This is a genomic window from Clostridium muellerianum (assembly GCF_012926525.1).
GTDB lineage: Bacteria > Bacillota > Clostridia > Clostridiales > Clostridiaceae > Clostridium_AM > Clostridium_AM muellerianum.
In genome coordinates, this window is sequence record NZ_JABBNI010000009.1 from 1 (window position 1) to 57,671 (window position 57,671).

Annotated in this window: 48 protein-coding genes and 1 other RNA gene (1 of these 49 running past the window's edge); 7 read left to right on the forward strand and 42 right to left on the reverse strand. The window is 30.8% G+C overall.

Going from position 1 to position 57,671, the window contains the following annotated elements; genetic code table 11:
* The 8 genes from HBE96_RS04220 to ssnA all read right to left on the reverse strand — a co-directional run.
* Nucleotides 1–345 (reverse strand): O-methyltransferase (locus tag HBE96_RS04220; RefSeq protein WP_206154828.1); only part of this gene is annotated, 345 nt, incomplete at its 3' end.
* A gap of 709 nt (nt 346–1,054) precedes the next feature.
* Nucleotides 1,055–1,501 (reverse strand): hypothetical protein, encoded by a 447-nt coding sequence (locus HBE96_RS04225; RefSeq protein ID WP_169296516.1) that lies wholly within the window; start codon nt 1,499–1,501, stop codon nt 1,055–1,057.
* Between the two features lie 470 nt (nt 1,502–1,971).
* Nucleotides 1,972–3,642, reverse strand: a complete 1,671-nt coding sequence (locus tag HBE96_RS04230; RefSeq protein ID WP_169296517.1) for a ribonuclease J — start codon at nt 3,640–3,642, stop codon at nt 1,972–1,974.
* Between the two features lie 801 nt (nt 3,643–4,443).
* On the reverse strand, nt 4,444–5,286 hold the full coding sequence (gene yqeB, locus HBE96_RS04235; protein WP_169296518.1) for a selenium-dependent molybdenum cofactor biosynthesis protein YqeB: 843 nt from the start codon (nt 5,284–5,286) through the stop codon (nt 4,444–4,446).
* A gap of 76 nt (nt 5,287–5,362) precedes the next feature.
* Entirely contained in the window at nt 5,363–6,691 is a 1,329-nt protein-coding gene (locus tag HBE96_RS04240; RefSeq protein ID WP_169296519.1) for a uracil-xanthine permease family protein, read from the reverse strand.
* Nucleotides 6,692–6,976: 285 nt separating this feature from the next.
* A complete protein-coding gene (locus HBE96_RS04245) occupies nt 6,977–8,149 on the reverse strand; it encodes a M20 family metallopeptidase (RefSeq protein WP_169296520.1) in 1,173 nt (390 codons plus the stop codon).
* A gap of 84 nt (nt 8,150–8,233) precedes the next feature.
* Complete coding sequence (gene ygfK, locus HBE96_RS04250) at nt 8,234–11,230, reverse strand: putative selenate reductase subunit YgfK (protein ID WP_169296521.1); 2,997 nt, start codon at nt 11,228–11,230, stop codon at nt 8,234–8,236.
* A gap of 16 nt (nt 11,231–11,246) precedes the next feature.
* Complete coding sequence (gene ssnA, locus HBE96_RS04255; RefSeq protein ID WP_169296522.1) at nt 11,247–12,581, reverse strand: putative aminohydrolase SsnA; 1,335 nt, start codon at nt 12,579–12,581, stop codon at nt 11,247–11,249.
* Nucleotides 12,582–13,141: 560 nt separating this feature from the next.
* On the opposite strand from ssnA, the gene dpaL reads away from it, so the two are divergent.
* The 4 genes from dpaL to arcC all read left to right on the forward strand — a co-directional run bounded on the left by dpaL (nt 13,142) and on the right by arcC (nt 18,000).
* Nucleotides 13,142–14,350 (forward strand): diaminopropionate ammonia-lyase, encoded by a 1,209-nt coding sequence (gene dpaL, locus HBE96_RS04260; protein ID WP_169296523.1) that lies wholly within the window; start codon nt 13,142–13,144, stop codon nt 14,348–14,350.
* 55 nt (nt 14,351–14,405) lie between these two features.
* The gene (locus HBE96_RS04265; protein ID WP_169296524.1) at nt 14,406–15,710 is read left to right on the forward strand and encodes a YgeY family selenium metabolism-linked hydrolase; all 1,305 of its coding nucleotides are present in this window, start codon (nt 14,406–14,408) and stop codon (nt 15,708–15,710) included.
* A 133-nt stretch (nt 15,711–15,843) separates the two neighbouring features.
* Nucleotides 15,844–17,040 (forward strand): knotted carbamoyltransferase YgeW, encoded by a 1,197-nt coding sequence (gene ygeW, locus HBE96_RS04270; RefSeq protein ID WP_169296525.1) that lies wholly within the window; start codon nt 15,844–15,846, stop codon nt 17,038–17,040.
* Nucleotides 17,041–17,061: 21 nt separating this feature from the next.
* Nucleotides 17,062–18,000, forward strand: coding sequence for a carbamate kinase (gene arcC / locus HBE96_RS04275; RefSeq protein ID WP_169296526.1), 939 nt, complete (start codon nt 17,062–17,064; stop codon nt 17,998–18,000).
* A gap of 239 nt (nt 18,001–18,239) precedes the next feature.
* Here arcC and HBE96_RS04280 read toward each other — a convergent pair whose 3' ends face one another.
* Both HBE96_RS04280 and hydA read right to left on the reverse strand, forming a co-directional pair.
* Nucleotides 18,240–18,872, reverse strand: coding sequence for a helix-turn-helix transcriptional regulator (locus HBE96_RS04280; RefSeq protein WP_169296527.1), 633 nt, complete (start codon nt 18,870–18,872; stop codon nt 18,240–18,242).
* Nucleotides 18,873–19,026: 154 nt separating this feature from the next.
* Nucleotides 19,027–20,409 carry a dihydropyrimidinase gene (hydA, locus tag HBE96_RS04285; RefSeq protein WP_169296528.1) on the reverse strand — a complete coding sequence of 461 codons (1,383 nt, stop codon included), beginning with the start codon at nt 20,407–20,409 and terminating at the stop codon, nt 19,027–19,029.
* Between the two features lie 427 nt (nt 20,410–20,836).
* On the opposite strand from hydA, the gene xdh reads away from it, so the two are divergent.
* Complete coding sequence (xdh, locus tag HBE96_RS04290; RefSeq protein WP_169296529.1) at nt 20,837–23,467, forward strand: selenium-dependent xanthine dehydrogenase; 2,631 nt, start codon at nt 20,837–20,839, stop codon at nt 23,465–23,467.
* Nucleotides 23,468–23,582: 115 nt separating this feature from the next.
* On the opposite strand, the gene HBE96_RS04295 is transcribed toward xdh, so the two are convergent.
* From HBE96_RS04295 to HBE96_RS04335, 9 genes are all read right to left on the reverse strand, one after another.
* Complete coding sequence (locus HBE96_RS04295; RefSeq protein WP_169296530.1) at nt 23,583–24,443, reverse strand: YitT family protein; 861 nt, start codon at nt 24,441–24,443, stop codon at nt 23,583–23,585.
* A 329-nt stretch (nt 24,444–24,772) separates the two neighbouring features.
* An RNA gene (gene rnpB, locus HBE96_RS04300) (RNase P RNA component class A) lies at nt 24,773–25,124 on the reverse strand.
* A gap of 215 nt (nt 25,125–25,339) precedes the next feature.
* Nucleotides 25,340–26,062 (reverse strand): zinc ribbon domain-containing protein, encoded by a 723-nt coding sequence (locus HBE96_RS04305; RefSeq protein ID WP_169296531.1) that lies wholly within the window; start codon nt 26,060–26,062, stop codon nt 25,340–25,342.
* A gap of 76 nt (nt 26,063–26,138) precedes the next feature.
* The gene (locus HBE96_RS04310; RefSeq protein WP_169296532.1) at nt 26,139–26,954 is read right to left on the reverse strand and encodes a Nif3-like dinuclear metal center hexameric protein; all 816 of its coding nucleotides are present in this window, start codon (nt 26,952–26,954) and stop codon (nt 26,139–26,141) included.
* The gene (locus tag HBE96_RS04315) at nt 26,945–27,634 is read right to left on the reverse strand and encodes a tRNA (adenine(22)-N(1))-methyltransferase (RefSeq protein ID WP_169296533.1); all 690 of its coding nucleotides are present in this window, start codon (nt 27,632–27,634) and stop codon (nt 26,945–26,947) included. The genes HBE96_RS04310 and HBE96_RS04315 overlap by 10 nt, the downstream gene beginning before the upstream one ends.
* Before the next feature lie 21 nt (nt 27,635–27,655).
* Nucleotides 27,656–28,543 carry a PH domain-containing protein gene (locus tag HBE96_RS04320; protein WP_169296534.1) on the reverse strand — a complete coding sequence of 296 codons (888 nt, stop codon included), beginning with the start codon at nt 28,541–28,543 and terminating at the stop codon, nt 27,656–27,658.
* A gap of 86 nt (nt 28,544–28,629) precedes the next feature.
* Nucleotides 28,630–29,694 carry an RNA polymerase sigma factor RpoD gene (gene rpoD / locus HBE96_RS04325; protein WP_169296535.1) on the reverse strand — a complete coding sequence of 355 codons (1,065 nt, stop codon included), beginning with the start codon at nt 29,692–29,694 and terminating at the stop codon, nt 28,630–28,632.
* Between the two features lie 23 nt (nt 29,695–29,717).
* The gene (dnaG, locus tag HBE96_RS04330; protein ID WP_169296536.1) at nt 29,718–31,481 is read right to left on the reverse strand and encodes a DNA primase; all 1,764 of its coding nucleotides are present in this window, start codon (nt 31,479–31,481) and stop codon (nt 29,718–29,720) included.
* A 315-nt stretch (nt 31,482–31,796) separates the two neighbouring features.
* Complete coding sequence (locus tag HBE96_RS04335) at nt 31,797–32,825, reverse strand: deoxyguanosinetriphosphate triphosphohydrolase (protein ID WP_169296537.1); 1,029 nt, start codon at nt 32,823–32,825, stop codon at nt 31,797–31,799.
* Between the two features lie 127 nt (nt 32,826–32,952).
* On the opposite strand from HBE96_RS04335, the gene HBE96_RS04340 reads away from it, so the two are divergent.
* Nucleotides 32,953–34,020 (forward strand): CotS family spore coat protein, encoded by a 1,068-nt coding sequence (locus HBE96_RS04340; RefSeq protein ID WP_169296538.1) that lies wholly within the window; start codon nt 32,953–32,955, stop codon nt 34,018–34,020.
* A 212-nt stretch (nt 34,021–34,232) separates the two neighbouring features.
* On the opposite strand, the gene HBE96_RS04345 is transcribed toward HBE96_RS04340, so the two are convergent.
* The 5 genes from HBE96_RS04345 to HBE96_RS04365 all read right to left on the reverse strand — a co-directional run bounded on the left by HBE96_RS04345 (nt 34,233) and on the right by HBE96_RS04365 (nt 38,163).
* Nucleotides 34,233–34,811, reverse strand: coding sequence for a hypothetical protein (locus tag HBE96_RS04345; protein WP_169296624.1), 579 nt, complete (start codon nt 34,809–34,811; stop codon nt 34,233–34,235).
* A gap of 193 nt (nt 34,812–35,004) precedes the next feature.
* Nucleotides 35,005–36,255, reverse strand: coding sequence for an SAM-dependent methyltransferase (locus tag HBE96_RS04350; RefSeq protein ID WP_169296539.1), 1,251 nt, complete (start codon nt 36,253–36,255; stop codon nt 35,005–35,007).
* 53 nt (nt 36,256–36,308) lie between these two features.
* Nucleotides 36,309–37,013, reverse strand: coding sequence for a FadR/GntR family transcriptional regulator (locus HBE96_RS04355; protein ID WP_169296540.1), 705 nt, complete (start codon nt 37,011–37,013; stop codon nt 36,309–36,311).
* A gap of 99 nt (nt 37,014–37,112) precedes the next feature.
* Nucleotides 37,113–37,817: an LrgB family protein gene (locus tag HBE96_RS04360; RefSeq protein WP_169296541.1), complete on the reverse strand. Its 705-nt coding sequence runs from the start codon at nt 37,815–37,817 to the stop codon at nt 37,113–37,115.
* Nucleotides 37,810–38,163 carry a CidA/LrgA family protein gene (locus tag HBE96_RS04365; RefSeq protein WP_169296542.1) on the reverse strand — a complete coding sequence of 118 codons (354 nt, stop codon included), beginning with the start codon at nt 38,161–38,163 and terminating at the stop codon, nt 37,810–37,812. Before HBE96_RS04365 ends, HBE96_RS04360 begins: the two co-directional genes overlap by 8 nt.
* A gap of 298 nt (nt 38,164–38,461) precedes the next feature.
* Here HBE96_RS04365 and HBE96_RS04370 point away from each other — a divergent pair, with 298 nt between their 5' ends.
* On the forward strand, nt 38,462–38,773 hold the full coding sequence (locus HBE96_RS04370) for a phage integrase N-terminal SAM-like domain-containing protein (RefSeq protein ID WP_169296543.1): 312 nt from the start codon (nt 38,462–38,464) through the stop codon (nt 38,771–38,773).
* Between the two features lie 162 nt (nt 38,774–38,935).
* Here HBE96_RS04370 and ppdK read toward each other — a convergent pair whose 3' ends face one another.
* From ppdK to dnaK, 18 genes are all read right to left on the reverse strand, one after another.
* Nucleotides 38,936–41,569 carry a pyruvate, phosphate dikinase gene (gene ppdK / locus HBE96_RS04375; RefSeq protein ID WP_169296544.1) on the reverse strand — a complete coding sequence of 878 codons (2,634 nt, stop codon included), beginning with the start codon at nt 41,567–41,569 and terminating at the stop codon, nt 38,936–38,938.
* A gap of 79 nt (nt 41,570–41,648) precedes the next feature.
* Complete coding sequence (gene ccpN, locus HBE96_RS04380; protein ID WP_169296545.1) at nt 41,649–42,290, reverse strand: transcriptional regulator CcpN; 642 nt, start codon at nt 42,288–42,290, stop codon at nt 41,649–41,651.
* 300 nt (nt 42,291–42,590) lie between these two features.
* Nucleotides 42,591–43,166 carry a DUF4342 domain-containing protein gene (locus tag HBE96_RS04385; protein WP_169296546.1) on the reverse strand — a complete coding sequence of 192 codons (576 nt, stop codon included), beginning with the start codon at nt 43,164–43,166 and terminating at the stop codon, nt 42,591–42,593.
* Between the two features lie 41 nt (nt 43,167–43,207).
* Nucleotides 43,208–43,999, reverse strand: a complete 792-nt coding sequence (gene recO, locus HBE96_RS04390) for a DNA repair protein RecO (protein WP_169296625.1) — start codon at nt 43,997–43,999, stop codon at nt 43,208–43,210.
* A 74-nt stretch (nt 44,000–44,073) separates the two neighbouring features.
* Entirely contained in the window at nt 44,074–44,955 is an 882-nt protein-coding gene (era, locus tag HBE96_RS04395) for a GTPase Era (protein WP_169296547.1), read from the reverse strand.
* A gap of 127 nt (nt 44,956–45,082) precedes the next feature.
* The gene (locus HBE96_RS04400; RefSeq protein WP_169296548.1) at nt 45,083–45,784 is read right to left on the reverse strand and encodes a diacylglycerol kinase; all 702 of its coding nucleotides are present in this window, start codon (nt 45,782–45,784) and stop codon (nt 45,083–45,085) included.
* Nucleotides 45,785–45,811: 27 nt separating this feature from the next.
* Complete coding sequence (gene ybeY, locus HBE96_RS04405; RefSeq protein ID WP_169296549.1) at nt 45,812–46,312, reverse strand: rRNA maturation RNase YbeY; 501 nt, start codon at nt 46,310–46,312, stop codon at nt 45,812–45,814.
* An 11-nt stretch (nt 46,313–46,323) separates the two neighbouring features.
* Nucleotides 46,324–48,399 (reverse strand): HD family phosphohydrolase, encoded by a 2,076-nt coding sequence (locus HBE96_RS04410; protein ID WP_169296550.1) that lies wholly within the window; start codon nt 48,397–48,399, stop codon nt 46,324–46,326.
* 163 nt (nt 48,400–48,562) lie between these two features.
* The gene (gene yqfD / locus HBE96_RS04415) at nt 48,563–49,705 is read right to left on the reverse strand and encodes a sporulation protein YqfD (protein ID WP_169296551.1); all 1,143 of its coding nucleotides are present in this window, start codon (nt 49,703–49,705) and stop codon (nt 48,563–48,565) included.
* Nucleotides 49,698–49,997: a sporulation protein YqfC gene (yqfC, locus tag HBE96_RS04420; protein ID WP_342590151.1), complete on the reverse strand. Its 300-nt coding sequence runs from the start codon at nt 49,995–49,997 to the stop codon at nt 49,698–49,700. Before yqfC ends, yqfD begins: the two co-directional genes overlap by 8 nt.
* 91 nt (nt 49,998–50,088) lie before the next feature.
* On the reverse strand, nt 50,089–50,535 hold the full coding sequence (locus HBE96_RS04425) for a GatB/YqeY domain-containing protein (protein WP_169296627.1): 447 nt from the start codon (nt 50,533–50,535) through the stop codon (nt 50,089–50,091).
* Between the two features lie 27 nt (nt 50,536–50,562).
* Complete coding sequence (gene rpsU, locus HBE96_RS04430; RefSeq protein ID WP_007061146.1) at nt 50,563–50,739, reverse strand: 30S ribosomal protein S21; 177 nt, start codon at nt 50,737–50,739, stop codon at nt 50,563–50,565.
* Nucleotides 50,740–50,866: 127 nt separating this feature from the next.
* Complete coding sequence (locus tag HBE96_RS04435) at nt 50,867–51,211, reverse strand: histidine triad nucleotide-binding protein (RefSeq protein WP_169296552.1); 345 nt, start codon at nt 51,209–51,211, stop codon at nt 50,867–50,869.
* Between the two features lie 329 nt (nt 51,212–51,540).
* On the reverse strand, nt 51,541–52,839 hold the full coding sequence (mtaB, locus tag HBE96_RS04440) for a tRNA (N(6)-L-threonylcarbamoyladenosine(37)-C(2))-methylthiotransferase MtaB (protein ID WP_169296553.1): 1,299 nt from the start codon (nt 52,837–52,839) through the stop codon (nt 51,541–51,543).
* An 89-nt stretch (nt 52,840–52,928) separates the two neighbouring features.
* Nucleotides 52,929–53,675 carry a 16S rRNA (uracil(1498)-N(3))-methyltransferase gene (locus tag HBE96_RS04445; RefSeq protein WP_169296554.1) on the reverse strand — a complete coding sequence of 249 codons (747 nt, stop codon included), beginning with the start codon at nt 53,673–53,675 and terminating at the stop codon, nt 52,929–52,931.
* 107 nt (nt 53,676–53,782) lie between these two features.
* Nucleotides 53,783–54,718 (reverse strand): 50S ribosomal protein L11 methyltransferase, encoded by a 936-nt coding sequence (gene prmA, locus HBE96_RS04450; RefSeq protein ID WP_169296555.1) that lies wholly within the window; start codon nt 54,716–54,718, stop codon nt 53,783–53,785.
* Between the two features lie 448 nt (nt 54,719–55,166).
* On the reverse strand, nt 55,167–56,309 hold the full coding sequence (dnaJ, locus tag HBE96_RS04455; protein WP_169296556.1) for a molecular chaperone DnaJ: 1,143 nt from the start codon (nt 56,307–56,309) through the stop codon (nt 55,167–55,169).
* A gap of 139 nt (nt 56,310–56,448) precedes the next feature.
* On the reverse strand, nt 56,449–57,671 hold the 3' portion of the coding sequence (gene dnaK / locus HBE96_RS04460; RefSeq protein ID WP_169296557.1) for a molecular chaperone DnaK. The gene runs 658 nt beyond the window's last position; the window shows 1,223 of its 1,881 coding nt (coding positions 659–1,881); the start codon falls outside the window, past its right edge; the stop codon is at nt 56,449–56,451.

Consider the following 57,671-nt stretch of genomic DNA (forward strand, 5'->3'; position numbering starts at 1 on the left):
ACTTGCATCTCCTAATATTAGCTCCACAACTTCAGACAACCCTGACAATTCAATATTTCTTTTTGTTATTTCATATAAATCTTTCCTATATTCAACTGATATGAGTCTTCCTCCAGTTTCCTTTAAATCTTGTGCTATCCATACTGTAGAATACCCAAGACATGTACCAAATTCCAATACTCTTTTCGCATTGTTTGACCTTATTAATAAACCTAAAAGTTTTCCAGCTTCAATCCCTACACATGGTTGGATACCACTCATTTCCTCATCTTGTTTCATAATTTCATTTATTTGTTTATTGTCAATAGTAATAAAACTTTCAATATACTCCGTTATTTTATTCATAAAACCACCTTATAATTAACATTTTTATTTAGTTCCAATAGCGCGCTATATTCAAACACTTTTTAAATATGTTTGATTTATTACAAACATAATAACATATTGTTTGAAGATATTCAATTGTTAAATTCAATTTTTTGTATTTAAATAACTTTTCATACTGAATGTTATAAATCTAAATGTAAGTCACTTTTACTCCTCAACACCGCATTATTTGATTTTCAAAGAACATTGTTCGTATCTTTATATCCAAAAGTTACGTCGTAAAATTTTCATTATTCGTCATAAATTTATTCAATACAACCTTTTCTAATTTGCACTATATCTTACTATCGTCCATTCGATTATAATTTTGAATAGCACTTATTATAACATAACTTACAAAATATAACATATGATATGTATTTGATTCCTATTTTTTAAATCTTTTAGAATCAAGAATTTATGTATTTTGAAATGAGATTTTATACTACTGAATTGAAATTAACTTTATTATATTAGAACCTCAGGCTGCGCCTTAGGTTATGATTAGAATAAATAACTTAAAATATATAGCTAAAAAATAATTATTACAAGAGCTACGCTATTAAGATAAATGGATAATAGTATATATGTAGACTGAAGTAAGAAGAAACGTTAAGCTGTATGAAGATTGATATATGCTGTGCAGGAACACTCACTTCATTAAGAAGTTCTAATTATAATTTAATTCCTATAACGAAATGATATTATTTCTTGAATCTTCAAGCATTTTATCAGCTATCTGTTCTGGTTCTCCATTAAGCATTACATAGTGTAAAATATCACTTAATGATAAACTTTTATGTAAAAGTTCAGTATAGTATTCAGCTTCTACATCTTCCCCATTTTCAAAATGACTTTTTATAATACCTATCATTTCCATAATTTCATTTTTACTTAAGTCAAGAATGCATGGAGGATTAGGAGTTAATGCTTGTTTTGAAATTATATCCAATGATGTCCACCCCCAATATTCAGCAAACTCAATTCCAGTGTACTTCTTGTCTGTAATAAGATTAAGTTCTAACAATTCATTATGATAATCCTCTGTACCATTTTCAGCAATAAAATCAATTAGCCTACTAACATATGCTATTTTACTTTCATCAATTTCAGGAAATTTCAATTCTTTTCTCATACATTCTTCCTCCACTAAATTACTATTTATAACACATTAAATGAGTATCCTTTGTATCGCAATTTATTATTATTGTTCATTCGATTATAATTTTGAAATTAAATTTATTATATTAGAACATCAGGCTCCACCTTAATTTTTAAAATTAAAATTATAAAATTATCAATATTACTGCATACAACTAAAGTTATTAGTTTGGATTTTAACTTTTATGTAGTGATATAGGGTAAGTGTTTCATCACATTAGCTAAATTGTTTCTTATTATTCTTAGCGAAAAGTTTGTGAAAGCCTTAGAACTTTAGTCTTGTTTGAGAGAACCGAGTTTGACAAAGTTCTTAGGCTTTCACAAATTTTGAGCTTTAGAATAATTAGAAACATTTAGCAGTGATGAAACACTTACCCTATATCATGAAGTAAAAGTTAAAATCCAAACTTCCACTATACTTTAAGTTGCGTCGCACTATGCTTATTATATTTCCATAATCACTGGCAAAATAATAGGTCTTCTTCTTGTTTTATTATATAAAAATCCTCCTAAGGAATATCTTATATTAGATTTTATTGTAAACCAGTCTTTAACTTTACTTTCCAAGCATTTATCTATCTCTACTTTTACTACTTCTCTTGCTGCACTTATTAAATCTCCAGATTCCTTCATATAAACAAATCCTCTTGTAATAATATCCGGTCCTGAAAGTATAGTAAATGATGCTTTATCTATTGTCACTACTACTGTTAATATACCATCCTGTGACAAATGTTTTCTATCTCTAAGTACTATATTTCCTACATCACCAATACCAAGCCCATCTATCATAACTCCCCCACAAGTAACTTTGGCTGCTTTTTTAGCACTATTTCTAGTTAATTCTAATACCTGACCCGTTTCTAAAACGAAAATGTTTTTAGAATCCATTCCTAGATCTTCCGCTAATAATGAATGTCTTCTAAGATGTCTATATTCCCCATGAACAGGCATAAAAAACTTGGGTTTAATCAAGGTATGCATCAATTTTAGCTCTTCCTGACAGGCATGACCTGAAACATGAACTTCTTCTAATGCATTATAAATTACTTCTGCTCCCTTCTTAAAAAGCTCATCTATAAGTTTAGATATAAGCTTTTCATTTCCAGGAATTGGTGAAGCAGAAATGATTATTAAATCACCTTTTGCAATGCTAATTTTTTTATGGTTTGAATATGCAATTCTTGAAAGTGCAGCCATTGGTTCTCCTTGGCTTCCTGTAGTTATAATAGTTACCTTATCAGAAGGATATTTATCAATATCATCCACACTTATAAGTTGATCTTTTGGTAACTCCATATAACCTAATTCCATAGCTATGGTAGATATTTTCTCCATACTTCTTCCACTAAATGCAACTTTTCTTCCATAAAACAAAGATGAATTAATAATCTGTTGAATTCTATTAATATTTGATGCGAAGGATGCAACAATTACCCTGCCCTTTGCATGACTAAAAATTTTTGTTAAATTTTCACCTATTACTCTCTCTGAGACTGTATAACCTGGACGTTCAACATTTGTACTGTCTGCCATTAATAATAGTACTCTTTGATTTCCTAGCTTTGCAAAGCGTTGAAGATTTATTACTTTTCCATCTATAGGAGTATAGTCTATTTTAAAATCTCCAGTATGAACTATAACCCCTTCTGGAGTACGTATAGCTAGTGCACAGGCATCTGAAATGCTGTGACAAGTCCTTATAAATTCTACTTTAAAACGTTCAGTTTTAACTTCTTCCCCTAATTTAACCTCATTAAGAGTACAGTTAGAAAGCATATTATGTTCTTCCAACTTACTTTTTACTAATCCTAAAGTCAATCTTGCGCCATAAACTGGTACATTTATTTCTTTCAACACATATGGTAGGGCACCTATATGATCTTCATGTCCATGAGTTAAGAAAAATCCTTTTACCTTTTCTTTATTATTTAACAAATATGTTATATCTGGTATAACCAAATCAACACCATACATTTCTGCATCTGGAAAAGCTAACCCACAGTCAATGACAATTATTTCATCATCATATTCTATAGCCGTTATGTTTTTTCCGATTTCCCCTAAACCTCCTAAAGGAATAACTCTTACTTTATTTTTATTTTTTACTGCCATGTAAATCTCCTATCTGGTAAAGAAGCTAACCCTATTTAAAGACTCTTTACCCTTAAATTTTTATTATAATTTGTAAAGTTTTTAACTTAAAACCCGATTAACAGTATCACTAAAATGAAAAACTTCTCTATAAACAATTTTCTCTATACAGTCCATTAATAATTATCAAAGTCCCCATCCCCTGACTTCTTAGTTTCATTTTTGCATAAACTAAAAACAAATATTCAATGTTGTAAAAGAGTAAAATTTAATTTAGTGTTACTATACCAATAATAAATTGCATTTTGTATTAATATATAACCTTATTTTTTCTTTAACAGTATTTACTACTATAATAAAATCGTCCTTAGTATATACTAACCACTTTCATTATAGAATAATGAAACCTCCTTTTTATTGTTTCCTGTATATGAAAAAACTTGAATAAATATAACTTTACTACTTTAATAATTGCAGAAATTTATATTCATTCAGCTTCTTTCATAATTATTAATTAGCCTTACATAAATTAATTACAACAAATAAAATAAAGATCTTCTTAGTAAGTATAATTATAACAAAAAATTATACTGAAAAACAATTCAAATCTAATATTCATGTATTCTTTAAGAAAAAATTATATATGTTTAATAAACCTAACTACACATAATAGAAGTAATGGCTGCTTTTTACACCAATTGCTGCTATTACTGTGTAGACAAATAATTAATATATGTAAAAAATGGTGGAAGAATTATTTCCCCCACCATCATATTAATAGTTATACTCCATTATTAGTTAAAATATAATTTAATTCAATATTTAAAAAATACATTGCTTCTTTCCTAAAGAAATGGAATTACTATTTCTTTTATTCATAAAGTAAAGTATACCTTCTAATACGCCTCCGCCAACAGCTCTTGCCTTATCAGACACACTAAAACAGTTATCAACATTAGCTCTAGGATCAACATCTGCCATTTTCATATTTTCAGAAACATAATATTTTTCTTGAATCATTCCCCTAACTACACCACTAATTTTTGCCTTTACTTCAACGTTATCTACTAAAGCAACTGTTTCACCGCTTTCAACAATAGATCCAATATCTTTAATTATTTTCACTTCTCCAACTTTAGGTGATTTTATTACCCTTTCAATACCATACCCACATATATTTCCCGGGATTCCTGTATCTACCTCAGCAGAACCATTCAAAATTACTCTTCCTAAATCGTGACCTCGTCTAGTTTCAACAACAGCATCTACATCTTCTCCTGCTATAAATCCTGGTCCAACTCCAATAACAACGTTGGCCATGTCAATGGTAGTTCCTAAATTCTTTTTTGCTAGTATAGCATCTACTAATATATATAGTTTATTATCCTTAAAACTATTGAGATTCTCATCTACAATAACAGGAATTACATTCTTCTTTATAACCATCAACGCTTCATTAATATTTTTAACTTTCCTGCCACAAATCCCTTCAACAAAAACTGCACCATCATAAACTGCCTGAGCAAATGATACTTTTCTTCTTATTACGGAAGGTTTACTTACTTCTAGAATCAATACTTTAAATCCAGCATTAAATAGTCTGCATGCAATTCCACTAGCTATATCCCCTCCGCCTCTTATTACTACTAAATCTTTATCTAACATATTATCGACCCTCTCTAATTAATTCCTGCAGAAGAACTATTGAAGCTGTTTTATTTTTCTAAATATCATTTTCAAGCTATGCAGCTTCTTCGTTAGCACTAATTTTTTTATCTCTAGGCAATATTATATTTAATAATATTGCAAGGGCAGCAGCAATTGCAACTCCTGAACCCTGGAAAAGCATTTTTATAAGTGGATTAAAATTCTTAACTGCACCTGGCACAAGAGCAAAACCTACACCTATTCCTAAAGCTACTGCAAGAATTGTAGCATTTCTACCCTGCAGTGGTACTTCAGTAACTTGATTAATTCCACTTACAACCATCATACTAAACATAACAACAGCTGCACCACCTAAAACACTTGATGGCATTACTGCAATAACAGCTCCTATTTTAGGAAACAAACCGCAGATTACAAGGAATATTGCTCCTGTAGCAACTGTAAATCTATTTACAATCTTTGTCATAGTTATTATTCCTACATTTTGTCCATAAGAAGTAGTTGGAAGTACATTAAAGAATGCTGCAAATATTGAACCTACACCATCTGCTATTACAGAACCTGAAATTTCTCTATCTGTAGCAGCTCTTCCAATACCACCAGCAGCTATACCACATACATTACCTACTGTTTCAACAGTAGAAACAATATAAATTACGCAAATTGACAATATAGCATCTAAATGGAACTCAAAACCAAATTTAAGTGGCATTGGGAATGAAAACCAACCTGCTGTTCCTACAGATGCAAAACTTATTTTACCCATCATTAGAGCAACTATATAACCTACAATAAGTCCTACAAGAATTGATGATTTACTTAAAATTCCCTTTGTAAAGTACTGCACTGCAACTATAGTTATCAATACTATAGTACCTAAAAGTAAATTCTGCATTGATCCAAAATCCTTTGCACCAGCACCGCCAGCAAAGTAATTCATTCCTGTTCCGATAAGTGATAACCCAATAGCTAACAAAACTATACCAGTAACAATTGGTGGAAAAAACTTTCTTATATGTTTAAGAAAAAATCCTAAAAATATTTGAAAAATACCTCCAACTAATGCAGCTCCAAGTACACCTGGAAGTCCATATTTTGAAGCTATAGAAAGACATACCGCAAGAAATCCAAAACTTGTACCCATAATAATTGGAAGTCTTGCACCAATTGGTCCTAAAGGGAAAGCTTGAATCAATGATACAATACCTGCAACAAACATAGCACATTGAATAAGAAACGCCTTCTGTTCTACTGGAAGCTTCAATGCGCCAGATATTATAATAACCGGAGTGACATTACCCACAAACATAGCAAGTACGTGCTGCAATCCTAATGGAATTGCTGTTTTAATAGGTGGTATTCCATCAAGCTGATAAATTACTGAATCCTTTTGTTTATTCATAATTATTCCTCCTTAGTATAAGTATGTAGTTTAATACTTTCAATAAGCATAATCCTGTAAATAGTTGTCTTTTAATAGATAATACATGTTTTTTGAAAACGTTTTATAATTATTTAAAAAATGAAGTGATGTAATTAATTGGAACTTTATCATCACTTTTACAAAAATCGTTTTCATACTTGTCAATACTTTAACAAACTCACTTCTTGAATACATTTTATCACGTTCAAAATACTAAATCAATATAATATCAAAAAAAATTTTTTAGTTCTAAATAAAATTTAGTTACCTTTTCAACATTATATTATAATATAATTTACAACCTTGAATTAATTTTTCAATGGATACACACTCGTTCTCTTTATGTGCAGCGCTTAATTCCCCTGGACCAACAATAATGCATTCTACTCCCTTTTTTCTAAAAATAGAGCCATCTGTAGTTCCAGCAAAAAAAGTTGTCTTAAAAGTAATATTAAGATCATCATAAATTTTCTTTATTTTAGAAAGAAATGATGATTCCATAGGAAGTTTCCATCCCTCTCTCTGATCAATAATATCAATAACTGCATCATATCCGGGATTTTGCTTCTTTAAAGAATCTATTATGTTTCTCATTTCCATCCATACATCTTCTGTTCTATGATCAGGTACTAATCTTGCATCTACTTTTAATACAAGCTCATCTGGAACAACACAGGGTTCTACGGCTGCATTTATACTTATAGGTTGCCAAAATGAACTCCCATAAGAAGTATTTTCATATTTTTGAAAACTAGTTTCCTGCATTTTATTCATAAGCTTTCTTGCGAATTCAATCGCATTAAATCCTTTTCCCTGAGAACCGTGTCCTGTTTTTCCTGTAATGCATATATTAGCATAGGTTCTCCCCTTACCTGCAGTACATATTTCAAGTCCTGTTGGCTCACAAACTACAAGCAATTCAATTGTACTAAGAAAATGTTCATTCAAAAGAGCTTTTGATCCCTTCATACTATCTTCTTCATCTACTGTTGCAATCAAATATATATCATTGGGAGGCATAACACCCTTTTTTACTATATTTGACATAGCAACCATAGCACTAGCTAAACCACCCTTCATATCTGATGAACCTCTTCCATAGATAAATCCATCTTTTACCTCACCAGAAAAAGGTAGTATATTCCAACGTCTATATTCTTTCTCACTAACAGGAACTACATCCATATGTCCTGTAAATGCTATAGAAGATTTACTATCTTTACCAGGAATTTTAGCCACAACATCAAATCTTCCTTTTTCTACAGGAAAGATTTTAGTTTCTATAGATGCTTCATTGAAAAAGTTCACCAAATATTTTCCAACTTCTTCTTCAAATCCTGGTGGATTAGTGCTCTCTAATTTTACAAGATCACTAGTAATATTTATCACACTTTCAAAATCAGAATCTGATAAATACCACATACTTTTTTCATTCATTTTTATTCCTTCTTTATGTAAGTTTTAAAAAGTACCTTGCAAACATATCTAACTTGCTGCAAGGTACCTTTAGCTCATTATGTTTTATTTCATTAACAGATAACTATAATTTTTACAAACAGACAACATTAAATCCTTTATTCCTTTAGGAACATCACATGAAGAATCTTTTAGACTCAATTCATATACTTTTCCTCCAAGACGTACTTTAACATTTAAAGCTGCCTCATCCATTAACACAAATCCTTGATTTTCACTGTTTTTAAAATCTGCTTCATTAGCAAATAAAGTAAACTTATCTTTGTATGGAGCACTGCCGTATGGACAGAAAACTAAGCAGTTACCACATTCATTACACATATAATCTACATGGACTATCTGTGGCATTTTACTTCCAGCTACCTTAACAGCTACATTGGCTCTGTTAGGACAGACATCAGTACATGACTCACAAATGTGATTACATTCAAGGCAACGATTAGCTTCACCTTTCACGTCTTTTGAGTGTACTAAGATACCTTTTTTATTAGCTGCATCATTTATGTCGCTTTCAACAGTAATTTCTGCTCTAGCATCTAATCCAAGAATTGAATTAACTGCCTTTGTAGCGTTGCTAATAGCTAAAACTACAGTTGCTGGTCCTTTTGCACCATCTCCTACAACATAAACATTTTCCATAGAAGTTTTCATAGTATCAAAATCTACTACAGGACATCCATTCTCTGTTACATTAAGTCCTAAAGCTTTATAATAATCACTATTTATTTTTTCACCAAGAGATGCTACTACTAAATCAACATCAAGTACAACTTCCTCTTCTGTTACTACAGGTTTCTGTCTACCTGAAGCATCTACTTCTCCAAGAATAACTTTATGACATGTAAGTTTTCCAGCCTTGTGAGCTGCAGGTGCCAATAATTCTTTGAACTCAACTCCGTCCTTTAACGCAAGCTCTAATTCTTCTTCGTCTGCTGGCATATTTTTAATATCACGACGATATACTATATAAACATTTTCTACTCCATGAAGTCTCTTAGCTGCTCTTGCTGCATCCATTGCTGTATTTCCTGCACCAATAATAGCAACATTTTTTCCTGCTTTTACTGTTTCAGGAGCTTTTCTACATGCTCCTAAGAATTCAATAGCATTTACTTCATTATCACACTGTATTCCAAGAGGTCTTCCATTATAAGCTCCTACAGCAAGAATAACATTGTCATAACCAGCTGATTTTAATTCTTCTAAACTTTCTACTTTATGATTTACCTCAAATTTTGCACCCATTTTAGCTGCTAATTCGATGTCTTTATCAATGGACTCTTTTGAAATACGGAAAGCTGGTATTACATTCTTTACAAGTCCACCAAGCTCTGCTTCCTTTTCAAATACAGTAACCTTTGCTCCTTCTCTTGCAAGAAGATAAGCACTTGCAATTCCTGCAGGGCCTCCACCAACGACTGCAACTTTCTTGTTTTTATATTTATCAGAAGACTTAACTTCTTTTATTAATTCATCAAAAGCTTTCTTTGCTGCTTCTAATTTAGCACTTCTAATATTTACAGATTCTTCATAGAAGTTACGAGTACATTTATTCATACAAGTATGATTACATATAGTACCTGTTATAAATGGAAGAGGATTCTTATCAGTTATAACCTGAAGTGCTTCTTTGTATTTTCCCTCTCCTACAAGCTTAATATATGCAGGAATGTCCTGGTTAATTGGACACTGCTCACTACATGGAGCTACAAAACAATCTAAAAGTGGAACCTGCTTCTTCATTTTTCTTGAAGGTAATGGTTTTATAGCTTTTAAATGATGCTTGTCTTGTTTAATCTCTTCTATTAATTTTGCAAGACCGTCAACACATACACCTTCAAATGGCTTGTATTCCATCTCTTCTAATTTATTTGCTATTTGATTTCCTCTCTGATATCCACCAGATTTTAGGAATGTAGTTGCCATAGTTATTGGCCATATGCCAACATTAAATATCTTATCTATATTAAAGTAATCTGCTCCTCCTGAATATGAAATACGAAGTTTTCCATTAAATGCTTTGCTCAATTTATACGCAACTGATAAAGAAAGCGCACATAAAGAACGTCCAGACATATACATTTCTTCACTTGGAAGCTCATTTCTAGTTACATCAACAGGGAATGTATTTGTGATTTTAACACCAAATTCAACTCCTAGTCCACCAGCTTTTTTCTGCAATCTTTCAATCATTGGTACAGCATCTTCAAACTGTAAATCATCTTTAAAATGGAAATCTCCAAATACTACATAGTTGTATCCCATTTCGTCCATAATAGATCTTGCTGCTTCATAACCTAATAATGTAGGATTACATTTTACATATGTGTTCAACTTCTTTTCTTCTAATAAGTAAGAAGCAATTCTTTCAATTTCCTGTGGAGGACATCCGTGTAATGTTGAAACTGTTACTGAATTACATACTGTAGAAGGTATGCTTTCAATAAATTTCTTGTCCACATTTTTGAACTTATCAACATTTGAAGTAAGATATTCCATACATTCTTTCCATACAGGAGTGTTCTTTGCATCTTTCATATTGTCAATGAAAGTATTAACTTTTTCAGATTTGATACCAGCTAAATCATAACCAACACTCATGTTGAATACAAATCCATCTGCAGCTCCTATACCAAATTCTTTAGCAATAACTTTTAATGCAAACCAAGCCTTTACATATTCATCAAAAGCTTCTGGAACTCTAAGTTCAGTAGACCATTCACAGTTATAGCACTCATCTTCAGCTAAAATACATGGTTTACTTACTGGTAAATCTTCTCCATCAAGAATTTGAACAGTTTTTAATTCAAAAAATCTACTTCCTGAATAATAAGCAGCAATAATATTTTGAGCTAGTTGTGTATGTGGACCTGCTGCTGGACCAAAAGGTGTTTCAATTTTCTCACCAAAAATATTTAAAACCTTGTCCTTTTCTTTAACAAACTTTCTACGAATACCAAAAGTGCTTCCTGAAACTTTATTTTCCTCAAAAATCCAATTCATTAAATTTCCAAAAGGAATTGGTGTCATTCTATCTCCCATTTTATAAAATCCTCCTTTATCTCTTGTTAATGCTTATTCTTAATAAATCTGCTTGTTGTCTACAATCGGCCATTGCTTTTGCTTCATCTACAAATAAAAGTTCCCTATCTTTCATTAATACTTTACCATTAATCATAGTTGTAACTATTTTTGAACCATTTAGTCCGAAAAGCATATGACTATTTATATTATCGGCAGTAAGTGGTGTAAGTGGATCATAGTCTGCTACAACTATATCTGCTGCTGCACCAGCTTTTAATACCCCAAGAGGTGTATCAAAATAACGATTAGCTATTTTAACATTACCTTCAAATAACATTGCAGGTACTTCTGTCCATGCAGCGCCTGCATCACATAATGAATGTTTATGTAAAACATTAGCTACTTTATAAGATTCAAACATATCATTAGTATATCCATCTGTACCTAATCCAGTTAAAATACCACGATTGAATATTTCCATAGTTGGAGGACATCCACATGCATTTCCCATATTTGATTCTGGATTATGCACTACCATTGTATCTGTTTCTTTTAATAAAGCCATTTCCTGAGGGTTAACATATATACAATGAGCTGTAATAGTCTTTGGTCCTAAAATTCCCTGATCCATTAAACGATTTACAATACGTTTGCCATGTTTCTTTAATGAATCATGTAAATCTTCAATTCCTTCTGCTACGTGTATATGATAACCAACATTATCAGGTGTATTTTCTCTAATTAATTCGAAAGATTTATCTGATATTGTAAAGCACGCATGAAGTCCCATCATAGCTTTTGTCATATCATCCTTAAGACCTGCTGTATATTTAATAAAGTCAGCATTCTCCTTAACAGAAGCTTTCATTTTATCCTCACCATCACGGTCAGATACTTCATAACAAAGACATGTACGTACGCCTAATTCCTTTGCAGCATCTGCAATTGTAAACAAACTTCCTTCTATACTTCCAAAACTTGCATGATGGTCAAATACAGTTGTTACACCATTCTTTATGCAATCAATGTAAGTTGCAATAGCACTTTGTTTTGTTTGTTCAAGTGTAAGATGTCTATCAATGTTCCACCATAATCCATCTAGAATTTCAAGAAAACCATTTGGATTATATCCATCTATAGCTAATCCTCTTGCCATAGCACTATAAATGTGATTATGTGTGTTGATAAGTCCAGGCATAATCACTCCGCCTTTAGCATCTATAAATTCAGCATCAGGATATTCTCCCTTTAACTGTTTGTAATCTCCAACCTTTACTATAGTATTTTCTTTTACTAAAACTGCTCCTTCTTCTATTAGTGGTTGATCATTGTCTCTTGTAATAACTTTTCCATTTCCAATTAGCTTCATATTCCTACTCCTTTTCATGTTTTATTTTTAATAATTATAGTACTAATCCATTGTCTTAATCTTAATTAAAGTAAAAATTCAAGAAATAATCCTATTTAAAAAATCAAACAGAAAGTATTTTATAGTACTAATTTTGTAAACGTTTTTGAATAATGTAAAAAAAAACAATTTGTAATTTAAATGTAGATTAAAATCTGTACACTAGTGTTTCAGTTTATCGAATTGATTATTTTTGAAATTTTGTTTACTATTCTTTAAGGTTAGTTTAGCATTATAAAAATAGTCAGTCAATACAAAATCAAAAATATTTTCTTTTTACCTAAAAAATTTTTATGAGCTTCTATATATTATACAATCCCTTATATATCATACCTTTAGAATCAATAATTTTTATTTTTATCTAAAAAATTTTCTTTTTACCTAAAAAATTTTTATATTTTCTCTTGATTTATAAAATTAATGTGTTATCATGAAATTAAGTCAAAACGATTACAAAACAAATTTAACAAAAATAAATTTAATAAAACATTTAGTTATACATAATTTCAAGGAGGTATCTTATGAATCAGGTAAAATGGGTAAAAAACACTATGCCACACACAGATGATAAACATTTAAAATTAATGGAGTTATCAGAGGTACAAACAGCAAGGAACTTTACTAAAACTATCCCTGGATATGAACCAACTCCTCTTGCAAATCTTAAAAATATGGCTAAACATTTAGGATTAAACAATGTATTTGTAAAAGATGAATCATATAGATTTGGTTTAAATGCATTTAAGGTTCTTGGCGGATCTTTTGCAATGACTCGTTATATTGCTTCAAAAACTGGAAGAAAAGTTTCCGAACTTGATTTTGAAACTCTTACATCTGATAAATTAAGAGAAGAATTTGGTCAAGCAACTTTCTATACTGCAACTGATGGAAATCACGGCAGAGGAGTTGCATGGGCAGCTAACAAATTAAAACAAAAAGCAGTTGTACTTATGCCAAAGGGTTCAACAGAAACTCGTTTCAATAATATAAAAGCATTAGGTGCAAAAGTAACAATAGAAGATGAAAATTATGATGAATGTGTACGTATGGCCGCAGCTTTAGCTGAAAAAACTCCAAATGGTGTAATTGTTCAAGATACTGCATGGGCTGGTTACGAAGAAATTCCATCATGGATTATGCAAGGTTATGGAACAATGGCTTCAGAAGCTGGAGAACAATTAGAAAGCGCAGGAGTTAAACGCCCTACACACATATTTGTACAAGCAGGTGTTGGATCTCTTGCAGGCGGCGTTGTAGGTTACTTTTCTAACAAATATGCAGACAATCCTCCAAAATTTGTAGTTGTAGAAGCTGATGTTGCAGCATGTCTATATAAAGGTGCCGTAGCAGGTACTGGAGAAGAAAAAATAGTAGATGGCGATATGCAAACAATTATGGCTGGCTTAGCTTGTGGAGAACCAAATACAATTTCTTGGGACATACTTAAAAATCACGTATCAGTTTTCGTTGCTGCTAGCGATCAAGTTACAGCAAATGGAATGAGAATGTTAAGTGCTCCATGTAAAGGAGATCCTCAAGTAGTATCTGGAGAATCCGGTGCAGTACCTTTCGGTGTTTTAGCTTCTATAATGACTAAACCTGAATTAGCTGACTTAAAAGCAGAATTAGATTTAAATGAAAATTCAAATGTACTTCTTTTCTCTACTGAAGGAGATACAGATCCAGAAAGATATAAAGAAATTGTTTGGGACGGCAAACAATACGATTAATTATAAAAAGAATTTATAAGAAGAAATTATAAATAAGAAAATGGAGGAATTAATTATGGATTATACTAAAATTAAAGAAAAAGCAGAGTCTTACAAACCAGCGATGACTAAATTTTTAAGGGACTTAGTAGCAATTCCAGGTGAAAGCTGCGGAGAAGAAGGCGTTATAAAAAGAATTGAAGCTGAAATGAAATCATTAGAATTTAACAAAGTTGAAATAGATCCTCAGGGAAACGTACTTGGATATATGGGTACAGGAAAAACTTTAGTTGGATATGATGCTCATATCGATACTGTTGGTATAGGCGAATTATCAAACTGGACTTTCGATCCTTATAAAGGATTTGAAACTGAAGAAGAAATCGGCGGAAGAGGTACATCAGATCAATTAGGAGGTATCGTATCTGCTGTATACGGTGCTAGAATAATGAAAGACCTTAACCTATTAAGTGACAAATATACTGTACTTGTAACAGGAACAGTACAAGAAGAAGACTGTGATGGAAACTGCTGGCTTTATATTATAAATAAAGATAAAGTAAAACCTGAATTTGTAGTAAGTACAGAACCAACTGATGGCGGTATCTACAGAGGTCAAAGAGGACGTATGGAAATCCGTGTTGATGTTAAAGGTGTTTCATGTCATGGTTCAGCTCCAGAAAGAGGAGATAACGCAATCTACAAAATGTGTGAAATATTAATGAACGTAAGAGACCTTAACGAAAATGATGCTGCTGATAACACAGAAATTAAAGGTCTAGTAAAAATGTTAGATAAAAAATTCAATCCAGAATACAAAGAAGCTCAATTCTTAGGACGTGGTACTGTAACTACATCTCAAATATTCTTTACTTCACCAAGCCGTTGTGCAGTAGCTGACTCTTGTTCAATTTCATTAGACCGTCGTATGACATCTGGTGAAACTTGGGAAAGCTGTTTAGATGAAATCCGTGCACTTCCAGCTGTTAAAAAATATAATGCAACAGTAAGTATGTATGAATATGATAGACCAAGCTGGACTGGAGTTTCTTATCCACAAGAATGCTACTTCCCTACATGGGTTATTCCAGAAGATCATGCTGTAACAAAAGCAATGGAAGAAGCATATACTAATCTTTATGAAAAAACAAGAAGCGGCTCTAAAGAAACAGATGCAATGAGAAAAGCTCGTCCACTTACTGATAAATGGACATTCTCAACAAACGGTGTTGCTATAATGGGTCGTCATGGAATACCTGTTATAGGATTCGGACCTGGTGCAGAAGCTCAAGCACATGCTCCAAACGAAAAAACATGGAAAGATGATTTAGTAAAATGTGCTGCTGTTTATGCTGCATTACCAAATTTATATTGTAAATAATGATTAATCTATATTAATTGTTCTTTTAAAAAATGTCCAACCTAAAACACTTATAAATAAATACTTTCCTTAGGTTGGATATTTTTTACTTAATAATGAAAATTAAAATTTTAAAATAAAGGGAGTTTTAACTATGGAAAAAAATTTAAACTATTATATTGAAAAATTAAACAAATTAAATTTTAAAGAAATGTATAACAATGATTTCTTCTTAACATGGGAAAAATCAGATGATGAATTAGAAGCAGTATTTACAATTGCTGACGCCCTTCGTTATATGAGAGAAAACAACATTTCTACTAAAGTTTTTGAAAGCGGACTTGGAATTTCATTATTCCGTGATAACTCAACTCGTACTCGTTTCAGCTTTGCATCTGCTTGTAACCTTTTAGGCCTTGAAGTTCAAGACTTAGATGAAGGTAAATCTCAAGTAGCTCACGGAGAAACAGTTCGTGAAACTGCAAACATGATCTCATTCATGGCAGACATAATCGGTATTCGTGATGACATGTACATAGGAAAAGGAAATGCTTACATGCACGAAGTTTCAAATGCTGTAAAACAAGGAAACGAAGATGGCATATTAGAACAAAGACCTACATTAGTTAACCTTCAATGTGATATAGATCATCCAACACAAGCTATGGCTGATATGCTTCACATTATCCACGAATTTGGTGGTGTAGAAAACCTTAAAGGAAAGAAAATCGCTATGACATGGGCTTATTCTCCTTCATACGGAAAACCATTATCAGTACCTCAAGGTGTTATTGGTTTAATGACTCGTATGGGAATGGACGTAGTTCTTGCTCATCCAGAAGGATATGAAGTTATGTCCGATGTAGAAGAAGTTGCTAAGAAAAATGCTGCTAAATCAGGTGGTTCTTTCACAAAAACAAACGATATGGCTGAAGCATTCAAAGATGCTGATATAGTTTATCCAAAGAGCTGGGCACCATTTGTAGCAATGGAAAAACGTACTAACTTATATGGCGAAGGCGACACTGAAGGAATAAAAGCTCTTGAAAAAGAATTACTTGCACAAAATGCACAACATAAAGATTGGGCTTGTACAGAAGATATGATGAAACTTACTAAAGACGGAAAAGCTCTTTATTTACACTGTCTTCCAGCTGACATTACTGGTGTAAGCTGTGAAGCTGGTGAAGTTGATGCTAGCGTATTTGATCGTTATCGTACACCACTTTACAAAGAAGCAAGCTTCAAACCATATATAATAGCTGCTATGATTTTCTTAAGCAAATTCAAAAACCCACAGGAAACTTTAAAAACATTAGAAAAAGCTTCTAAAAAAAGAAAAATGGATTAATTAAAGGAGTGAACAATTGCCATGAAAAAAAGAATTGTTATTGCTTTGGGCGGAAACGCCCTTGGTAGCAATCTACCTGAGCAAATGATCGCAGTTAAAAATACATCAAAAGCAATTGCTGATTTAATAGAAGAAGGCCATGAAGTTGTTATTTCACACGGAAATGGACCTCAAGTTGGAATGATCAATAATGCTATGGATATGTTTGGACGTTCAGACCCAAAGCATCCAACATTCACTCCACTATCAGTATGTGTTGCTATGAGCCAAGCATACATAGGCTACGATCTACAGAATGCTTTAAAAGAAGAACTTATTAATCGTGGTATAAAAAAATCTGTTACTACAGTAATTACTCAAGTTCGTGTAGATGAAGATGATCCTAAATTTAAGAATCCTACAAAGCCAATTGGTCCTTTCATGGATGAAGAAGGCAAGAAACTTGCAGAAGCAAAGGGTCTTACTGTAGTTGAAGATTCTGGAAGAGGATACAGAAGAGTAGTAGCTTCTCCCCTTCCTAAAGAAATCATTGAAATAGATACTGTAAAGAATCTATTAAGTTCAGGTGAAGTAGTCATTACCTGTGGAGGTGGTGGTATACCTGTTATTAGACAAGGAAACCATCTAAAAGGTGTAGGAGCTGTAATTGATAAAGATTTTGCAAGCAGTCTACTCGCAAAAGAAATTAATGCTGATTTCTTAATTATACTAACTGCTGTAGAAAAAGTTGCAATTAATTTCAAAACTCCTAATGAAAAATGGCTTGATAACATTACAGTAGAAGAAGCAAGAAAGTACATGGACGAAGGTCATTTTGCTCCTGGATCTATGCTTCCTAAAGTACAAGCTGCAGTTGATTTCGCAGCTTCTGGAGACAATCACACAGCGTTAATCACTCTTCTTGAAAAAGCAAAGGATGGAATTAACGGTAAAACAGGAACATTCATCAAAAATAAATAAACTTAAATTAATATTTGTAAAAAAAACTGATCCTAAACTGATTGTTAGTTTAGGATCAGTCTTCGTTTGCATTTATTGTATAACAAACATGACTTCTTATTTAATTTAAGTATTCTAAAAAGAGGCTGTCCCATTAAGAATAAATTCTACACCATATTGTATTAATAATTGATTCATAATACAATATGTTACATGTAAATTTCTTAACGCCACAGCCTCTATTATTTAAATTATTTTCTTTATTCTAGTTCTTTGTCCAGATAACTATACATTGTATATTTAGATATACCAAAATAATTTGATATTTTATCTCCAGACTTTGTGATTAGAAATGCACCATGCTCATTCAAAAATTGAATAGCTTTGATTTTATCTTCCCTTGTCATATATTTGACAGGACGTCCAATAAGTTTTACAGCTCGCCTAATTAAATCATCCAACAAATTATTTACATCATGGTAAATATGAGTTGATTCGTCATTTTCTAAAGGCTCTACACTAATAAGAGATTTTACTTCTTTCTGAAAAGCAACCATAGGAGATATATCATAATTAATACCAAAAATACCGTTAATCTCGCCATTTTCATCTCTTATATATATAGTACTTGATTTTATCATCTTGCCGTCCACTTCTGTTAAATAGCAAAGCTGGTCCTCAATTTCTTCAGGCTTTTTAGTTAAAGTATCAAGTACTACCATTGATGGGCCATCTCCTACATTTCTATCTGATACATGCCCATTTTCTATAGCAACAATTGAACTATCTAGAGAAGCTTTATTTAAATCATGTATAACTATTTCACAATTATCACCAAATTGCTTTGCTAAAGCCTTTGCAAGACGTGTTAAAAAGTCCATCTTCAAATCCATAAAAACACCCTCTTAAATTTATTAGTTATGCTTTATATAATATAAAAATACACATAAATATTCAAGAAAAACATGACAAATAATTATATAACTCTTATTATCATTCATTTACATATTACTTGATAATCAGCACTATATTAAACAACTATTAGCTTTAAAAATTTGGACATATTCTATTTATAAATTTCCCGTCACCTTTACTTCCAAGGAACTTTCCATGATCAACAATAACACTACCTCTTTGCATAACCATTTCAATTTCACCCTTATAGTGATATCCTTCGTAAAGACTATATCCTGCATTTCCATGAAGTAAATCTTCTTTGATTACGCCTGACTTTTCCATGTCAATCAATATAAGATCTGCATCTGCTCCTGGCTGAATAGTACCTTTCTTTGGGTATAATCCCATAATCTTTGCAGGATTACATGAAGCAATTTCCACAAAGTGCTGAATACTTATTCTATTTTTTATAACTCCTTCTGTAAAGAGCACTCTTACTCTTTCCTCTACTCCAGGACCACCATTTGGACAATGTGTAAAATCATTTAATCCATACTCAACCTTATCCTTAAAATAGAAAGGACAGTGGTCTGTTGCTATTACTTGTACAATTCCATCTTGAATTGCTTTCCATAAGGCATCGCAATCTTTCTTTTTTCTCAAAGGAGGCGACATTACATATTTTAATCCTTCTCCTTCTGGAAGAAGATACTTATCGTCTGTAAGCATCAAGTACTGAATACATGTTTCTACAAAAATATTCTTAGCTCCGTTTTCCTTTGCTTTTCTTACCTCATTAAGACTTTCCTCTGTAGAGATATGTACAAGATATAAGTTAGGATAATCTGCCATTGCTGAAATGTGAATTAGTCGTGCAACTGCCTCTGCTTCCGTATGTGACGGCCTGCTTAAAGCATGATATTTTGCCTGAGTCTTTCCCTGCTCTACAAAACTTCTTTTTAGGTACTCAATAACTTCATGATTCTCCGCATGAACTGTAAGTACTCCTCCAACCTTTTTTACAGTTTTCATAACCTGAAGAAGTTCATCATCTGACAATCTAGAATCATAAGTCATATATGCCTTAAAACTAGGAATTCCTCCCTTCATAAGCTTCTCCATCTCTAAGAGAATATCTTTATCAACATGCTGTAAAACTCCATGAAAACTGTAGTCAATTACCGAATTAGAATCCGCCAATCCGTGATAAACATCTAATTGATGCTGAAGTGTGCATTCTTTAGGACCAAAAGCAATATGATCTACAATAGTTGTTGTCCCTCCACAAGCAGCTGCAATAGATCCATTGTAGAAATCATCCACTGCCCTAAGTGCTCCAGATTGAAGATCCATGTGTGTATGCACATCAATAGGACCCGGAAGCACATATTTGTTAGAAGCATCTATAGTAACCGCCTCTTTATCCTCAAACCCGACGCCCATTGCACTAATAATGCCATCTTCGACGAGCAGGTCGCATTTCATAACACCCTCTGTATTCACAATAAATCCATTTTTAATTATTTTCTTCATCTTTTACCTCCCGCCCAGCCAAAGCTGATCTCAGGCTGTTTAACGTTTTCATTTCTATATTATATAACAATTACTTTTTTCACGCAACCACTTATACTGCTAAATCCGGAGAAAATCAAAAAAAATTTTTGGTAGAAAGAAAAAAAATTTGATTTTTTATTGATATAAAATTTTCAACATGATAAAATGATGTTATAAGAATAATTTTTTACAATATAATGTATTAAAAAACAAAATTTAAAATCTTACTTAGCTGCAAGTTACAGCATTTTTTTATCCAATTTAGTTAAACGGTTTCAGCTTGTTTTAATAAAAAACTTATATATATATCTTTAACAAACTCATTTCATTCTTTTAAATTAACGTTAGGAAAAATGTTAGGCCCTGGAAAGTTTTCTGAAAGCTAAAACTAGGAGGTATCTTTGAAATGTTCAAAGTAAATGTAAACGATATTGATTATCAATGTGATAAGGATATGGCATTAATGGATTTTCTTCGTGAAGATCTAAAAATAACATCAGTAAAAAATGGATGCAAGGAAGGTGCTTGTGGAACTTGTACGGTCATTGTTGATGGAAAAACAACTCGTGCTTGTATACAAAAACTTTCTAAGCTAGAAGGTAAAAAGGTGCAAACTATAGAAGGGTTTACTCAAAGAGAAAGGGATGTATTTACTTATGCATTTGCAGCTGCAGGTGCAGTTCAATGTGGATTCTGCATTCCTGGTATGGTTATATGTGGTAAATGCTTAATAGATCAAAATCCGAATCCTACAAAAGAGGATGTAAAAAAATCTATACGTACTAATATTTGTAGATGTACCGGTTATGCCAAGATTGAAGAAGGAATTCTTTTAGCTGCAAAAATCTTAAGAGAAAACACTGAAGTACCAAAATTAAAACAAACTGGTAAAGTTGGTGAAAGAGTTTGTCGTGTAGATGCTCCTGCAAAAACACTAGGAACAGCAAAATATGCAGATGATTTTAGTTTTGAAGACATGCTTTATGGAAAAAATGTTTTTAGCAAGTACGCTCATGCAAAAGTATTATCTATTGATATAAGCAATGCTCTTAAAATGCCCGGAGTTGTTGCAATATATACAGCAAAGGATATACCTGGCAAAAGATATATTGGTCATCTAGCGCAGGATTGGCCAGGCATGATTGATGTAGGAGAAGAAACAAAATGTATCGGAGATACCGTTGCAATGGTTGTGGCTGAAACTAGAGAACAAGCAGTGGAAGCCGTAAAGGCTGTAGAAGTAAAATATGAAGAATTAAAGCCAATTTGTACTCCTGAAGAAGCTGCTGCACCAGATGCTCACCAAATACATGGTGAAGGTTTTATGCATTTTGGAAAGTTTAGAATTCCAGAAAACAATCTATTTGATCATGAAGAAGTAAAACGAGGAGATGCGGAAACTGCGCTTGCAAATTCTAAATTTGTAGTAGAAGGTACTTTTGAACTTCCACCAACTGAACATGCTTTCATGGAACCAGAAACTGCAATTGGCTTACCTAATGGAGATGGTGTTAAGGTTATTACAGGAGCACAAGGTATCTACGATGAATACCATGAACTTAGTAATTACCTAGGTATTCCACAAGAAAAAATAAGAATTCAAAGTGCTACTGTTGGAGGTGGGTTTGGTGGTAAGGAAGATATGAGTGTACAGCATCAAGCTGCACTTTGCGCTTATTTAACTAAGAGACCAGTAAAAGTATCTTTTACCCGTCAAGAAAGCATCAACTATCATCCAAAACGCCATGCAATGAAGATCTACTGTAAAATCGGCTGTGATGAAAACGGTATCCTACAAGGAATGAAGGCAAGAATCACCTCTGATACAGGTGCTTATGCTTCTCTTGGTGGTCCAGTACTTCAAAGAGCATGTACACATGCTGGCGGTCCTTACAATTATCAAAATGTAGATATTGAAGGAAATGCTTACTATACCAATAACCCACCAGCTGGTGCATTTCGTGGTTTTGGAGTAACTCAATCTTGTGCAGTAGTAGAAGCTCTTATTGGTCAGTTAGCAGCAAAGGCTGGTCTTTCAGGATGGGAATTCCGTTATCGTAATGCCATTAGACCAGGGCAATCATTACCTAATGGTCAAATAGCAGATGAAGGTACTGCTATGTTAGAAACTTTAGAAGCAGTAAAAGAAGATTTTGAAAAATATGAAGCAGATCCAAATTACTATGTAGGTATTGCTTCTGCTATGAAAAATGCAGGTGTTGGAGTAGGTGTTCCTGATATAGGACGATGCAACTTAACAATAATAGATGGTAAAGTTCATGCTAGATCTTCTGCTGGTGCAATTGGCCAGGGAATACAAACCGTATTGCTTCAAATAATCTGTGAAACAACAGGATTAACACCAGAACAAATTGTTGTGGAGCATCCTGATACAAAATATACACCTGACTCAGGTACAACAACAGCATCCCGTCAAACTACATTTGCTGGAGAAGCAGCACATCAATCATCACTAAAATTGAAGGCTGATTTAGATGCTGGATGTACATTAGAAAGTTTAAAGGGTAATGAATATATTGGAGAATTTGATTTTAAAACAGACCCAATTGGTTCTCCAAAACCAAACCCTGTAAGTCATATTGCTTATGGATATGCAACTCAACTTTTTGTTATAGATAAAGAAGGAAAAGTGGTAAAAGTTATTGCAGCTCATGATGTTGGAAGAGCAATTAATCCTCTTTCTGCTACAGGTCAGATAGAAGGCGGGGTAGCCATGGGACTTGGATATGGATTAACAGAAGACTTCCCACTTAAAAATGGTGTTCCTCAAGTAAAACTTGGTACATTAGGTATCTTTAAATCAACACAAATGCCACCTATAGAAACACACTTAGTTGAAAAAAATACTTCTAGTATTGCATTCGGCGCTAAAGGTGTTGGTGAAATTGTATGTGTTATGGGTGCACCTGCATTGCAAAATGCCTACTATAAAAAAGATGGTATCTTCAGATGTAAACTTCCTTTAGAAAATACCTATTATAGAAAACCAAAGCCTAATAAAACTGTGACAAAATAAATACCTATAAATTTTTATAAATAAAAACCATACATATGTAGAAATTTATTTTTCTACTTAATGTATGGTTTTGATTTTATGTAAATTTTTCATGTATATCCTTCAACAGAGCTTTTTATAAAGTTTTCGTAAAACCTCTACCATGGATTTCAGAAGCATCTAAAATAGATATAAACGCCTTATTATCAATATCAATTACTATCCTTTTAAGCTCTGGTAACTGAGGCGATGGTACAATACAATAAAGTATTTTCTTATGATCTTTAGTATAAGCCCCTTCTCCATATAAATATGTAACTCCTCTACCAAGTTTTTTTAGTATAACCCCAGATATCTCTTCTTCTTTTTCAGTAATTATAAAGATAGTCTTTGTTCTATTTAATCCCTTTATTACATAATCAATAACAGAAGTAGTTGTATACATTGCTATAAGTGTATATAAAGCACTAGGTAATCCGAACACCATTGCACCAAAACATACTATTACTAAATTTATACCAAAGGATATTTTACCTAGATCAAGATTAGAATACTTCTTTTTAATCAAAATACAAATAATATCAAATCCGCCAAGAGAACTGTTATGTGCAAATACAATTCCTCCTCCGATTCCATTGATAACACCACCATATAAACAATAAAGAAGTTCATCGTTTATTTGAAGAATATTGGATATAGGTCTAGTTAATATTAATGACAGAGAAAAAGTCACTATTCCTACTAGTGAATATATCGTAAACTTCCTGTTCATACTTTTCATACTTATTATAAATAAGGGAACATTTAAAAGAAATATCATATATCCTGCTGGAACTTTAAGCAAATATTGAAATATTAATGCTAAACCAGTAACTCCTCCACCTAATAATTTAGCCTTAACTAAAAACATATTTACTGCAACTGAACACAGAATACCTCCGACAATTGTAAATAAAATATCTATAATATTTTCTTTTTTTAAAAAACCTCCACTCATACTCTTACGATAAGTTGAAAAGTGTATTACAGATACACAAATCCACTAAATCTTCACTTCCTTTCTTATATTTTTCCTATAAAAATGTTAAATAACTCTTGAATTATATAGCTATCATACTTATAAGAATCAAATAATTAAATACTTTAGTAGTAAAATACAATGGTTATATAATTTAGTTAGAATTAAAATTCGATTTAAAATTTAGGGAAGTAGTCTTCTTGAAATGAAAATAATATCAAAAAAGTCACCGAACTACTTAATATACTATAATAGTAAAAAGTGTTATAAAAAAACAAAAACACCAAGCATAAAGCTAGTGTTTTAAATATGTGACCAAGTCTATAAGCCGAGTTCTGTATTAGACAATCATCTATCTAGGCCTATCATTACTAATAGGCTCCAGCGATACTACCCGGAGGCGGGACGGACCACCCCTTATATGCCTCCCTATTCGATCTTGCTCCAGATGGGGTTTACATAGCCGCAAAGTCGCCAATGCGCTGGTGAGCTCTTACCTCGCCTTTCCACCCTTACCATGTGTGAAAACACACATGGCGGTATATCTCTGTTGCACTTTCCTTCAAGTCGCCCTGACTGGGTATTACCCAGCACCCTGTCCTATGGAGCTCGGACTTTCCTCTCCTGTATTCCTACAGCAGCGATTGTCTGGCTTACTCACGAATATTATAATAACACACATAAATTAAAATTACAAATAAAAATTTAAACATACATTAAAAACTTTTCTTTTAATGGTACATAAAGGAATTTAACTATTCAAAAATATGCTATACGCAATGCGCTAAGAAGAAACGTTAATCTGTGTTTCTGCACAACATATATCAGCCGGAATACAGCTTAACGTTTCTTCGGTTACTCACAGTTGCTTCGCATTATTTTTTTGAGTCTGCATTACAATAAATTATCCTTCCGCAGTTATCGCAATATACTATTTTCTCTTCTCTTTTTACACTATCTATAGTCATAGATGAAACCTTTACCCTACATCCTAAACATACATGATCTTTTAATTCTGCCGCACCTGTACCTTTTGAACTGCTTATCTTATTAAAAATTTCTAAAATATCTTCTGGAATAAGTTTTTCCATTGATTTAATATTCTCTTCTGCTTTTCTCAAATTTTCTTTTGCCACATTAATTTTTTCACTTTCTGTACTTTTATATGTGTAAAAATCATTTTTTAAGTTAGAAAGTTTAATCCTTAAGTTTTCTTTTTCCGCGCACAATTTTTCTTCTACTTCTAATAACTTTAAGCCCTCATTATCTAATGATTCTAAGCCATCCTTCTTTGTATCAAACTGTTTCTGTAATACATCTATTAATTTCAAATCACTTCCTGCATCATTATAAAGTTCAAATTTAATTTTTTCTAACTCTTTTTTATCATTATTAATATTGTTATTTACAGTTTGATATTTCTCTCTTACTTTTGTTATTTCATCTTCTTTATTTTTAAATTGAACCTTAGCTAAATCAAATTCTTTCTTAAGATTTTTCAAATTATTAGTATATTGGCTGTTTTTAATTGTATTACTACACTCCAAAATAACCTTTTTATTTTCCTGAATTTCAATAAGCTGTTGTAATAAACTCATTTTTTGCCTCCTATTTAATAAATTGGTAGAATGGTTTTAAAATAAAAATAGAAATGAGCACATTAAATACCCACTTCTATTTACATTTATAAGGATTTTTATTAGACTCTGACATAAAAACAGAATTTTTGTAACCCTTAAGCTCTATTTGATTTTTAAAGTATTCAGCTAATACCAATACAGCAGGCCATTCTGTATCAAAATGCCCAGCATCAATAACAGCTATATTTTCTTCTTTAAAATCACTAACATAATGATATGTAGTGTCACCTGTAATTATACAATCTGCACCTAATTTCTTAGCTTCGTTAAAATAGCTTTGTCCACTGCCATTTATAACTGCAACTTTTTTTATTTTTTTATTTTCATTCCCTGCATATCTTATAAAAGGAGCATTTAAGCATTTCTTCACTCTACTGCACATTTCATCAAGTGTAATAGCTTCTTTTAGCGCTGCAATTCTTCCTATACCTGAAACCTTATCATCTTCTGACCTTCTTTTAGAAAGTTCAATAGTATTATAGTCATGAAAATTTAAAAGCTGCATTATAGTATCATTAACGCCTCCCTTTATAGAATCAAGGTTAGTGTGACTTGAATAAACATTTATATCATTTTTTATGAGTTCTATAATTTTTTTCCCTAATAGTGTATCCTTAGTTATATTCATCGGTTTTTTAAAAATCAATGGATGATGGGTTAATATAAAATTACATTCTTTTTCTTTTGCTTCGTTAATAACATCTAAAGTGCAGTCTAATGCCACAAGTATAGATGTTACTTCACATTCCATATCCCCTACCATAAGACCCACATTATCATAATCCTCTTTGAATTTTGATGGGGCGTATTGTTCTATTATTCTATCAATATCCTTTACCTTTAAAGACATTTTAGCAGCTCCTCTAGCTTTTGGATTTTGATTTTAATATCGACTTTTCTATCGTTAGCTAATTTTGTATCATCTTTTATATTATTTAATATTTTATTATATTTTGCCATCTTAAATTTTATAAATTCAGATACAAGTGGATGTTTTTTATCTATTAATGCTTTACCTACTTCGTAAAAAATGCTATCAATTTTTCCAACTTTATTGTCATATTTTATTTTTATTATCTCATAAAATTTATTTTCGTCAATACATAATTCCTCATCAATAATATTATATCCACTTTTATATATATATTCTCTTAGAATTTCAGGATTTTGTACTGGCTGAAGTATTGAAAATTCACACTCTTTAAAAACATCTAACCCTTCTTCTATAATGTCTCTAATTAAGTTTCCTCCCATTCCGGCAATAATAATTCCCTGAACTTCATGAGCTTTTATAGTATTTAACCCTGGTCCTAATCTACACTCTATTTTATCCTGTAAATCTTCTAGAATTACATTTAAGTTAGCTTTTTTCACCGGTCCCTTATTTATATCAGAAGCAATAACCTTGCTGCAGGTGCCACTTTTTATTAATTCTATAGGTACATAACCATGATCTGTACCTATATCAGCAGTACAATTACATCTATCTACCATACTTGCTATTGTTTTAAGTCTTAAACTTAGTTCCATTATATATGCTCTCCATTCTATTTATCTAAATGTAAGTAAAATTCTAGTCTGCATAATAAGAAAAATTAATGATAAAATTAAAGGTACATAAATAAACTTATATGCAGATTTTTTATCATATCTAGCACAAAGGTACCCTGCATTATACATACAAAATAATACTGCCATGTTAAGTAAACCATAAACCATTTGTTTAAATGCAAACTGTTTCGCTGTGCCAAATTTTATAGCTACAAATTGTGAATTAAAGTTTAAAGGCATCATTGCCGGAAGCTTATTTAAAAAATATAATGCTATTGGATTCAAAGTAATGATAAGAACTAATATTGCTACTATACTAAATGGAATGAAAAATTTTTTATCCTTGTACAAATTCACGTTTTTATTTATCCTGTATTCCCAATTTATACAGTTTATATTGTTGTTATTTAAATTTCTTTCAAATTCATGTAAATCTTCAGGAGATAATCCGTAGTTTATATCATCTGTTTTTAAATAAATTATATTTTTAGTTGAAGTAATAAACATATACGTACTACCTATCTTTTCAATTACTGCTCTTCCAATACCAAAATGATTCTTACCATATCCTGAAAGTTTAATACCTCTTATATGACCCTCAGCTTTTTGATATCCTTGTATGGATTCAAAAGGTATTTTTATATTTTTAAGTTTTAGCGCACTTGAAATATATACATTTTCCTCATCCATAGAATACTTTAAAGAACTACATATCAATATATAATATAATTGATAGATATTAAAAACCAAAATAGCAATTCTAAATATAGTCAGTACTTCGTATGAATTTACCAAAAACAGCAGCGCTACCAGTAATGCATCATACAATATAGTTATACCTAAAATATGATATACTCCAGTTCCTTTAATTGATTTATAAACTTGCACTTCATCACCTCTCTATATATTATAACATAATTTTTCAAAGTATACCGAGGTTTAGCATATGACAAAAGCACCTATATTAGGGTGCTTTAATCTAAATAATCCTTTAATTTTTTACTTCTACTTGGATGCCTTAATTTTCTTAAAGCTTTTGCTTCTATTTGTCTTATTCTTTCTCTTGTTACATTGAATTCTTTTCCAACTTCCTCAAGAGTTCTAGCTCTTCCATCATCCAAACCAAATCTAAGTCTTAATACTTTTTCTTCTCTTGGTGTTAAAGTATCAAGAACATTTATAAGCTGCTCTTTAAGCATAGTAAATGCTGCTGCTTCTGCTGGTGCTGGTGCTTCATCATCAGGGATAAAATCACCAAGATGACTGTCTTCTTCTTCACCTATTGGAGTTTCTAAGGATACTGGTTCCTGTGCTATTTTCATTATTTCTCTTACTTTATCTACAGGCATTTCCATAATTTTAGCTACTTCCTCTGGTTGAGGTTCTCTTCCTAGTTCTTGAAGTAACTGTCTTGAAACCCTTACTAATTTATTAATAGTTTCAACCATATGTACAGGTATTCTTATAGTTCTTGCTTGATCCGCTATAGCTCTTGTAATTGCCTGCCTTATCCACCAAGTTGCATAGGTACTAAATTTATATCCTTTTCTATAGTCAAACTTTTCTACTGCTTTTATAAGTCCAAGGTTACCTTCCTGTATTAAATCTAAGAAAAGCATACCTCTTCCTACATATCTTTTAGCAATACTAACAACAAGTCTTAAATTAGCTTCTGCTAATTTCTTTTTAGCCATTTGTTCGCCGTTCTCTATCCTCTGGGCTAAATTTATTTCTTCTTCTGATGAAAGTAAAGGTACTTTACCTATTTCCTTCAAATACATCCTTACTGGATCATCTATAGCTATACCTTCTGGAACAGATAAGTCTAAATCTTTTTCATCTACTTCAGCTTCCTGCATATCGCCTGCAACTTCAATCCCCATAGATTCAAGAACTTCATATATTTTTTCTATCTGTTCAGGACTTAAATCTACTTCATCCAATTCATCCATTATTTCCTTGTAAGTTAAAGTGCCTGATTTTTTACCTTTTTCTATAAGTTTTTTAACTATTTGCATCTTTGCACTTTTATCTTTCATCTTTTTTCCTCCATCAGTCATCACTACATACCACCAATCTTTTTTTGTATTTGTATAAGCTCTTGAGCTAATTTTAAAGATTCTTCAAGTTTTCCATCTATCTCATATTGCTTTATTCTATTTATTATTTGTCTTTTAGAGTCTTCTAATCTGAACCTTTCAATTCCTTTTATATAGTCATCAACTATATTTTTATATTCAGCATTATTATATATAAATTCCGTATTTGCAATGGTTACCCATTCCTTTGAAGTATCTATATCATCACATTTTAATTCTATGCGTTTTTCTCTTTCTGCTTCTTCATACTGCATACTTTGAGCAATATAATCATATATTTTTCTATGACTTTCTAATATTAAATCTTGTTTTTGTATATTTCCCGTTACATATTCAAATGCTTCCAAATTCTTAACCATGACTTTTAAAAGTCCTCTTTCTGCTTTTAAATATGCAGGTTCTAAATATAATTTTTGTCCAAAATCATTATCTATATTCATATTTTCTGATTTTTTTACATTTTTTTGAATTTTGCTGTTAATCATGTCATATAAAGCTTGATCTCTAATCCCTGTTTCTTCCGATAACTTTTTAATATATATTTCTTTTTCTATAGCATCTAAATCGGATATGATTTCGAGAGCTTGTTCTGCATACTTAATAACCCCTTCTGAATTATTAAAGTTAACACTGTCTTTAATTTTTTTTATCCTATAGTCTACCAACGGAAAGGCTTCTTTTATAAGTTTCATAAAAGCTTCTTTTCCATTATTTCTTATGAATTCATCTGGGTCTTTTCCCTCTGGAACTGTTAATACTCTAACATCAAGGCCTACACTTTTTAATATTTCAAGACCTCTCATTGTAGCCATCTGTCCTGCACTATCAGCATCATATGATATTATCGCTTTATCTGCATATTTCTTTATTAGTTTTGCCTGATTTATTGTTAAAGCTGTTCCTAAAGAAGCCACTGCATTAGTTATTCCATATTGGTGCAGTGATATACAATCCATATAACCTTCAACTATAATTAACATTCCTTCTTTATTGTTTTTTACAGCAAAGTTTAGTCCATAAAGATTTACTCCCTTTTTAAATAGAGCAGTTTCTGGTGAATTTAAATACTTGGGCTTGGAATCATCCATAACTCTGCCCCCAAATCCAATAACTCTACCTCTATAATCAAAAACTGGGAAAATAATTCTATTTCTGAACCTATCATAATGAGAACCTTTTTGACTTTTAATTATAAGTCCATCTGAAATCATATCCAGCTCACTATATCCTTTGCCTTTTAAGTGATTTAACAATCCATTCCAACTGTTAGTTGAATATCCAAGTCCAAAACTTCTTATAGTTTTTTCTGTTATACCCCTATTTAGCAAATATTGCTTTGCACTATTATTTTCCCTTAAACAATTAAAAAAATATCTTGCAGAATCTACATTAAGTTTGTATAATTGTTTAAAAACATCTTTACGTGTATTATTTTCATCCGTTTCAATATTTATATTCGCCCTATCTGCTAATAACCTTACTGCTTCAGGAAATGTAAGATTTTTTGTCTTCATAACAAAGGTTATTACATTACCCGCCTCTCCACATCCAAAGCATTTATATATTTGCTTATCCACAGATACACTAAAGGATGGGGTTTTTTCATGATGAAAAGGACATAATCCTGAATAATTTCTACCTGCCCTTTTTAACTTTACACTTTCAGATATAACATCCACTATATCATTTTCTTCTTTTACCCTTTGGATGACATCTTCAGATATCAATAAATCCTACCACCCATCTTATTTTATTATATGGAACTTCACTTTTAATGAAATAAGTTCCTTAAAATATAATGCTTTACTGATTACCTAACCACTTTCCATATGTACTCAGAAATAAATATATTCGACATAAATTACTATATTCCTTCTACAAAATTAAATATTTTTTTCTTTTCAATACCTAGATAATATATATATATTCTTTATAAATATTAAATTTCCTTCAAGGAATATGCATAATTTAAATAAATTACATATTTAAAGCTTATAATAATTCAATTGTTATTTTACCCATTTGATACTGAAAATTATTCCTTAGTAAATAACAATTTTAGGTACATATATACTATTAAAAAGTAGTAAACAGTAATCATCACTCATTCCCGCTATATAATCTGCTGTTCCCCTGTATAAGCCCTCATTTTCTACGATAGTTCTGTAGAATGATGGCATTTTATCTGGATTTTTCAAGAAATAATTAAAAACTTGTTCTAATACAAATTTTGCCTTATCTCTTTCTGTTTTAAGTACAGAACCTTTATAAATTTTTTCAAACATGAATTCTCTAAGCTTAATTAATGCTTTTCCTATATGTTCACTTAAAGCTATTTCTATTATTCCATTGTTTATATTATTTATAGAAGAATATATACAATCTTTTACTAATGTATCTACCCTTTTACCATGAGTTTTTCCTAATACCTCAATTAAATCCTTTGGTAATTCAGATTCTTTTAATAATTTTGCTCTTATAGAATCGTCTATATCATGATTTACATAAGCTATTTTATCACTAAACCTTACAACTTGTCCTTCTAAGGTAAACGCTTTTGATGCTGAATTAGAAAATCCACTGTGCTTAAGTATACCATCCAAAACTTCCTCTGTAAGGTTCATACCTCTTCCCTGGTTTTCTAATTTAGTTAACACTCTAACACTATGTTCATTGTGTTTAAACCCTCCTGGAAGTAGCCTATTTAGAACTTCTTCTCCATTATGGGCAAAAGCTACGTGACCTATATCATGTCCTATAGCAATGGCTTCAATTAGGTCTTCATTAAGCCCTATTCCTTTGCCTATAGTTTTGGCGATTTGGCAAACTTCTAAAGTATGAGTAAGCCTTGTTCTGTAATGATCTCCCCAGGTTTTGATATAAACTTGAGTTTTATGCTTAAGCCTTCTAAATGATTTGCAATGAACTATTCTATCTCTATCTACCATAAAACAAGTTCTTATTTCATCCTTCCTTTCACGAATTTTTCTTCCCTTAGAATTTGATGAAAATGTTGCTTCTTTTATTAGACTCAAATTTTCAATTTTTTCAATTTTTTCTCTTACAATCATATAAATCACCTTTTAATTTAATTCTATATTTTATATAAAAATTCCTTTTTTTTTACGCTAATGTATATTGTAAAAAGTTTTTTAATATTATTATATGGAGATAGCTTTTTAAGGAGTGTTATTAACAATGTCTTATCCTGTTAAAGAGTATAATATAAACCTATTATCCGAAGAAACTGTACAGAAATATGTACTTCCCCAATATAACCTTCATCAGGCACAGGTAGAACGAGTTAAATTTAAAAATACAGATAAACAAAGAGCTGTTTATAAAGTAAATTATTTAGATAAATATTATTGTTTAAAAAAGGTTTATTTTTCAAAGGAAGATCTACTCTTTGTATACTCTGCTGTTGAGTGGTTTTTTAGAAATAATATAAGTGTTCCAAGAATTCTTCCTACTACTAATAATAGCAGATTTGTTGATTTTAATAATATGTTATTCATACTAACTCCATGGGTGGAGGGAATTAAATGCGACTATGATAATAAGCAACATGTTATCTCCTCTATAAATAATCTATCCTTAATGCATGAAGTAGGAAAAAATTTTGTTTCCATAACTGGAAGCAACATTAAAGAAGGCTATGAAAATTTTCCAAAATCTATCACAAAGCATTTTGAACAAATTTTATATTCTTCTAACCTGGCCCTAAAATACAAAGATAAATTTTCAAAATTGTTTCTAGAACACTTTAAGGTTAATTCTTTGCTTGGTGAACTCTCATTGAAGACAGCATCTACTATGTGCATAGAAAACCTTAGCAAATCATTATGCCACCTAGATTATGTAAATAAAAATATAATTTTTGATAATGATAATAATGTCTGGGTAATCGATTTTGATAAATGTAGTATGGATTATTGCTGTCATGATATATCCTATTTTCTCAGAAGATTACTGAGAAGAAGCAATACTAATTGGAATTTAGAACTTGCTGTTGAATGTTTAAATTTGTATGACAAAACACATCCACTAAACATAGATGATTATAAATACATCCTTTCATATTTATGCTTTCCACAAAAATACTGGAAATTGTCTAGAGATTATTACAACAACATGGGAAAGTGCAACCATAATTCCTTTTTTTATTTGTTAAAGAATTCTTTAGAACTTGATGTTAGCCAACTAAATTTTGTATTAAATTTTGGTAAGTATATTGAAAATAAATTTAAAATCAAAATAACATAATAAAAACTGCTGACTTATAAAAGCCAGCAGTTAAATTTTTTACTTTCCTGGATTTTTAATTTCAGCTTGTACTACTGCAATGCTAATATGTAAATTCTAATTTTCACTATTATGGAACACTTTTCTTAACCATTAATATAAACTTACACTCTTTTATATAAGGCATTTACATATCTTCTATCTTATTTAATAGTATGTGTCAAAATCTAAACTTAAATATTCTTTTTTAACATCTCAGACAGTTCGTCGAAATTCTTTTTAGCTATTATGCCCTTATTTTTAAAATGTCGTATTTTTTCTTCACGACGTTTCCCATTTTTTTCGAAATTAGTTAACGCTTGTTTAATTGCATTTTTGAGGAGCGGAATTACATTAATTATTCGTTTTATTCCATAAACATATTCATCATCATAAAGTCTAAAACTTTCAAACAATCCTGATGTAAGCCTGCCATCAGAAAATATATAAATATATCTATCTCTCATTTCATCGGATAAATCAACCTCAATTTTATGTCTATATAATCTAAATGTAACATCATTCTTCTCTACAAATACAGGAAATACCGTAGAAAAAAGGAATACTATTTCTTCTTCCTCATCAACTAATCCTGAAAAATCACTTTCATTTAACTCATTCATAATCTCGTCAGTAAAGATACAGTCTTTTATTTTATTTCCTAATTTAATTCTAAACTTTCTTTCTTTCTCATCCCGTAGTAAATTATCAATTGAACTCAACAATCTGCCAATAGAACTTCCAACTTCCGGTATATCTTTATCTTCCTTCATATTTGTACTCACTCCTTTCGGTATATTCATGGTACAAAACCTAATTAACTGTTAACCTTTTAACTCCTCTATTCTTTCTCCAAGAATAATAGTTATCACTTAGTTTCTGTTTCTTAGTTTATATTTTTAAAAATGCCTATATCAAAATATACTTTATGAATATTAAAGTACTTATCATCTTCATAAGAAATTTTTAAATATCTTTATACATGTATTCTCTAGTTAACGGAATATTGAAACCTGACATTTTTTGTTCTTTTCCTAAAAGCACCTGATATACTGAAATAGATCCACCTTTAAAATTTAATGCACATCCTGTCATATAAAGCAACCATGTTCTATATACTAGCTCTGAAGCTGCTTTTATTGCCATATCCTTATTAGCTTGTAAATTATTAACCCAACATCTTAAGGTTTTAAAATAATGCTCTCTTAAACATTCAACATCATAAACTTCAAAATTTTCCTGTTCCATAATATCTTGAACATAGCTTATACTGTTCAATTCTCCACCAGGAAAAATATACTTTTCAATGAATTCGGATTCATCCTTTGCAACTTTATAGTTTTTTGATTTTGTGATACCATGATTCAAAAATAAACCATCACTTTTTAGTAACCTGTTCATAATTTTAAAATACTCTGGAAGGTTTTTTGTTCCTACATGTTCAAACATTCCAATACTTACTATCTTATCATATACTTCATTTCCTTCTATATCACGGTAATCTTTTAATTCAACAAAACATTTATCCTGTATACCTTCTTTTTTAATTCTATCACATACATACTTATATTGTTCTTCACTTATTGTTACACCATGCGCTTCAACTCCATAATGCTTTGCTGCCCATATAATCATTGATCCCCAGCCACATCCGACATCTAGAAACTTTTCTCCTGCCTTCAATCTTAACTTCCTACATATGTGATCCAATTTATTTTCTTCAGCTGTTGTTATATCTTCATTTTCGTCTCTAAAATATGCACAAGAATAAACCATACTAGGTCCCAAAAATAATCTATAGAAATCATTTGATATATCATAATGATGAGAAATATTTTCTTTATCTTTTTCTTTTGTATGCATATTTAATTTTGGTAAGGACGCTGTCTTTAAGAATATAGACACTTTATCCTTTCCTGATACTTCTAAATTCTCAAGTTCTTCCTTCAATTGTATAGCTGAAAATATATCTCCTTCAATATCAAAGCTTTTATTCATATATGCCTCTGCAAATGCTATAATGTCAGGATGCATTAATAATCTATTGAACTCTTCCCTATCATTAAAGCTTAATGTAAAGTCAGCTTTATCGGAATACTTTATACTTTCTCCATTCCAAAATTTCATATTAAAGTTTTTATTAGTATTACTAAAAATTTGTTCTATTTTGCTTATTAACTCATGGTCTAGCCTTTCTCTTTTTACAGTGTTAATCATAATTATTTCCCCCATCTTATTTCATAAACAACACTTTTATTTTTGAGCATTATTTATTTTTTAATTGTTTTACTAATATAACCATCTGTATATTCTAAATGCTTTAGCATAGCCATAGATGCACCAACAGAATCATGATTTTTTATAGCCTGAATTATATCTTCATGCTGTTTTTTTACTACATTTCTATTTTCTGCGTTTCGAAACATGTTGGTTAATACATCTTCAATATATGTTTCTACTAAAGTTGATGCTGCAAACATCATATTAGAAACTAAATAGTTTCCTGATGCCTGAACAATTTTATAGTGCATTTTCTTATCTAATTCTGCACATTTCTCTTCACTCTCTGTACTATTTAATAAATTGAATAGCTCTTCTATTTCTTGAAGCTGTTCATCATTTATGTTTTTCGCCGCTAATGCTGCCATTCCAGGTTCAGTAAATTTTCTCAAATCTAAAATTTCATCTGTTTTACTTCCATGAAGCATAAACGCCATAGAAAGTGGTTCAAGCAAACTATCTTCAAAACTATCCTTTATAAAATTTCCTTCACCTATTTTACACTTAATAATCCCTAATATTTCCAAAACCCTTAAAGCTTCTCTTACCGATGTTCTGCTCACATTAAGTTGTTCACACAACTCTCTTTCAGAAGGTAGTTTATCTCCACATCTCAGTTCACCTTTTTCTATTAAACCTTTAATGTTTTCTATTACCTTTTCATATACTCTTGTAGTTTTTGTTGTATTAAGCATTCAAAATTTCCTCCAAAAATAAGATACTTTTAATTTTTTATCTTATCATTATAAATTTCTTCAATTATTTCAACAAGCATTTCCATTTATTAAGTAGAATTATTTAATAATCAAAAAAAACAGATTCCACATAATAGGAGCTAAAAAAACAGTAATAATTCCTGAAAGTGCCATAGTCAAACCACTCATTGCTCCCTCAGTTTCTCCAATTTCCATAGCTTTTGCAGTACCAACTGCATGAGAAGAAGCACCCATAGCAATTCCCATTGCAACTCTATCATTAATTTTAAAAATTGAATATAAATAAGGCCCAATAATTGATCCAAGTACACCAGTAAGTATAATTGCTACCACAGTAATTGATTGTAGTCCACCTAACTGTTTTGATAAAGCCATACCTATTGGTGTAGTAATAGATTTAGGCATTAAAGATTTTATTATTAAATCAGATAAATTAAAGAATTTGCAAAGTAAAATTATACAAGAAATCCCACATACATTACCACACAAAATTCCTATGATTATAGGTAAAGCATTTTCTTTAAATAAAGTGAACTTTTTATACATAGGTAAAGCTAATGCAACTGTTGCAGGATACAAAAAAAACGATATAAGTTGACCTCCACTATTAAAAGCTTCGTATTTTATATGAAATTTTGTTAGGAAAAAAATTAATATTATCATAGCAATTAGTAAAGGATTAAGGATTGAAAGTTTTGTTATTTTATTTATATAAACTCCTATTGTATAAGCAATTAGCGAAATTAGTACACCAAATAATGGAGAATTAATAATATCATTCATGTGAATTCACCTTTCTTAAAAATTTTACTGTATAAGCTGTTATTAACCAAAACACTATGGTTGAAACAATCAAAATAATTATGAATACTATCCATTTTCCCTTTAACACTCCAAATGCATTCATTAAACCTACCCCAGCAGGAATAAATAAAAATGACATATTTGATATCAAAAATTCACATACGTCCTCAATCATTTCAACTTTAATAATTCCTATTTGTAATGCAAGGAAAAGTAAAATCAACCCAATGACAGTGCCCGGAATTGGTAAATGGAATAATGTTTGTAGTAATTGTCCTATAAAATATGTAGTTAAAATAATCATTAATTGAATTAAATATTTCAACTAAATCACCTCTCTATCTATATGTAAATTTTGCACACTAGTGGTTATACCGGTCATACCAATAGCAAATTAATGCTAGTCTACCACTTTTTTTATTACATTGCAATACATATTTTTTTTATTTATTGCAAAATACTACAAAAAGTGATAAACTAACTTCAACCAAGCAACTGGTATTACCGGTATGACCTTTACAAATAAATTTATAAAGAAGATGTGTTAAATAAAAGTAACTGAAATTTTAAAAAGTAATGCTTGCTTGGGCATGTACGATTTGTTCACAATGGAGGTAATATAAGTGTTAGAAAAATTTGAAAACTATCTATTATATAAAGAACATAAAAGTTCTAGTACAATTAAAACATATTCAAGATGTATACAAAAATTTATTAATTGGTACTATAATAGCATTGATGAAAAGATTTTGAAATTAGATATGAAAGTAATTAATAATTATAAAGACTATTTAATATTCATAAAAAAAAGAAAACAAACGACCATAAATGTTGAACTTTGTGCATTGATCAAGTTTAATAGTTTTTTCTACTACAAAAATGCACCTAAAAATTACATTCAAAGTAAAAAGAGTAAAAATGTTAACTATTCTTAACTTATTGGACACTAACAATAAAATTATATATAAAAAAGTATTGCAATCTAAATCAATAACAATTTAAATTGCAATACTTTATATTTTCTATAATATCCATAGTCTCAAATGCGCATTTTATAAAAATTTTTAAACTATACTTATAACATTGGCTTTTTTACTTTATTTTCTTGGATTTTTAATTTGAGCCTGTGCTGCAGCAAGTCTTGCTACTGGAACTCTAAATGGTGAACATGATACATAATCAAGTCCAACGTTATGACAGAATTCAACAGAAGATGGATCTCCTCCATGTTCGCCGCATATTCCAAGATGAATGTCTTTTCGTGTAGACCTTCCAAGCTCTACAGCCATTTTAACAAGTTTACCAACTCCATCTTGATCTAATTTTTGGAATGGATCAAACTCATATACTTTTTTATCATAGTAATCTCCTAAGAATTTACCTGCATCATCTCTTGAGAAACCAAATGTCATCTGAGTTAAATCATTTGTTCCAAATGAGAAGAATTCAGCTTCCTTAGCTATTTCATCAGCTGTAATAGCAGCTCTTGGTATCTCTATCATAGTACCTACTAAATATTTCATTTCAATACCTGATTCAGCTATTATTTCATCAGCAACTTTTACAACTGTATCTTTTACATATTTTAATTCTTTAACCTCTCCTACAAGTGGAATCATTATTTCAGGGATTATGTCAAATTTCTTTCTCTTTTTAACATCTAGAGCTGCTTCTATTACTGCTCTTGTCTGCATTTCTGCTATTTCAGGATAAGATACTGTAAGTCTGCAACCTCTGTGTCCCATCATTGGATTAAATTCATGTAAGGATTCAACAGTAGCCTTCAAATCTTCAAAACCTAATCCCATTTCTTTAGCTAAATCTTTAATGTCCTCATCATCAGAAGGTAAAAATTCATGTAGTGGTGGATCTAAGAATCTTATAGTTACTGGTCTTCCTTCCATAGCTTCATAAATTCCTATAAAGTCCTCTTTTTGCATTGGCAATATCTTAGCTAAAGCTTTTCTTCTTTGTTCTTCAGTTTTTGAAATTATCATTTCTCTAACTGCTGGTATTCTATCCTCATCAAAGAACATATGCTCTGTTCTGCATAGACCTATTCCCTGTGCTCCAAACTTAACTGCATGCATCGCATCTCTTGGAGTATCTGCATTAGTTCTAACTTTTAATGATCTTATTTCATCTGCCCAGTTCATAAATGTTTCGAAATAACCACTTATTTCTGGTTCTACTGTTTTAATTGCCTGACCATATACATTACCTGTACTACCATCTAGTGATATGTAGTCTCCTTTATGGTAAACATCTCCACCTACCTCAAAAGTTCCATTCTTTTCGTTTATTCTTATATCACCACAACCAGCTACACAGCAAGTACCCATACCTCTTGCTACTACTGCTGCATGTGAAGTCATTCCACCTCTAGCTGTAAGTATTCCTTCAGATGCAACCATTCCTTCTATATCTTCAGGTGAAGTTTCTAATCTTACAAGTACAACTTTTTCTCCCTGTTCATGATGCTGTTTAGCTTCTTCTGCTGTAAAGTAAACCTTACCACAAGCAGCTCCTGGTGATGCTGGTAATCCTTTAGCTATTACTCTAGCATTCTTCATTTCTACTTGATCAAAGTTGGGATGTAAAAGTGCATCAAGTTGTTTAGGATCAACTTTTAATAAAGCTTCCTGTTTTGTAATTAATCCCTCATTAACCATATCTACAGCTACTTTTAATGCAGCTTGAGCTGTTCTTTTACCATTTCTTGTTTGTAAGAAATATAACTTTCCTTGCTCTATAGTAAATTCCATATCCTGCATGTCTTTGTAATGGTTTTCTAGTCTTTGTGCTATGTTCATAAACTGATCATAACATTCTGGTAAATCTTCTTTTAATTTAGCAATTGGCTGAGGTGTTCTTATTCCAGCAACAACATCTTCACCCTGTGCATTAATTAAATATTCTCCAAATATAAGTTTTTCACCAGTAGCTGGGTTTCTTGTGAATGCAACACCTGTTCCTGATGTTTCTCCCATATTACCAAATACCATAGACTGTACATTTACAGCAGTGCCCCAATCTCCCGGTATATCATTCAATCTTCTGTATACATTAGCTCTTGGATTATCCCATGATCTAAATACTGCAGTTATAGCCTCAATTAACTGTTCTTTAGGATCCTGTGGAAACGGTCTTCCCATCTCTTTTTGATATATAGCCTTAAAATTTTTAACTACATCCTTTAAGTCTGAGGCACTTAAATCTGTATCAAACTTAGCTCCTTTATTTTCTTTAGCTTTATCTAATACATCTTCAAATTTTCTTTTTTCAATCCCCATAACTACATCTGAAAACATTTGTATAAATCTTCTGTAAGAATCATAAGCAAATCTTTCATTATTAGTTAATTTGCTTACGCCTTCTACTGTATCATCATTTAATCCTAAGTTTAAAATTGTATCCATCATGCCTGGCATGGAAACCCTAGCCCCTGATCTTACTGAGACTAATAAAGGATTTTCAACATTACCAAACTTTTTATTTGTTTTTTCTTCCATAACACTCAATGCTTCATAAACCTGAGCAATTATATTGTCATTTAACTTTCTTCCATCCTCATAGTATTTAGTGCATGCTTCAGTTGATACCGTAAATCCCTGTGGAACAGGTATCCCCAAGTTTGTCATTTCTGCTAGATTGGCCCCCTTACCACCTAACAAATTCCTCATAGCAGCGTTACCTTCATTAAAAAGATACACGTATTTTTTGCTTTCCATAAGTAACATCCCCTTCGATTGTTTTTCTATTTTTGTATATGTTAAATGGATGTTTATCCATTTACTCAACAATTATATTTTATCCATTTTCCCCCATTTTTACAAACAATCTTGTTATATTAGTTTTAGAAACTTTACCAATGATTCTGAGTACTTCTTTTGCACCATTATAGGATTTTTCCACTACAGGCAAACTATCCACCTCATGCTCCATTATTTTATGTGCTGATAAGTATGCATTATCATCTTTTTCAACAAATACAATATTGGGCATTCTAGTCATTATTATGCCTACAGGTACTTTATGCATGTCTGTACCTCCCATAGCTATCTTAAGAAAATCTTTTCTTGAAACAGCTCCAGTAAGTATTCCATTGTTTTCTATAAACAATGTTCCTACATCATTTAAAAACAAATGCACTATAGCATCATACACTGTTGTGTTTTCATCTACTACTACAGGCTTAGACATTATATCCTGTACCTTGATATTTCTTATATAATCATATACTAAACTATGAGAAGGCTTTTGTGAATATATATATCCCACCTTTGGCTTTGCTTCTAAAATACTTGTCATAGTTAGCACTGCCAAATCTGGTCTTAGTGCCGCCCTTGTAACACTTAATTTAGATGCTAGCTTTTCGCTTGTTATAGGCTCATTTTCTTTTACTAATTTTATTATTTGTTCTTGCCTCGGTGATAATTTAATAGTGTTCACCCTCCCTCTTTATCCTTAACTTTTAAATAAAAATTTAGTTAAAGAAGCTTTGTTCAACTTAAGTGTATTATGTACACTTATTATTATAACATTATATAACAATAAGTACTATATAGCTTTCAATTTTTTACTTTAAATTTATTAAATATTGTATATTAATTTGATTTTTCTCTAAATTCCATTAATTTTCATATAATATCATTAATAAACATTTAATGAATATTTTGTATCAATTTTATGCTGCAATAAAAAGTCAGCAATTAAAATTTTATTCGCTGACTTCTTGATTATCTTTCAGCTTCACTCTTTTTTATCATCATTTTTTACATCTTCAAACTTTACAGTGTAACTAAAAGTATTTTCTTCTTCTTTATTTTGATTATTACTTGAAAATTTCTCTTTTACAGTATTCGCCGCATCAAATACTTTATCCTTCATATCATGCATTGTATCTTTTACATTCGTTTTTATAACTTTGTTTATTATCTCTATAGATCCATCGTCCTTAGTAATTTCTATAGTAACTTTAGTTACTACTGCTGTTAATATTCCTATGGCAATTAATGGTGGCCATATTAGTACCGTTAAAGTTGCTGCAATACCTGCATTAACTGGAATATCAACAACTACTCTATCATCCTTTTTTATTTTTATTCTATTTATGTTTCCCCTCTTTACCAGATCCTTTATCCAGTTTAAGAATTCATCCTTTGATGTATATATATCATTCATAGTTGATTTCTTATTTTGCTCAATATATATTAATGCGTCAACTACATTTCCCTCACAAACTTCTAAAGCTTCCTTAGCTTCTGTATAGCTGACTTCTGTTCGTTCTCTTATAATGTCAATTTTTTCTAATGTAATTTCACTCATCATTTCCACTCCTTTTTAATAGTTTACTATTATTATATGGCTTAGACTTCATTCTGTTTAAAGTTTTCTAAATAATTAAGTATATCTAAACTTTTAGGTTTTCTAAAATAGCTTTGACCAATAAATTGTGATAGTACTTTGTAAATCTCATACTTTATTTCTTTTGATAGGTTAACCCTATGTACATTTTCAAGAGGAATTTTAAATAAATACTTAATGGCATTATATGCTGCATAGCTTACATTTAAACCATTGATTTTTTCACAATCACTACAAACTCCTCCAGAATATTGAAAACTAACATAGTTAGAAGTATTTATTTTTTTTCTACATATACAGCAGTGTTCCAAATTAAAACCATATCCTGTAGCCTGCAAAACCTTTAATTCAAAAGCTCTTGCTAAAATTTCTATATCAACAGCTTTATTTTTTATAAGATAAAAAGCTGTAATTAATAATTTAAAAAGATCTCTATTACTTTCCTCATCCTGCATAGATATGTCTATAATTTCACAAAAATAAGATGCATAAGTTAATGTATCTAAATCATTAAGTAGTTCTTGAAATGAATCTATAACTGAACTTTCATTAATCACATATAAACTCTTTCCTTTATAAACTACATAATCTCCATAACAAAATTGTAGTGTATTTGTAAATAACTTATTACTACTTTTCTTTGAACCTTTCGCAATAGTTGATATTTTCCCTAGTTTCTCACTAAATAACCAGACAAGCTTATCTGACTCTTTTATATCTTGAGTTTTTATAACTACAGCTCTAGTTTTAAATATGGACAGAAAACCACCTCCTTGATAGTTTACAGTACATATCTTATAGGCTTTTTTAATGTACAGATAGATTAACTATACATTACTGATAATATTATATCCCTTAATATTATAATTTATTTATATCCAAGTTCCTTTAAAATGCTAGAACTATCTCTCCATTCTTTTTTTACTTTAACCCAGAGTTTAAGATTAACCTTAGCTCCTAAAAATTTTTCTATATCCTGTCTAGCATAAGTTGATATCTTTTTTAACATAGCTCCATTTTTACCTATTATTATACCTTTATGTGAATCTTTTTCACATAATATAGTAGCATCTATATGAAAGGTACCTTTTTCATTTTTTTTCATAGATATAATTTCTACAGCTGTACCATGTGGAACCTCTTGTGAAAGCAATCTTAATGCTTTTTCTCTTATAGTCTCTGCTACAACAAATCTCTCCTGTTGATCTGTAATCATATCTTCTGGATAGTATTTAGGTCCCTCTGGCATATACTCTACCATAAGTTTTTTTAACTCATCTACATTTTTCCCTTTTAATGCCGAAATAGGTATAATCTCTGAAAAACTAAATGCCTTTGAATAATTATCTAAAGACATTGCAACTCTTTCTTGAGTGTTTTCATCAATTTTATTTAAAACTAAAAATACTGGCACATCATACTCCTTTAATTGCTCAAGTATATACATGTCACCTCTTCCAATTTCCTCTTCTGGATTTGTAAGGAACAGTATTAGATCTACTTCTTTTATTGAATCTTGTGCTATTTTCACCATATATTCACCAAGCTTATGCTTAGGTTTGTGAATACCAGGAGTATCAACAAACACAAGTTGAAAATCTTTTTCTGTAAGTATAGTTTGTATGTTATTCCTTGTTGTTTGCGGCTTACAAGAAACAATGGATAACTTTTCTCCCATTATTGAATTTAATAATGTTGATTTTCCCACATTAGGTCTTCCTATTATTGTTATAAATCCTGATTTAAACATATATTCTCTCCTTATTTCTGCAAATCTTCTTAATATAAGTAAGTTGTAAATAAATTATAGCATTATCTTCATTCATTGCAATGTTTTTATTTCATTTATAACCGCATTATCAAACAATTAGCTATATTTATCCGAATATTCTAAATAGCAACACAGTAATTAAGGTTCCGAAAATTCCACCTGCAATAACTTCTATTACAGAATGGACTTCTGAGTCTACTCTACTTTGAGCAACTATAAAAGCTAATATGTAACTTAGAACTACTACTGCTAATTGCCCGGTAATAAGTGCTATAGTTGTAGCTATTGAAAAAGCAATGGCACTGTGGCCACTGGGCATTCCACCCTTAAGAGGTGTTCCTTCTCCGAAAATAGCTTTTATCACTAAGGTAGTTATACTTACAATAGCTAGTATTATAAAAATCACATAGGGACTAGTACTTTTTACTTTCATTATTAATATAAAATTTATGTACTTTAATTTATCCCAAAATATTATGTATCCTACCACTACAGCATTTATAGCTGCTACTAATACTCCACCTGCTGCCACATTCTTAGCTAATTTGACTAATGGGTGGTAATAGTTAGTAGTAGCATCCACTGCAAATTCTATAGCTGTATTCATAAGTTCGGCCATAATTACCATACTTATGGTTATTGTTATGGCCAACAGTTCTATTTTAGTTAAATCATAAAAAAAGCAGGCAGTTAAAACTAGTAGTGCTGAAATCATATGTATTTTCATATTTCTTTGAGTTCTAACTGCATATATAATCCCCTCTATAGCATAATTGAAACTGTCAAGTAATTTTTTTACTTTTTTCATAATTTCACTCTACTTTCTTTATAGGTATTATCTAGTTAAATTAAACTCTTCAAGTATTTCTTCCTCTCTTTTTCTCATAACTTTTTTTTCACTTTCTTCCATATGGTCATATCCCAATAAATGGAGTACTGAATGTATAGTAAGGTAAACCACTTCTCTAATAAAAGAATGATTAAATTCTATACTCTGCTCTTTTGCTTTTTCAAGAGAAAGAGCTATATCTCCTAAAACTAAACTTCCTTCATCTAAATCAATATCAGGGAAAATAAAATCTTTATAAACATCTTTAAATACTTTTCCTTTTTCATAATCTAACATTGGAAAAGAAAGTACATCTGTAACCTTGTCAATATTTCTATTCTCTAAATTTATTTCATTTATTTTTTCATTATCCACAAATACTACACTTACTTCGCAGGGTACATTAACTTTTTCCTCCTTTAATGCATATTCAATAATATCTGCTATATTTTTTTCTAATTCCTCTGTAATTTGTATTTTATCTTGTCTATTGTCTATAAAAATCATATTTACACTCCTTATCTATTTGCCCATTTATCTTCAGGATATTCTATTCTTTGATGATATATTCCCGTAAGAACCTTTAAAAAAGATTTTCTTATTTTATTTATGTCTTTTAAAGTAAGATTACAATTATCTAGCTGTCCTTCATTTAATCTATCTTTTATAATTTTATTTACCATTTCCTCAATTTTACCCTTAGTAGGCTCATTTATAGATCTCACTGCAGCTTCTACAGCATCAGCTAGCATTATTATAGCACCTTCCTTTGTATCAGGTACAGGTCCAGCATATCTAAAATCTTCCTCTTTAATATCTTCAGGTCTTTCACTTGAATTTTTCATTGTTATATAAAAATATTTTACAAGAGATGTTCCATGATGTTGTTCTATTATATCCCTTACAGCCTTTGGAATCTTATATTGCTTTGCAAGCTCCACCCCATCTTTTACATGTGAAGTAATTATGAGAGTGCTTAAATTAGGAGTAATCTTATTATGCGGATTATCATTTCCTAACTGATTTTCTTTAAAAAAATACGGTCTTTTTATCTTTCCAACATCATGATAATAAGCCGCTACTCTTGCAAGAACAGGATTTCCACCTACTTCTTCTGCTGCTACCTCTGCAAGATTCCCTACTAAAATGCTGTGATGATAGCTTCCTGGTGCCTCCATCAATAACCTTTTTAATAAAGGATGGTTAGGATTCGATATTTCTAGTAATTTTATAGTAGTTATTATATCAAAAATATTCTCAAAAAACGGAAGAAGCCCTATTGTAAGTATGCCTGATAATATACTTCCAATACACGCAAGCAAAGCTTTTTGAGTAACATCTGCTGCACTATTACTTAACAAGAATCCCATGGAAAATGTTAAAATAACATTCATAACAGAAATATATATAGATGAATATAAAATGTCATTTCTTTGTTGCATTTTTTTTAATATTACAGCTCCAATAACAACATTTACTAATGCTAATATTGTTATTTCTGTATTAAATTCTACAGCTCCACTTATAAGAACACAGTTCAATGTACTTATAGCTAAAGAAACTTTATAATTTACTAAAAGCGTGAAAATCATAGGTATACATGCCAGCGGTATCAAAAACGGTGAAATTACAGATAAGCTTCTCGCTAAAAGTATAGCTATACAGTTCAATATATTTATCATTATAAGCTTATTTACGTCGCTGTATATATTGTTATGGTATTTATAAAGATAAAACCATTGTAAAAACATTATTAATAAAATCAGTATACCTAAACAAATATATATGTACCATTCAGAATTATAATTATTATTTAAAAGCCCTAAGTTTTTTAATATTTCTACTTGATACTTTGTAACTGGCTCTCCCTCTTTTACTATTATTTGATCCTTTTTTATCATAACAGGAGCAACTTTCTTCATTGCGTCCTTTTTTAATTCTTCAGTTTTATCTTTATCATAGAAAAAATTAGGAGTAATTAGCCCATATCCCAAACTAGCTGCTGTGTCTTTCAAATATTTAGGAATTTTTGATCCATTTACTTTTAGTTGTATACTTTCTTGTGCTTTTTTAATGTCTTCCTGATTATCTTTTTGACTATTATCACTTATATTATTATTATCATATATATCAGACATAGTTTTAGCTATAAAATCCTGAACGATTTTTAAATCATCCTTACTTAACTTTAACAAAGTTAAGTAATCATCATCAGATAAACTTATGTCTGCATTACTTTTTAGCTTTTGAAGCTTATCTTTTTCTTCACCCGGTGAATCTTTTATTTGCACTATCTTTGAAAAAAACGAATTTATTTTACTCACAGTTTCTGTTTTAATTTCTGTCTTTTTATTATACTGTATAGGTACAGAATCTAAAGCTTGCTGTATCCTTGCTTGTGTAGATAATTCATCTTTAACTTCCCTTGGAGCTTTTATATCTACTCTAGCAATATCGCCTTCCTTTAAGCTATACTTTTTTGTAACTACTGAAGTCGCTAATACAGAATAAATAAATATAAATGTTAAAATAAAAGTAATTATTCTATTTGTTTTTTCTTTAATAAACAATTCTTTTATGGATAGTTTTTTCATTTCAACCACCTTTTCTGTTTATACGAATCCATATTTTATCCAGCAGTTATACATTACATAAATTACTCAACATTCGCACATACAAAATTTAAACTTAATATAATAAGCAAAATGCGAAAGTTGAGTAAATTAAATTTTATATACTTGATATAATATGAATACCTTATTGTATTGGCTGTTCTAAAGCTACGTTTTCTTCCGCTACAACCAATACTCGTACTCTATAAGACTCTCCCTGTTCATAGTTTACTATTTTATCTACAATTTTAACAGATTTGTCTAGGTTTGCACATATCTTTGAATAAAGTTCATCATAAGTATCATTCACTACTTTCTTTGGATCTCTATGAATAACAGTTTCTTTTACTTCATAATAATCTTCAATACCAATACTAAATCTACTACTTTCCATTTTATCATATTTACTAAACTTATTTCCTGATTTTTTTAAATATAGCTTTTTACCACTAATTTTTATATATATGCTTTGATCTTTTCTACCCGTTCGTTCTTTTTTCAGAGTATCTATTTTAACATCTTTGGTTTCCTCATAAAAAGTCCTGCATATTACACTTCCTACTGCATGAACAGGATATGTTGAATTTTCATTTCCTTGTTCTCCCTTGACTATAATTTGTCCTTTTCTAATCATGTCTCCTCTTTTTACTGCAGAAGTACCTGCTTTTGTATATACCCTTATTACTTCACCATCTTTTTTAGCAACTAAATCACATGGTTTATCGTCTACTGCAATATTAGGTGGTGACTGCCTCTCCATGGCAGAAACTTTAAGTTTAGCTCCCTCTACTCTAGCTTTTACCCACATTATATTAGCATTATTTTTCATAAGGTTTTCTTCTATTTCATACACATTTATATTTCTTTTGTTAATTCCAGGTGTTATACCGCAGGATTTAAGCTGTTGTCTTATTTCATAAGGCGTCAAATTATGATCTACTGTTATTTCTATGTTCCATATAAACGTAGATAAATAATAAATTATACCTATAAATAATATTATACCAGCCGCTAAAGCACTTCTTCCTTTTACTTTTATTAAAAAAAATGCAAATCCTTTTCTTTCAAGTATCTTTACTTTAGATCTTGTCCTTTTCGCTGCACTTTTCAACTTACCATAATCCTTCAAACTTATATCTATGTTCATTGTGGTAATGTCTTTTTTAGTGATGTTTTTAATTTTAACATCATTTTCCCATAAGAGATTGATAAACTTTTCAGGTACTAGAGATCGAACTTCTACAGTAATTATACCACTTTTATATTTTTCAAAGTTGAAATTACTCATTTGCCTCATAAACTATCGATTTAAACTTTCCTCCTACTGTAAGGGTAGTCCCTCCCATAAACAGTATTTCAAACTGACTTCCATGTATACATATCGATCCTATACCTGAATTTACTTTCACTTCATTTTCATTAAATACAGCTACTCCCCTATGATTTTCTATTATTATTTCACTATGTCCTGTTACTGTAATTTTAGGCACATTTAAAATTACATCTCTTGGTAAATCTAATTTATTAGCGATATTTTGTTTTGTTCTATTTAGTTTTATCCTATTAAATTTCCCCCCCACTTTATCACCTCTAAAAATACTTCCATATTAATTTATGTAGAAGTATTTTAATAAATGACAAAATAAAAAAGGTTGAGAAAATCTCAACCTTTTATTTATTTAAATATTGCTTTACAATTTGACTTACAATTTTACCGTCTGCTTTACCTTTTGTTTCCGGCATGATCAAAGCCATAACTTTTCCCATGTCCTTCATGCTACTTGCGCCTACTTGATCAACTGCTTTACGAACAATTTCGGAAATTTCCTCTTCGCTTAACTGCTGAGGAAGGTAACCTAACAAGATTTCTATTTCCTCATTTGTCTTATCAACTAAATCTTGCCTATTTCCTTTTTCGAATTCTAGTATAGCTTCACGCCTCTGTTTAACTTCTTTTGCTAAGATCTCAATAACTTGCTCATCAGTAAGTTTACTTCCATCTGTCTTTTCGACTAACAAAATAGCTGCTCTTGCCATACTTATTGTACCAGCTTTAAATTTATCTTTTGCTTTTAAAGCCTGTTTCCAATCTTCTTGTAGTCTTTCTTTAAGAGACATTAACTTAGTACCTTCTTTCAAAGAATTCTATTTAAACTTTCTCTTTCTTGCAGCTTCAGATTTCTTTTTTCTCTTTACGCTTGGTTTTTCATAATGTTCTCTCTTTCTTACTTCTGAAAGAACACCAGCTCTAGCACATTTTCTCTTAAATCTTCTTAATGCACTTTCTATAGTTTCGTTTTCTCCAACTTTTATTTCTGACATATTTTATCCCTCCCTCCGCTAGCTCAATTTAATTTAAAAAAATTAAACACAGCCAATGTAGGTTACATAGCACATGGTCTATTATACAACATAGATTTACCAACTGTCAATAACTTCGTTTAACATTTTAGCCTGGAGGCCACTGAAGTTTTCTTCCACCTAATACATGAAAATGAATATGTGATACTGACTGTCCTCCATCTTCTCCACAATTGCTAACTATTCTGTATCCTGTTTTATCTATACCTAACTTTTTAACTATTTCTTTTAATATAACAAATACATGGCCTATTATTTTTGAATCTTCATCTGTTAATTCATTTAGGCTGCTTATATGTTTTTTAGGTATTATTAGTATGTGAGCTGGCGCACCAGGACTTATATCTTTAAAGCTTAACACTATATCATCTTCATAAACCTTCTCGCAGGGTATCTCTCCCTTTATTATTTTACAAAAAATACATTCTTCCATGATTTCACCTCCTTTAAAATTGCTTACTATTAACTATAATATCTTAAATAAATATAAACTATATAAATTAAGTTTACTTGATAATATTCAATATTGAGTAAAAATATCCTTCTAAAAATAAACTTTTATTTACTCAACTTTTTCAGAGGACAGAATACAATTGACAGTGTAGGAGGATTTTTCTCCGTTACGCTAAAGTGAAACATTGTTGACTTGTATAAATTTAAAGATTCTTTAGCGTCAGCAAAACAAGTTTTAAAATAAATTAGTTTTCTGACATAAGAAGGAAAACCCACCTTCATTGTCCTCTAAAAAACGCTTCGCATTTTTTATATTTTCCCTTCTAATACTCCATTTTTAGTTTGTACAATTTGAGTCTTTTTAATACTTCCTGATACATCTTCCCCAGATTTTGACACCACTTTTATATAATTAGGAGTATATCCTTCATATAAATCTTCTGAGTTATTATATTTCTGTTCATATAAAACATCCATATAACTTCCCAAAAACCTTGTCATAAATTCATTTTCCATAACTTTATCTAAAGCTATAAGTTTGCTGCTTCTTTCTTCTTTAATATTGCCATCTACTGTATCTTTCATCTCTGCAGCTTTTGTTCCCTTTCTAGGACTATATTTAAACACATGGAATTTTGACAATTTTATTCTCTTTAAAAATTCATAAGTTGTATTAAATTCTTCTTCTGTTTCTCCAGGGAAACCAACAATAATATCTGTAGTTATTGATACATCTTTAATATTCAGCCTTAAATCCTCTACAATTTTCTCATATTCTTCAGCTGTATATCTTCTATTCATTCTTTTTAAAGTTTCATTACATCCACTTTGAAGCGAAAGATGAAAATGAGGACATAATTTTTTAAGAGAACTTATTCTTTCTATTACACCCTCTGTAAAAAATTGAGGATCAATAGAACCTATTCTAACTCTCTCTATTCCAGGAACTTCATCTATCTTTTCTAATATAGAAATTAGATTCCAATCGCCCTCTAAGTCAACTCCATAAGAGGCAGTATGTATTCCTGATAAAATTATTTCTTTAAATCCATGAGCTGCAAGCTCTTTAACTTCACTTATAACCTTTTCTGCTGGTTTGCTACATACTGCACCCCTTGCAAAAGGAATTAAACAATATGAACAAAATCTATTACACCCATCCTGTATTTTTAAGAATGCTCTAGTTTTATCCTGGTAGCTTTCTATGTTTAATTCTTCAAAAACATTATTTTTAAGTACTTCATTAACTTCTACTACTTGCTTTCTTTCTTCTTTTACTCTATTTACCCAATAAACTATTTCGCCCTTATTTCTAGTTCCAAGTACAACATCTACTCCATTAATTTGAGATACTTCTTCTGATGCAATTTGTGAATAACATCCTACAACAGCTATAACAGCAGCTTCATTTTCCCTTCTAGCCCTATGTATCATCTGTCTAGATTTTTTGTCGCCCATATTAGTTACTGTACATGTATTTATAACATATACATCAGCATATTCTTCAAAAGGCACTACTTTATATCCATCTTTTATAAATTTTTCTACCATAGCTTCTGTTTCATACTTATTAACTCTACAACCTAATGTAGCAAAAGCAACTTTCATTAAAATATTCCTCCTTTTAGGCGGAACACTGAGCAATTAAGATCACTCGCTCCCGCTGGTTAATTGCTCGTTAAAGCTCATTTGGGACTTTAACCTCCTATGTCTCCTAATTCATACATAAGTAAAGATATGCATACAAATCCCGCAGTTTCTGTTCTAAGTATTCTAGGACCTAATGTGACTATATGAGCTTCTAAATTCTTTAAAGTTTCTATTTCAGTTTCATCAAAGCCACCTTCTGGACCTATTATTACTGCTATTTTCTTTACGTCTCTTTTATTTATGTTCTCCACAACTTTTTTTATTCCATATCCCTCTGCGTTTTCATATGGTACTATAATTAAATCTATTTGCTTCAAAAACTCCAAAAGATTGTTGAATCCTATTGGAGTATTAATTTTAGGTACTAAGCTTCTCTTACTTTGCTTACAAGCTTCCAGTGCAATTCTGCACCATCTATCTACTTTTTTAAATTCTCCTAATTCACTTTTAACCACAACTCTTTCTGTAACTATAGGTGTTACCTCTTTAACACCTAATTCTGTGGCTTTTTGAACTATTAAATCCATCTTACTAGACTTTGGAAGTCCCTGAAATAAATAAATTTCTATGTTACTTTCATTATTAAGAGGAAGCTGTTTTATGATCTTTACAATAACCTGTTTTTTATTTATTTCATCTATTTCACCTAAAAATTCTTCGCCTTCGCAGTTATTTATATTAACGTTATCTCCAACCTGAAGCCTTAAAACTTTATATATATGTTTTACATCATCACCATCAATAAAAGCTCTATCATTATCTATATTAGCCTTATTAACAAAGAATTTATGCATAATACACCACCTTTTAAAATTATAAATCAAAACTCTAAAGAGAAAACAGTTCACTTTAAATCAAAGATTTAAGTTCTCTGCTTTTCAAACTAAGCAAGATTCATTTATTAAAGTTTAGCAACTATACATACCCATTCTCCATCAACATTTACTTCTTCAACATTAAATCCTGAGCTTTCTAATTTGTTTACAACATCATCTTTTCTATCATTTATTATTCCAGAACATATAAATCTTCCACCTGGAGCAATAAAGTCTTTTACCCCATCTGTGAGAAATATTATTACATCAGCAATAATATTAGCTATAACTATATCTGCTTTTCCTTCAACTACTTCCATAAGATTTCCATGAAGTATTTTTATATTATCAATATCATTATATTTAACATTTTCTGATGCAGATTTTACTGCTACAGGGTCTAAATCTACACCTATAACCTCTTTTGCTTTAAGCTTTGCAGCAGTTATAGCAAGTATACCTGAACCTGTTCCTATATCAAATATTTTTGATTCAGGTTTTACATATTTCTCTAGAGCCTTTATACACATTCTTGTAGTTTCATGAGTACCTGTTCCAAATGCCATTCCTGGATCAAGCTCTACAACTATTTCATCATCCTTTTTAGCATATTCTTCCCATATAGGCTTTACTACTACACGACTACCTACTTTAGTTGGCTTGTAATACTTCTTCCAATTATTTTCCCAATCTTCTTCATTTACTTTACATACTGTAATTAAGCCTTTACCTTTATCTATACCAAATTGTTCTAAATTATTAACACTATCTTTTATGTATTTTAAATACTCATCAAGTTTCTCATTCTGCTTATAATAACCTTTAATTATTGCGCCTTCTTTAATATCTAGTAGTGATTCATCAAAATAATCCCAATCTCCTGGATGCTTCTTTTTAAATTCTATATCTTCAGGATCTTCTATTGAAACTCCCTTAACTTCTGTATTATATAATATGCCTGTTACAGCTTCTACCGCTTCACTAGTAGTAACTATTGAAACTTCCATCCATTCTTTATCCATAAACAACCTCCGTAAAATTAATATTCTCACATACAAAGTTTTATCTTAATATAAGCAAATTGCAACACAACTTTTTCAGAGGACAGAGGACAATTGACAGAGGACAGTGAAGGAGGATTTTTTTTCGTTACACTACGAAAAATCTTTAATTAAATTTTTAATGACTCGTTTCGCTAAAGCGAAACATTGCTGATTTGTATAAATTTAAATATTCTTTTGCATTAGCAAAACAAGTTTTAAAACAAATTAGTTTTCTGACATAAGGAAGAAAACTCACCTTCACTGTCCTCTGTCCTCTGTCAAATGTCCTCTGAAAAAGTTGCGTCGCAATATTTTTATATTACGAATTACAACGCTAATATATTTATCACATCTACTTTATAATTATAGTCTTAATATGTCAACTATAAAAAACTTTGTTTCCCTAAATTAGAGAAACAAAGTTTTTTTATTTCAAATTATCTTTTAATTTGTCAATAAAAGACTTCTTATTATTTTTTCCTTCTGGCATTTCACCACTAGCTTCCATGTACATTAAAATGGCTTCCTTCTGCTTCTGATTTAAATTCTTAGGAATATCCACTACTACATTAACATATTGATCTCCTCTACCATGTCCATTAACTTTAGTTACGCCTTTGCCTTTCAATCTAAATACAGTTCCAGGCTGAGTTCCTGCTGGTACATCATATTTAACGTCTCCATCTATAGTAGGAACTTTTAGTTCTACACCTAAAGCAGCTTTAGCAAAACTTATATGAGTATCTATATAAATATCAAAGCCTTTTCTCTTAAATTTATCACTAGGCATTACCCTTATATTTATATATAAATCTCCTGATGGTCCACCATTATTTCCATGTTCTCCTTGACCTCTTATAGGCATTACATTACCAGTATCTACACCTGCTGGTACATTTATTTTTATTTTTCTCTGTTTTCTTGTCTTACCCTTACCCTTACATTCTGGACAAGGTTCTTTTATTATTTTTCCTTTACCACCACACTTATCACAAGTACTCATGCTAACAAAACTTCCTAATGCAGTGTTTCTTTGAACTCTCATTTGACCAGTTCCACCGCATTTGTCACAAGTATGTGCCTGGGTTCCTTCTTTAGCTCCTGTTCCATTACACTTTTCACAATTTTCGCTTCTTGTAATGTTTACTTGCTTCTCAACTCCAAAAACAGCCTCTTCAAAAGTTAAGTTTAAATTATACTCAAGATCAGCTCCTTTTTGAGGACCATTTCTCCTTTTTGAGCTTCCACCAAATCCTCCACCAAAGAAGGAATCAAATATGTCTCCGAAGCCTCCCATATCCGAGAAATCAAATCCTCCGAAACCGCCTTCAAATCCGCCAGCTCCATTAAAATCAGTAGTTCCATACTGATCATATTGAGCTTTTTTCTGTGGATCTGAAAGTACTTGATAAGCTTCATTTAATTCTTTGAATTTTTCTTCCGCTTCCTTATCACCAGGATTTCTATCTGGATGGTATTTTAGTGCTGATTTTCTAAACGCCTTTTTTATTTCATCTTCACTTGCACCTTTTTCAAGTCCAAGTACTTCGTAATAGTCCTTTTTTGCCATCCCTGTTTTTCACCACCTAATATAAAAATTAAAATTTTTCAACTATTTCAGTTACTCAAATTAAGGGAAGAGTATAACTCCTCCCTTAATTATCACAATTATATATTATACACTATATATATCTAATTAGTGAACATTTTTATTTGTCATCTTCAACTTTATAATCTGCATCTACTACATTATCATCATGCTTTGTTCCAGCATTATTTTGTCCTGCACCAGCTGCTCCTCCCATGTTGTTTGGATCAAATCCTGCACCTTGTGCTCCTGCTGCTCCTTGTGGATTTGCTGCTTGGTAAATTTTTGATGATACTGCATAGAAAGCTTGAGTTAAATCTTCAGTAGCTTTCTTTATAGCTTCTAAATCTTCTCCGTCTTTTACTGCATTAACAGCTTTAATTTTTTCTTCTATATTTGCTTTGTCTTCTGCTGATACTTTATCTCCAAGATCCTTTAATGTCTTTTCTGTCTGATAAACAGCCTGATCAGCATTATTCTTTGTTTCTATAGATTCTTTTCTCTTTTTATCTTCTTCAGCGAATTTTTCAGCATCTTTTACAGCCTTATCTATTTCATCATCACTTAAGTTAGTTGAAGCAGTAATTGTGATGTTTGCTTCTTTTCCTGTTCCCTTATCTTTTGCAGAAACATTAACTATACCATTAGCATCTATATCAAAAGTAACTTCTATTTGAGGGATTCCTCTTGGTGCTGGAGCTATACCTGAAAGTGTAAATCTTCCAAGAGTTTTGTTGTCAGCAGCCATTTGTCTTTCACCTTGAACTACATGTATTTCAACAGAAGTCTGTCCGTCTGCAGCTGTTGAGAATACCTGACTCTTTTTAGTTGGTATTGTAGTATTTCTTTCAATTAATGCAGTAGCAACTCCACCATATGTTTCAATACCAAGTGTTAATGGAGTAACATCTAGAAGTAATACATCTTTAACATCTCCAGTTAAAACTCCTGCTTGAATAGAAGCTCCTACAGCAACACATTCATCTGGGTTAACTCCCTTTGAAGGTTCTTTTCCAGTAAACTCTTTAACTGCTTCTTGAACTGCTGGTATTCTTGTAGATCCACCAACAAGTATAACTTTATTTACATCATTAATTGTAAGTCCAGCATCCTGAAGTGCTTTTTTCATTGGCTCTATTGTTCTTTGAACTAAATCATGAGTTAATTCATTAAATTTAGCTCTAGTTAAAGTCATATCTATGTGCTTTGGACCAGTTGCATCTGCTGTTATAAATGGAAGATTTATATTAGTTTGCATTGATGATGATAATTCAATTTTAGCTTTTTCAGCAGCTTCTTTTAATCTTTGTACAGCCATTTTATCATTTCTTAAATCTATTCCAT

Coding starts and splice junctions, on each gene's coding strand:
- HBE96_RS04225 (WP_169296516.1), bottom strand. CDS start 1,501: ATGAGAAAAGAATTGAAATTTCCTGAAATTGATGAAAGTAAAATAGCA.
- HBE96_RS04230 (WP_169296517.1), bottom strand. CDS start 3,642: ATGGCAGTAAAAAATAAAAATAAAGTAAGAGTTATTCCTTTAGGAGGT.
- yqeB (WP_169296518.1), bottom strand. CDS start 5,286: ATGTTAGATAAAGATTTAGTAGTAATAAGAGGCGGAGGGGATATAGCT.
- HBE96_RS04240 (WP_169296519.1), bottom strand. CDS start 6,691: ATGAATAAACAAAAGGATTCAGTAATTTATCAGCTTGATGGAATACCA.
- HBE96_RS04245 (WP_169296520.1), bottom strand. CDS start 8,149: ATGAATGAAAAAAGTATGTGGTATTTATCAGATTCTGATTTTGAAAGT.
- ygfK (WP_169296521.1), bottom strand. CDS start 11,230: ATGGGAGATAGAATGACACCAATTCCTTTTGGAAATTTAATGAATTGG.
- ssnA (WP_169296522.1), bottom strand. CDS start 12,581: ATGAAGCTAATTGGAAATGGAAAAGTTATTACAAGAGACAATGATCAA.
- dpaL (WP_169296523.1), top strand. CDS start 13,142: ATGAATCAGGTAAAATGGGTAAAAAACACTATGCCACACACAGATGAT.
- HBE96_RS04265 (WP_169296524.1), top strand. CDS start 14,406: ATGGATTATACTAAAATTAAAGAAAAAGCAGAGTCTTACAAACCAGCG.
- ygeW (WP_169296525.1), top strand. CDS start 15,844: ATGGAAAAAAATTTAAACTATTATATTGAAAAATTAAACAAATTAAAT.
- arcC (WP_169296526.1), top strand. CDS start 17,062: ATGAAAAAAAGAATTGTTATTGCTTTGGGCGGAAACGCCCTTGGTAGC.
- HBE96_RS04280 (WP_169296527.1), bottom strand. CDS start 18,872: ATGGATTTGAAGATGGACTTTTTAACACGTCTTGCAAAGGCTTTAGCA.
- hydA (WP_169296528.1), bottom strand. CDS start 20,409: ATGAAGAAAATAATTAAAAATGGATTTATTGTGAATACAGAGGGTGTT.
- xdh (WP_169296529.1), top strand. CDS start 20,837: ATGTTCAAAGTAAATGTAAACGATATTGATTATCAATGTGATAAGGAT.
- HBE96_RS04295 (WP_169296530.1), bottom strand. CDS start 24,443: ATGAGTGGAGGTTTTTTAAAAAAAGAAAATATTATAGATATTTTATTT.
- HBE96_RS04305 (WP_169296531.1), bottom strand. CDS start 26,062: ATGAGTTTATTACAACAGCTTATTGAAATTCAGGAAAATAAAAAGGTT.
- HBE96_RS04310 (WP_169296532.1), bottom strand. CDS start 26,954: ATGTCTTTAAAGGTAAAGGATATTGATAGAATAATAGAACAATACGCC.
- HBE96_RS04315 (WP_169296533.1), bottom strand. CDS start 27,634: ATGGAACTAAGTTTAAGACTTAAAACAATAGCAAGTATGGTAGATAGA.
- rpoD (WP_169296535.1), bottom strand. CDS start 29,694: ATGAAAGATAAAAGTGCAAAGATGCAAATAGTTAAAAAACTTATAGAA.
- HBE96_RS04335 (WP_169296537.1), bottom strand. CDS start 32,825: ATGATTGTAAGAGAAAAAATTGAAAAAATTGAAAATTTGAGTCTAATA.
- HBE96_RS04340 (WP_169296538.1), top strand. CDS start 32,953: ATGTCTTATCCTGTTAAAGAGTATAATATAAACCTATTATCCGAAGAA.
- HBE96_RS04345 (WP_169296624.1), bottom strand. CDS start 34,811: ATGAAGGAAGATAAAGATATACCGGAAGTTGGAAGTTCTATTGGCAGA.
- HBE96_RS04350 (WP_169296539.1), bottom strand. CDS start 36,255: ATGATTAACACTGTAAAAAGAGAAAGGCTAGACCATGAGTTAATAAGC.
- HBE96_RS04355 (WP_169296540.1), bottom strand. CDS start 37,013: ATGCTTAATACAACAAAAACTACAAGAGTATATGAAAAGGTAATAGAA.
- HBE96_RS04360 (WP_169296541.1), bottom strand. CDS start 37,817: ATGAATGATATTATTAATTCTCCATTATTTGGTGTACTAATTTCGCTA.
- ppdK (WP_169296544.1), bottom strand. CDS start 41,569: ATGGAAAGCAAAAAATACGTGTATCTTTTTAATGAAGGTAACGCTGCT.
- HBE96_RS04385 (WP_169296546.1), bottom strand. CDS start 43,166: ATGAGTGAAATTACATTAGAAAAAATTGACATTATAAGAGAACGAACA.
- era (WP_169296547.1), bottom strand. CDS start 44,955: ATGTTTAAATCAGGATTTATAACAATAATAGGAAGACCTAATGTGGGA.
- HBE96_RS04400 (WP_169296548.1), bottom strand. CDS start 45,784: ATGAAAAAAGTAAAAAAATTACTTGACAGTTTCAATTATGCTATAGAG.
- ybeY (WP_169296549.1), bottom strand. CDS start 46,312: ATGATTTTTATAGACAATAGACAAGATAAAATACAAATTACAGAGGAA.
- HBE96_RS04410 (WP_169296550.1), bottom strand. CDS start 48,399: ATGAAAAAACTATCCATAAAAGAATTGTTTATTAAAGAAAAAACAAAT.
- yqfD (WP_169296551.1), bottom strand. CDS start 49,705: ATGAGTAATTTCAACTTTGAAAAATATAAAAGTGGTATAATTACTGTA.
- HBE96_RS04425 (WP_169296627.1), bottom strand. CDS start 50,535: ATGTCTCTTAAAGAAAGACTACAAGAAGATTGGAAACAGGCTTTAAAA.
- rpsU (WP_007061146.1), bottom strand. CDS start 50,739: ATGTCAGAAATAAAAGTTGGAGAAAACGAAACTATAGAAAGTGCATTA.
- HBE96_RS04435 (WP_169296552.1), bottom strand. CDS start 51,211: ATGGAAGAATGTATTTTTTGTAAAATAATAAAGGGAGAGATACCCTGC.
- mtaB (WP_169296553.1), bottom strand. CDS start 52,839: ATGAAAGTTGCTTTTGCTACATTAGGTTGTAGAGTTAATAAGTATGAA.
- HBE96_RS04445 (WP_169296554.1), bottom strand. CDS start 53,675: ATGCATAAATTCTTTGTTAATAAGGCTAATATAGATAATGATAGAGCT.
- prmA (WP_169296555.1), bottom strand. CDS start 54,718: ATGGATAAAGAATGGATGGAAGTTTCAATAGTTACTACTAGTGAAGCG.
- dnaJ (WP_169296556.1), bottom strand. CDS start 56,309: ATGGCAAAAAAGGACTATTACGAAGTACTTGGACTTGAAAAAGGTGCA.